At 69.6% G+C, this 57,671-nt stretch carries 44 protein-coding genes and 2 pseudogenes (1 of these 46 running past the window's edge); 12 read left to right on the top strand and 34 right to left on the bottom strand.

Annotated features, from left to right (window positions below; genetic code table 11):
• From AC5P1C_RS26360 to AC5P1C_RS26330, 7 genes are all read right to left on the bottom strand, one after another.
• Nucleotides 1-282: the start of a sensor histidine kinase gene (locus AC5P1C_RS26360; protein WP_493868476.1), read on the bottom strand. The gene continues 975 nt to the left of window position 1, outside the view; 282 of the gene's 1,257 nt are visible here — the first part of the coding sequence; the start codon lies at nucleotides 280-282; the stop codon falls past the left edge of the window.
• Complete coding sequence (locus AC5P1C_RS26355; protein WP_493868407.1) at nucleotides 270-1,004, bottom strand: ABC transporter permease; 735 nt, start codon at nucleotides 1,002-1,004, stop codon at nucleotides 270-272. Before AC5P1C_RS26355 ends, AC5P1C_RS26360 begins: the two co-directional genes overlap by 13 nt.
• Nucleotides 998-2,047, bottom strand: a complete 1,050-nt coding sequence (locus tag AC5P1C_RS26350) for an ABC transporter ATP-binding protein (protein WP_493868406.1) — start codon at nucleotides 2,045-2,047, stop codon at nucleotides 998-1,000. The genes AC5P1C_RS26355 and AC5P1C_RS26350 overlap by 7 nt, the downstream gene beginning before the upstream one ends.
• Before the next feature lie 143 nt (nucleotides 2,048-2,190).
• Nucleotides 2,191-4,404, bottom strand: a complete 2,214-nt coding sequence (locus AC5P1C_RS26345; RefSeq protein ID WP_493868405.1) for a hypothetical protein — start codon at nucleotides 4,402-4,404, stop codon at nucleotides 2,191-2,193.
• A 169-nt stretch (nucleotides 4,405-4,573) separates the two neighbouring features.
• Complete coding sequence (locus AC5P1C_RS26340; protein ID WP_493868475.1) at nucleotides 4,574-4,954, bottom strand: DUF6113 family protein; 381 nt, start codon at nucleotides 4,952-4,954, stop codon at nucleotides 4,574-4,576.
• Nucleotides 4,955-5,043: 89 nt separating this feature from the next.
• Nucleotides 5,044-5,973 (bottom strand): N-acetyl-1-D-myo-inositol-2-amino-2-deoxy-alpha-D-glucopyranoside deacetylase, encoded by a 930-nt coding sequence (gene mshB, locus AC5P1C_RS26335; RefSeq protein ID WP_493868404.1) that lies wholly within the window; start codon nucleotides 5,971-5,973, stop codon nucleotides 5,044-5,046.
• A 66-nt stretch (nucleotides 5,974-6,039) separates the two neighbouring features.
• A complete protein-coding gene (locus tag AC5P1C_RS26330; protein WP_360767809.1) occupies nucleotides 6,040-6,234 on the bottom strand; it encodes a hypothetical protein in 195 nt (64 codons plus the stop codon).
• Nucleotides 6,235-6,383: 149 nt separating this feature from the next.
• Here AC5P1C_RS26330 and AC5P1C_RS26325 point away from each other — a divergent pair, with 149 nt between their 5' ends.
• A complete protein-coding gene (locus AC5P1C_RS26325; RefSeq protein WP_493868403.1) occupies nucleotides 6,384-8,561 on the top strand; it encodes a S9 family peptidase in 2,178 nt (725 codons plus the stop codon).
• 266 nt (nucleotides 8,562-8,827) lie between these two features.
• On the opposite strand, the gene AC5P1C_RS26320 is transcribed toward AC5P1C_RS26325, so the two are convergent.
• The 12 genes from AC5P1C_RS26320 to AC5P1C_RS26265 form a co-directional block, all read right to left on the bottom strand.
• The gene (locus AC5P1C_RS26320; protein ID WP_493868402.1) at nucleotides 8,828-9,967 is read right to left on the bottom strand and encodes an ABC transporter ATP-binding protein; all 1,140 of its coding nucleotides are present in this window, start codon (nucleotides 9,965-9,967) and stop codon (nucleotides 8,828-8,830) included.
• Nucleotides 9,954-10,997 (bottom strand): ABC transporter ATP-binding protein, encoded by a 1,044-nt coding sequence (locus tag AC5P1C_RS26315; RefSeq protein WP_493868401.1) that lies wholly within the window; start codon nucleotides 10,995-10,997, stop codon nucleotides 9,954-9,956. Before AC5P1C_RS26315 ends, AC5P1C_RS26320 begins: the two co-directional genes overlap by 14 nt.
• A gap of 6 nt (nucleotides 10,998-11,003) precedes the next feature.
• Nucleotides 11,004-11,972: an ABC transporter permease gene (locus tag AC5P1C_RS26310; RefSeq protein WP_493868400.1), complete on the bottom strand. Its 969-nt coding sequence runs from the start codon at nucleotides 11,970-11,972 to the stop codon at nucleotides 11,004-11,006.
• Complete coding sequence (locus AC5P1C_RS26305; protein ID WP_493868399.1) at nucleotides 11,965-12,888, bottom strand: ABC transporter permease; 924 nt, start codon at nucleotides 12,886-12,888, stop codon at nucleotides 11,965-11,967. Before AC5P1C_RS26305 ends, AC5P1C_RS26310 begins: the two co-directional genes overlap by 8 nt.
• Nucleotides 12,889-12,960: 72 nt before the next feature.
• A complete protein-coding gene (locus tag AC5P1C_RS26300) occupies nucleotides 12,961-14,592 on the bottom strand; it encodes a peptide ABC transporter substrate-binding protein (protein WP_493868398.1) in 1,632 nt (543 codons plus the stop codon).
• Between the two features lie 242 nt (nucleotides 14,593-14,834).
• On the bottom strand, nucleotides 14,835-15,983 hold the full coding sequence (locus AC5P1C_RS26295; RefSeq protein WP_493868397.1) for an ABC transporter ATP-binding protein: 1,149 nt from the start codon (nucleotides 15,981-15,983) through the stop codon (nucleotides 14,835-14,837).
• The gene (locus AC5P1C_RS26290; protein WP_493868396.1) at nucleotides 15,976-17,037 is read right to left on the bottom strand and encodes an ABC transporter ATP-binding protein; all 1,062 of its coding nucleotides are present in this window, start codon (nucleotides 17,035-17,037) and stop codon (nucleotides 15,976-15,978) included. The genes AC5P1C_RS26295 and AC5P1C_RS26290 overlap by 8 nt, the downstream gene beginning before the upstream one ends.
• Nucleotides 17,038-17,048: 11 nt before the next feature.
• Nucleotides 17,049-18,008, bottom strand: coding sequence for an ABC transporter permease (locus AC5P1C_RS26285; RefSeq protein WP_493868395.1), 960 nt, complete (start codon nucleotides 18,006-18,008; stop codon nucleotides 17,049-17,051).
• Nucleotides 18,001-18,930 (bottom strand): ABC transporter permease, encoded by a 930-nt coding sequence (locus AC5P1C_RS26280; RefSeq protein WP_493868394.1) that lies wholly within the window; start codon nucleotides 18,928-18,930, stop codon nucleotides 18,001-18,003. The genes AC5P1C_RS26285 and AC5P1C_RS26280 overlap by 8 nt, the downstream gene beginning before the upstream one ends.
• 87 nt (nucleotides 18,931-19,017) lie before the next feature.
• On the bottom strand, nucleotides 19,018-20,643 hold the full coding sequence (locus tag AC5P1C_RS26275; protein ID WP_493868393.1) for a peptide ABC transporter substrate-binding protein: 1,626 nt from the start codon (nucleotides 20,641-20,643) through the stop codon (nucleotides 19,018-19,020).
• A gap of 615 nt (nucleotides 20,644-21,258) precedes the next feature.
• Nucleotides 21,259-23,133 carry a translational GTPase TypA gene (gene typA, locus AC5P1C_RS26270; protein WP_493868392.1) on the bottom strand — a complete coding sequence of 625 codons (1,875 nt, stop codon included), beginning with the start codon at nucleotides 23,131-23,133 and terminating at the stop codon, nucleotides 21,259-21,261.
• A gap of 275 nt (nucleotides 23,134-23,408) precedes the next feature.
• Entirely contained in the window at nucleotides 23,409-25,730 is a 2,322-nt protein-coding gene (locus AC5P1C_RS26265) for an ABC transporter family substrate-binding protein (RefSeq protein WP_493868391.1), read from the bottom strand.
• A gap of 373 nt (nucleotides 25,731-26,103) precedes the next feature.
• Between AC5P1C_RS26265 and AC5P1C_RS26260 the strand changes: the two genes are divergently transcribed.
• From AC5P1C_RS26260 to AC5P1C_RS26230, 7 genes are all read left to right on the top strand, one after another.
• On the top strand, nucleotides 26,104-26,418 hold the full coding sequence (locus AC5P1C_RS26260) for an Rv0250c family protein (RefSeq protein WP_493868390.1): 315 nt from the start codon (nucleotides 26,104-26,106) through the stop codon (nucleotides 26,416-26,418).
• Nucleotides 26,419-26,481: 63 nt separating this feature from the next.
• Complete coding sequence (sdhC, locus tag AC5P1C_RS26255) at nucleotides 26,482-27,315, top strand: succinate dehydrogenase subunit SdhC (protein WP_493868389.1); 834 nt, start codon at nucleotides 26,482-26,484, stop codon at nucleotides 27,313-27,315.
• Nucleotides 27,315-29,252 (top strand): fumarate reductase/succinate dehydrogenase flavoprotein subunit, encoded by a 1,938-nt coding sequence (locus tag AC5P1C_RS26250; protein ID WP_493868388.1) that lies wholly within the window; start codon nucleotides 27,315-27,317, stop codon nucleotides 29,250-29,252. Before sdhC ends, AC5P1C_RS26250 begins: the two co-directional genes overlap by 1 nt.
• Before the next feature lie 8 nt (nucleotides 29,253-29,260).
• Nucleotides 29,261-30,052, top strand: coding sequence for a succinate dehydrogenase/fumarate reductase iron-sulfur subunit (locus AC5P1C_RS26245; protein ID WP_493868387.1), 792 nt, complete (start codon nucleotides 29,261-29,263; stop codon nucleotides 30,050-30,052).
• A 64-nt stretch (nucleotides 30,053-30,116) separates the two neighbouring features.
• Entirely contained in the window at nucleotides 30,117-31,370 is a 1,254-nt protein-coding gene (locus tag AC5P1C_RS26240; protein ID WP_493868386.1) for an alpha/beta hydrolase family protein, read from the top strand.
• Nucleotides 31,371-31,442: 72 nt separating this feature from the next.
• Nucleotides 31,443-33,542, top strand: a complete 2,100-nt coding sequence (locus AC5P1C_RS26235; protein WP_493868385.1) for a TPM domain-containing protein — start codon at nucleotides 31,443-31,445, stop codon at nucleotides 33,540-33,542.
• A gap of 48 nt (nucleotides 33,543-33,590) precedes the next feature.
• Nucleotides 33,591-34,304: a PspA/IM30 family protein gene (locus AC5P1C_RS26230; protein WP_493868384.1), complete on the top strand. Its 714-nt coding sequence runs from the start codon at nucleotides 33,591-33,593 to the stop codon at nucleotides 34,302-34,304.
• Between the two features lie 49 nt (nucleotides 34,305-34,353).
• Here AC5P1C_RS26230 and AC5P1C_RS26225 read toward each other — a convergent pair whose 3' ends face one another.
• The 8 genes and pseudogenes from AC5P1C_RS26225 to AC5P1C_RS26190 all read right to left on the bottom strand — a co-directional run bounded on the left by AC5P1C_RS26225 (nucleotide 34,354) and on the right by AC5P1C_RS26190 (nucleotide 44,400).
• Nucleotides 34,354-37,041: a SpoIIE family protein phosphatase gene (locus AC5P1C_RS26225; RefSeq protein ID WP_493868383.1), complete on the bottom strand. Its 2,688-nt coding sequence runs from the start codon at nucleotides 37,039-37,041 to the stop codon at nucleotides 34,354-34,356.
• Between the two features lie 166 nt (nucleotides 37,042-37,207).
• Nucleotides 37,208-37,624, bottom strand: coding sequence for an ATP-binding protein (locus tag AC5P1C_RS26220; protein WP_493868382.1), 417 nt, complete (start codon nucleotides 37,622-37,624; stop codon nucleotides 37,208-37,210).
• A gap of 121 nt (nucleotides 37,625-37,745) precedes the next feature.
• Complete coding sequence (locus AC5P1C_RS26215) at nucleotides 37,746-38,168, bottom strand: (deoxy)nucleoside triphosphate pyrophosphohydrolase (RefSeq protein WP_493868381.1); 423 nt, start codon at nucleotides 38,166-38,168, stop codon at nucleotides 37,746-37,748.
• Nucleotides 38,169-38,186: 18 nt separating this feature from the next.
• Nucleotides 38,187-38,372: an SPOR domain-containing protein gene (locus AC5P1C_RS26210; protein WP_493868380.1), complete on the bottom strand. Its 186-nt coding sequence runs from the start codon at nucleotides 38,370-38,372 to the stop codon at nucleotides 38,187-38,189.
• Between the two features lie 205 nt (nucleotides 38,373-38,577).
• Nucleotides 38,578-40,273, bottom strand: a pseudogene (locus AC5P1C_RS26205) (purine-cytosine permease family protein).
• A 202-nt stretch (nucleotides 40,274-40,475) separates the two neighbouring features.
• Nucleotides 40,476-41,228 (bottom strand): GntR family transcriptional regulator, encoded by a 753-nt coding sequence (locus AC5P1C_RS26200; protein ID WP_493868379.1) that lies wholly within the window; start codon nucleotides 41,226-41,228, stop codon nucleotides 40,476-40,478.
• Between the two features lie 187 nt (nucleotides 41,229-41,415).
• Nucleotides 41,416-42,681 (bottom strand): alpha/beta hydrolase fold domain-containing protein, encoded by a 1,266-nt coding sequence (locus AC5P1C_RS26195; protein ID WP_493868378.1) that lies wholly within the window; start codon nucleotides 42,679-42,681, stop codon nucleotides 41,416-41,418.
• A 144-nt stretch (nucleotides 42,682-42,825) separates the two neighbouring features.
• A complete protein-coding gene (locus AC5P1C_RS26190; RefSeq protein ID WP_493868377.1) occupies nucleotides 42,826-44,400 on the bottom strand; it encodes a S8 family peptidase in 1,575 nt (524 codons plus the stop codon).
• A gap of 268 nt (nucleotides 44,401-44,668) precedes the next feature.
• On the opposite strand from AC5P1C_RS26190, the gene AC5P1C_RS26185 reads away from it, so the two are divergent.
• The 3 genes from AC5P1C_RS26185 (at nucleotide 44,669) to fxsT (ending at nucleotide 51,754) form a co-directional block, all read left to right on the top strand.
• Complete coding sequence (locus tag AC5P1C_RS26185; RefSeq protein WP_493868376.1) at nucleotides 44,669-45,775, top strand: threonine synthase; 1,107 nt, start codon at nucleotides 44,669-44,671, stop codon at nucleotides 45,773-45,775.
• Nucleotides 45,776-45,959: 184 nt separating this feature from the next.
• A complete protein-coding gene (locus AC5P1C_RS26180; RefSeq protein ID WP_493868375.1) occupies nucleotides 45,960-47,420 on the top strand; it encodes a VMAP-C domain-containing protein in 1,461 nt (486 codons plus the stop codon).
• A gap of 431 nt (nucleotides 47,421-47,851) precedes the next feature.
• Complete coding sequence (gene fxsT / locus AC5P1C_RS26175) at nucleotides 47,852-51,754, top strand: FxSxx-COOH system tetratricopeptide repeat protein (protein WP_493868374.1); 3,903 nt, start codon at nucleotides 47,852-47,854, stop codon at nucleotides 51,752-51,754.
• Nucleotides 51,755-51,806: 52 nt separating this feature from the next.
• Here fxsT and AC5P1C_RS26170 read toward each other — a convergent pair whose 3' ends face one another.
• The 6 genes from AC5P1C_RS26170 to AC5P1C_RS26145 form a co-directional block, all read right to left on the bottom strand.
• Nucleotides 51,807-53,666 carry an HEXXH motif domain-containing protein gene (locus AC5P1C_RS26170; protein ID WP_493868373.1) on the bottom strand — a complete coding sequence of 620 codons (1,860 nt, stop codon included), beginning with the start codon at nucleotides 53,664-53,666 and terminating at the stop codon, nucleotides 51,807-51,809.
• A 53-nt stretch (nucleotides 53,667-53,719) separates the two neighbouring features.
• A complete protein-coding gene (locus tag AC5P1C_RS26165; RefSeq protein WP_344521467.1) occupies nucleotides 53,720-53,884 on the bottom strand; it encodes a hypothetical protein in 165 nt (54 codons plus the stop codon).
• A 124-nt stretch (nucleotides 53,885-54,008) separates the two neighbouring features.
• Nucleotides 54,009-55,067: an effector-associated domain 2-containing protein gene (locus AC5P1C_RS26160; protein WP_493868372.1), complete on the bottom strand. Its 1,059-nt coding sequence runs from the start codon at nucleotides 55,065-55,067 to the stop codon at nucleotides 54,009-54,011.
• Nucleotides 55,068-55,078: 11 nt separating this feature from the next.
• Nucleotides 55,079-55,378 carry a trypco2 family protein gene (locus AC5P1C_RS26155; protein WP_493868371.1) on the bottom strand — a complete coding sequence of 100 codons (300 nt, stop codon included), beginning with the start codon at nucleotides 55,376-55,378 and terminating at the stop codon, nucleotides 55,079-55,081.
• 103 nt (nucleotides 55,379-55,481) lie between these two features.
• Complete coding sequence (locus tag AC5P1C_RS26150; protein ID WP_493868474.1) at nucleotides 55,482-55,889, bottom strand: rodlin; 408 nt, start codon at nucleotides 55,887-55,889, stop codon at nucleotides 55,482-55,484.
• 111 nt (nucleotides 55,890-56,000) lie between these two features.
• Nucleotides 56,001-56,993 carry an LCP family protein gene (locus AC5P1C_RS26145; RefSeq protein WP_493868370.1) on the bottom strand — a complete coding sequence of 331 codons (993 nt, stop codon included), beginning with the start codon at nucleotides 56,991-56,993 and terminating at the stop codon, nucleotides 56,001-56,003.
• A 285-nt stretch (nucleotides 56,994-57,278) separates the two neighbouring features.
• On the opposite strand from AC5P1C_RS26145, the gene AC5P1C_RS26140 reads away from it, so the two are divergent.
• Complete coding sequence (locus AC5P1C_RS26140; protein WP_493868369.1) at nucleotides 57,279-57,473, top strand: hypothetical protein; 195 nt, start codon at nucleotides 57,279-57,281, stop codon at nucleotides 57,471-57,473.
• A 72-nt stretch (nucleotides 57,474-57,545) separates the two neighbouring features.
• On the opposite strand, the pseudogene AC5P1C_RS26135 reads toward AC5P1C_RS26140, so the two are convergent.
• Nucleotides 57,546-57,671, bottom strand: a pseudogene (locus tag AC5P1C_RS26135) (rodlin); the annotation flags it as partial.

Here is a 57,671-nt window from a genome sequence, read left to right as displayed (position 1 = left end):
CACCTGCACCGGGCGCCAGTCGAGCACCCGGGCGGTGTACCGGAAGACCAGGGACAGATAGCACACCACGAACGCGGCAAGACCGAGGCCGCCGAGCACGGTGGCGGTGCCGCCGTGCTCGCCGCCCACCAGGTCCTGCACCGGACTGGCCAGGAAGACCAGCCAGATGCCGATCCACAGCGCCTTCGTCAGCCACTGGCGGCGGTCGCGCCCCGGCCGCGCGAAGCTGTCCAGGGGGTGGTCACGCTCGGTGCAACCGTCGGTGTCACTCACGCCTTCGATGTGTCCTTCCGGTACAGCCATGCCGCACCGCCCGCGAAGAGGACGAAGTACCCGACGAGGAGCGCGATGTCCTTCGCGTGTGGAGCGTCGCCCAGTTCGATGGCCTGTCCGAGGGCAGCGTACGCATGGGTCGGCAGCCAGGTCGCGATGTCGCTCAGCCACCGCGGGAAGGTGGCCGTGGGCATCCACAGACCGCCGAGTACCGAGAGCCCGAAGTACACGATCATCGTGATCGGTCGGACGGCGTCACCTGTCGCGAGATAGCCGATGGCCACGCCGAGCGCGGCGAAGCAGAGGCTGCCCGCCCAGATCGCGGCGGTGAGCGCCAGCCACTGCCAGGCGTCGAGGCGCACGTCCTTGACGGCCGCGGCGACCACGAACACCACGACGATCGACGGCAGGCTGACGACAGCGGCACTCGCCGTCTTCGCGATCACATAGCCGCGCCCCGGCAGGCTCGTCAGGCGAAGTTGGCGCACCCAGCCGCTCTCGCGCTCCTTGGCTATGCGCTCGCTGTTGCCCATGAGGACGGCGGTGAGGGCACCGAAGGACGCCATCGACACCATGAAGAAGGCGGGGAGCGCGAGCCCCGTGTCGCCGACCATGTCCGTGCTGTCCTGGCCGCCCGCGATGATCACGAAGAGCATCGACGGGTAGATGACGGAGAAGAAGAGGAACTTCTTGTTGCGCAGGGCGCGGACGATCTCCAGCTTGATCAGCATGACCTGGCCTCCTCTTTGGCCTCCTCTTTGGTCTCCTTCTTGGTCTCCTTTTTGGTCTCCTCGGCCGCGGTGATCGCCACGAAGGCCTGCTCCAGGCCGAGGCCGGCGACTTCGAGATTGCGGGGGTAAAGACCGAGCCCGTACAGCGCGTGCACGGTGGCGTCTGCGTCCGTCGACTGGAGCCGCACGGTGTGGCCGGACACGTCGACGGCGGTGAGGAACGGCAGGGCGCCGAGCTTCTCCGCGAGCGCGGCGTCAAGCTCGGGGAGGTCGGGCCGGTCGGGCAGGTCGGGCCGGTCGGGCAGGTCGAAGGAGACCTTCCGCGCCCCCGCCTTCGCCTTGATCTCGGCGGCCGTGCCGTCGGCGACGAGACGGCCGCGGTGCAGGACGAGGACCCGGTCCGCGATGGCGTCGGCCTCTTCCAGATAGTGCGTGGCGAAAAGGACCGTGCGGCCCTGGCCCGCCTGCTCGCGCATGGTGGCCCAGAAGGCCTGGCGCACGGTGACGTCCATGCCGGTGGTCGGCTCGTCCAGGACGATCAGGTCGTTCGCCCCGGCGGTCGCGAGTGCGAAGCGGACGCGCTGTTCCTGGCCGCCGGAGAGCTTGTCGACCTTGCGGTCGGCGAGTTGGGTGAGGCCCGCGGCGGCGAGCACGTCGTCCGGCCGGTACGGCCTGGGATGTAGATCACAGGCGAGCCGTACCAGCTCGCGGACGGTGACCTCCGCCATCAGACCGCCGCTCTGCAGCATCGCGCCGACCCGGCCCGCCGTGATCGCCTCGCGCGGACTCGTGCCGAAGACCCGCACGGTGCCGCTGTCCGCGTGCCGCAGGCCGAGCAGCAGGTCGAGCGTGGAGGACTTGCCCGCGCCGTTGGGCCCGAGGAGGGCGACCGTCTCGCCGGGGTGGAGATCGAGCGTGAGGTCGTCGACGGCGCGTACGTCCCCGTAGGCCTTGGTCACCTGCTGGAAGCTCACTGCCGTGGAGCTCCCTGCTGTGGGGCTCCCTGCTGTGGGGCTCGCTGCTCTGGGGCTCGCTGCGTTCATGTGATCCATCGTCGCCAAGAGGCGGCCGACGGCGGCAGTGTCGTGTGTGCCGACTCCGGGATGACAGATGTCATGCCGCCGCACAGGAAGAGGCCGGACGGTTCACTCGCGTGAGCCGTCCGGCCTCCCGGTGCGTACGGGGATCAGGTGCCGTTCGTCTCGATCACACCGACCCGCTCGGCGGGCGTCTTGCCGATCAGCGCCTTGTTCATCGCGGCGGCCACGTCCGTCGGCTGGACCGGAGTCTTGTCGCCGTTGCCGCGCTGGATCAGGATGCCGTCGAAGACGTTGCCGTAGAGCTTCTTGAGCTCGGCGAGGTTGTAGTGCGGCTGCAGCGTGCCGTTCTTGAGCACCTGCGTCTCGAGCACCTTCGGCAGCGACTTCGCCGGGCCGAACGGGATCGACGCGCTGCCCGCCTTGATCGTGACGTTGGCGGACATGGCGGGCTTCGCGAAGCGCGTCATGAACTTGTCGACCTCGGCGTTCGCGACGGTCGGCTTGCGGGTCGTGACGGGCAGTTCGACGTTGCCCGCGCTGCCGGTCTCGACCTGCTTCCTGTACGCCTCGGTGACGGCCTTCGTCGAGGCGTCGACGTCGAGGCCGTTGCCCGCCTTGCCGTACACGGGGACGGCCTTGCCGGGCACGAACTTGACCGAGCCCTCCTTGGCCGAGCCCGAGCCGCCGGCGGCGCGCTCCAGGGCGGCCGCGAGCTTCTCCTCGTCCACGGGCATGACCGGCTCGGCGACGCGCTCGCCGCCGAAGAGCGAGCCGATCACCGATACGGGGTTGTAGTCGCTGCCCGCCGCCTCCCGGACAGTGGCCTGGCTGTCCAGGGTCAGGCCCGCCTGGTCCGGCTTGAGCGTGACCGTTTCGCCGTCGACCGACAGCTTCAAGGGCTTGGCGACGCGCTCACCGATCGCCGCGTCGAGCTTCTTGACGGCCTCGTCGCGCGTGCCGCCGCCGATGTCGACGCCGAGCGCGGTGGTGCCCTTCGGCACGTCGGCGTGGTTCATCAAGAGACCGGCGCCATAGGCCCCGCAGGCCACGACGACCACGGCGACGGCCACGAGAACGAGCTTGTTGCGCCCCTTCTTCTTCGGCGCGGCCGCGGCGGCGGGCACGTTCGGCTGCACCGGCTCGGGCAGCTTGGGCGGGGTGTGCGGCAGGGGTCCGTCGGACTGCGGGCCCGTGGCGAACGGCGAGTTCTGCGCGGGCGGCACGACGGGGATGCCGCTGGTCAGGGTGTCGCCGGAGACGTTCGTCCCGGGCGAGGGCGCGCTCGGGCCGCCCGGGATCGAGCCGGGGCCGCCGTGCACGGGGCCGCCGGAGGCGGGGGGCCGGGGGCCGCCGGGAGGGCCTTGGACGGGGCCCCCCTTCTGCGGCGTGAGGATGGCGGTGTCGTCGCCCATGGCGGCCGGGCCCGCGCCTGAACGGGCGGCGGGGTTGGCCGGGTTGGGGCGGCTGCCGGGGCCGCCCGCGTGGGGACGCCCGCCCGGATTGCCCGGGTTGCCGGGGCCGCCCTGGTTCGGCGGGGCCAGTGGGTTCGCGCGGCCCGCCGGGTTGGCCTGGTTCGCCGGGTGGGACGGGTCGGCGGGGTTCGGCGCCATCGGGCCGTCACCGGTCACCGGTCCGCCGGTCGGGCCCGAAGGACCGCGGCCGCCGTCACCGGCGCCGCCTCCGGAGAAGTACGGCAGGTCCCCGCGCTGGGGGTCGCCGCCCTGCGGCCCACCCGTGCCGAGCGGACCCGACGCCACGGCACCGGACACGTCGAAGGAGCCCGTACCGGAGCCGCCCGGCCCCGGACGGGAGCCGCCCGACCCCGGACCGGAGGGTCCGGCCGAACCGTTCCCGCTACTGCTCGCGCTGCTCTTGCGCGGCGCGAACCAGTCGCTCGTCTTCTCCTCCGCCGGAGCGGGAGGCGACGAGGGCGCGGCCGCTGAAGGCCCGGAGGGCGCAGAGCCCGGAGCGGACATCCCGGCGGAACCGGGGCCGCCCGCGCCGGTCGCGGACCCCGGACGCCCGGCGCCGTCCTCGGCATCGGCTCCGTCCGCCGCACGGTTCGGGCCTGCGCTCAGCGGACGTGAAGCACCCGCGTCGCTGTCGCCGACGGGCGTGCGCATGACCACCGGTGGGATGGGGCGCGACCCGGGGATGTTGATCCGGATGCGCGTGGTCAGCGTGGTCTCGGTCTTGGGCTCGTCGGGCCGCTCATCGGCGGCCTGCCGCTGCGCGCCGTCCACGGCGCCGTCCGACGCGGCACCCTGCGCGGGGGAGCCGTACGGCGGCGTCCCCGAGGGGTAAGCGGCTCCACCGCGCCCCTGGGGCCCGGAGGACGAACTGTCAGTTTCACGACTCAAGGCAGGTTCTCCCGGTTGGCTCCGCCGCCCGTGCTCCCCGCGCGGAGGGGCGTTCCCCCCGGCCGGAAGCTGGGGAGGCTCGACGGCGCGCACCACCATACTGGCCGCCGTCGGCACTCATCCTGTGACCGCCGTCAATCCCGTACGGCACAAGGGCTGAAGTGGTACGTCACTTGCCAAGTCGGGCGGCGGGCCCGCCTGGTTGCGGCCGCTGCCCGAGCGTGGCACACATCACAGCGACTGCCATGCCGCCCAGCAGGAAGGCGTACGAGCCGAGCCCCGCACCGAAGAGGAAGTCCCCCTCGGGCCGGCTGGTCGTGAGCAGCATGACGGCGACGAGCCAGCCCGCCGCCGGCGCCACCGCCCCCGCTCTGCTGCCGATCGCACGCGCCCCTCCGTAGAAGAGCCCCGCCGCCCCGAGGAGCGCGAGCAGCAACCCGCCCGGGGCCCAGCCCCCTTGGACGAGCGCACCGGCGGTCCCGATGATCGCGCCGAGGACGAACAGGCCGCCGTACGAGGCGATCCGGCCGAAGTTCAGCGGCTGGGCCAGCGCGCTGCCGCCCGGCGGAGCGGCGGCGGAACCGGAGGCGGAACCACGCGGGCCGGAGGCCGGAGCAGATGTCGCACGCGAACGAGTACTCACGGCGCCGTCACCCCTTCGGGCCCCGGGCCCGCGAGCCCCGCGAGCCCCGCGAACAGATCCGTCTCACGTTCGCCGTCCACCGCACCGGCTTCTCCTCGCACCAACTCGTAGTACTCCACATCAAAGATCGGCTGCGCGAGCCCGTTCGACAGGACGAAGAGCGGACCCTGCACCTCGATCTGCGTGGCGTGCGCGCGCATCGCCGCCGCCTTCGACCGGGCGAAAGCCGTCCCGTCGATCTCCGCCGTGATCCGTTCGTCCTCCGTCACACCGGGGACGTCCGCGACCACGCCGGGGGTCGTGAACGGCGAGTGCCGCAGGGCGCCCGCCATCCACCGGAACCGCTCTTCGACGACCGAACGCGGCGCACGGTTCCAGTAGATCTTGGCGATGGTGTGCGGTTCGCCCAGATCCGCGCGGAAGGCGCCCTCGGCCGCGAGGTCCGCGGCACGCATCGCGACCCGGTGGGCCTGGATGTGATCGGGGTGGCCGTACCCGCCGTCGGGGTCGTACGTCACGAGCACCTGGGGCCGCACCTCGCGGATCACCTCGACGAGGTGCGCGGCGGCTTCGTCGAGATCGGCGGACCAGAAGGCGCCCGCCCGGTGGTTCTGCTCGATGCCCATCATCCCGGAGTCGCGGTAGCGTCCCGTACCGCCGAGGAACCGGTGGTCGGTGACGCCGAGCTCCTTCATCGCGGCGGCGAGCTCGCCGATGCGCTGCGGCCCGAGCGCGTCCTCGCGGTCGGGCGCAAGATGGGCGAGCTCGGGCGGGATGACCTCGCCCTCCTCGCCCAGCGTGCAGGTCACCAACGTGACATGGGCACCCTCGGCCGCGTACTTGGCCATCGTCGCGCCATTGTTGATCGACTCGTCGTCGGGGTGCGCGTGCACGAGCAGCAGACGCCGGGCGGGCAGTTCCGTCATGGGACCACCCTACGAGCACCCCGCGCAATGATCAGAACGCGATGCGAACGAGTCAGTGCGAACGGATCAGAACTTGATGTCGCCGATCATCCCCGCCACGTTCGTCGTCAGCTCGTTGATCGTCGGTGCGACGGAGGAGCTCGCCAGGTAGAAGCCGAGAAGCACGCAGACGATCATGTGGCCCGTCTTCAACCCTGACTTCTTGACCAGCAAGAAGACGATGATCGCCAGTAGCACCACCGCCGAAATCGAGAGTGCCACGGCGGCTCACCTCCAAGTCCAAGACCCTGCACCAGTGCGAACGCCAGCAGGTACCTACCCACTAAGCGCTACGGATCATAACTATCCGTGGGTCCGCATGACTCGGAGCACTGCAGCACGAGGGGGCGCATGCCCCATAGGCTCGGAGGATGACCACCGAGATGCCCGGGACCGCCGGGCCCACCGAGAGTCAGACGCAGCGGCTCTCCTTCCCCCGCCTGCACGCCCGCACGCAACGCTTCACTCTCGGTGCGCCCCGCGCGTTCACGGTGGCGCCGGACGGGTCCCGCGTCGCCTTCCTCCGCTCGTCGTCCGGCACCGACCGGGCGAACCAACTCTGGGTCATGGACCTGACGGACGGCACGGCCGAGCGCGTCGCGGCCGATCCCCGGGCCCTGTTGGAGGGCGCGGCCGAGCGGCTCTCCGCCCAGGAGCGGGCCCGCCGCGAGCGCAGCCGCGAGGGCGGCGCGGGCATCGTGGGGTACGCGACGGACGCGGCGGTGGAACTCGCCGCCTTCACCCTCTCCGGGCGGCTGTTCGTGGCGGAGCTGCGCGTGGGCACGGCCCGCGAACTGCCCGCCCCCGCCCCGGTGATCGACCCGCGCCCCTCGCCCGACGGCCGCCACATCGCGTACGTCGCCGGGGGCGCCCTGCGGGTGACGGGCGCCGACGGCGAGGGCGACCGGGCCCTTGCGGCGCCGGAGCCGGACTCCGCCGAGAAGGCGACCGTGACGTACGGCCTCGCGGAGTTCATCGCGGCCGAGGAGATGGGGCGTTCGCGAGGCTACTGGTGGTCGCCCGACTCGGACCGCCTCCTGGTCGCGCGCGCCGACGACGCCCCGGTCCGGCGCTGGTGGATCGCCGACCCCGCGCACCCGGAGACGGAGCCCACGCGGGTCGCGTACCCGGCGGCGGGCACGGCCAACGCGGACGTACGCCTCTTCGTGGTGAACCTCGACGGCGAGCGCACCGAGGTGGTGTGGGACCGCGCCCGCTACCCGTACCTGGCGCGGGTGCACTGGTCGTCCGCCGGGGCGCCGCTGCTCCTCGTCCAGTCCCGTGACCAGCTCAGCCAGCTCTACCTGGCGGTGGACCCGGACGACGGCTCGACCCGGATGGTGCACGCGGAAGAGGATCCGCAGTGGCTCGAGCTCTTCCCCGGAGCCCCGTCCTGGTCCCCCAGCGGGAGGCTGGTGCGGATCGTGGACGAGGGCGGCGCGCGGGTCCTGGCGGTGGGCGAACGCCCGTTGACCGGGCCGCAGTTGCACGTCCGCGCGGTCCTTGACGTGGCGGACGACGACGTACTGATCTCGGCGTCGGCGGGCGAGGCCGCGGCCGTACCGGAGACGGGCGAGGTGCACGTCTACCGCGTCAACGAACTGGGCGTCGAGCGCGTCTCCACCGACGCCGGGGTGCACTCGGCGGTGCGCTCCGGCGGCCTCACGGTCCTCGTGTCGGCCACCCTCGACCAGCCGGGCTCCCGTGTCCAGGTACTGCGCGACGGCAAGCAGGTGGCGACCGTCGCCTCGTACGCGCAGCATCCGGGGCTCACGCCGCGCGTGACCCTCACCGAAGGGGGCGCACGCAAGATCCCGTGCGCCGTCCTGCTCCCCACGGATTACAAGGAGGGCTCGGGCCCTCTCCCCGTGCTCCTCGACCCGTACGGCGGCCCGCACGGACAGCGGGTCCTCGCCGCCCACAATCCGTACCTCACGTCCCAGTGGTTCGCCGACCAGGGCTTCGCGGTGATCGTCGCGGACGGCCGCGGCACGCCGGGCCGCTCCCCGGCCTGGGAGAAGGAGATCCGCCGCGACTTCACCCTGACCCTGGACGACCAGGTGGACGCCTTGCAGGGCCTGGCCCCCTCGTTCCCCCTGGACCTGGACCGGGTCGCCATCCGCGGCTGGTCGTACGGCGGTTACCTGGCGGGGCTCGCGGTCCTTCGCCGCCCCGATGTCTTCCACGCGGGGGTGGCGGGGGCGCCGGTGACGGACTGGCGACTGTACGACACGCACTACACGGAGCGGTACTTGGGGAACCCGGGTGAGGACCCGGCGCCGTACGCCCTGAGTTCGCTGGTCACCGAGGAGGGTCTGGTCGCGCCGGAGGTGCCGAACCGCCCGCTGATGATCGTGCACGGTCTTGCGGACGACAACGTAGTGGTGGCGCATGCCCTGCGGTTGTCATCGGCGCTGCTTGCCGCGGGGCGGCCCCATGAGGTCCTTCCGCTCTCCGGGGTCACGCACATGACTCCGCAGGAGCAGGTGGCGGAGAACTTGCTGCTGCTCCAGGTGGACTTCCTGAAGCGTTCGTTGGGCCTGCCCTAAGCGCAGGCGACCGGCCGGGGCGACATGGCGAACCCCGGCCGGTCTACGGCACCCGCACGGCCGTACGTCCGTAAGCCTGCCGTGTGCTTGTGGCAATGCCGGGTCGGCCGGGTTGCCCGCACGTTTCTTTCCCCGACCCCGCCCCCTCCCGAAAACCCGCTCGGCGCGGGGGCCTTGGTCGCCCGCCATCACCGGCTCCGCCGAGTTCATCCTCAAACGCCGGACGGGCTGGATACTTCCAGCCCGTCCGGCCGCAGGGACCGCCCCTACGGAACCACCTGCTTCTCCTCCGCGAAGTGGCACGCCGAATCGTGGGCCGCGGGGCCCGAAACCCCGCGAAACTCCGCCGGAACGGCAAGCGCAGGCACCTCCAAGGCACACCGCTCCCGCGCCTTCCAGCACCGCGTGCGGAAACGGCACCCCGATGGCGGGTTGGCCGGCGACGGCACGTCGCCCGCCAGAATGATCCGCTCCCGATGTTCCCGCGCCTCGGGATCAGGCACCGGCACAGCCGACAGCAGCGCCTGCGTGTACGGATGCGTCGGGTGCTCGTAGATCTCGTCCTCGGAGCCGATCTCCACGATCCGCCCCAGGTACATCACACCCACTCGATCGGAGATGTGCCGCACGATCGACAGGTCGTGGGCGATGAACACGTACGACAGATCGAAGTCGTTCTGCAGCTGGTCCAGGAGGTTCACCACCTGCGCCTGCACGGAAACATCCAGCGCCGACACCGGCTCGTCCGCCACGATGATCTCGGGCCGCAGCGCCAACCCCCGCGCGATGCCGATCCGTTGGCGCTGGCCGCCGGAGAACTGGTGCGGATAGCGGTTGATGTACTCGGGGTTCAGGCCGACCACGTCAAGGAGCTCCTGCACCCTCTGCCGCCTCGAGCCCTTCGGCGCGACCTCGGGATGGATCTCGTACGGCTCACCGATGATGTCGCCCACCGTCATACGGGGATTCAGCGACGTGTACGGGTCCTGGAACACCATCTGGATGTTGCGGCGCACCGCCTTCAGCGCACGCCCCGAGAGCTTGCTGATGTCCTCGCCCTTGTAGTGGATCTCGCCCGCCGTCGGCCGCTCCAGATTCACCAGCATCTTCGCGACCGTCGACTTGCCGCAGCCGGACTCCCCCACGATGCCGAGTGTCTCGCCCCTGCCGAGGTCGAAGTCGACGCCGTCGACGGCCTTGACCGCGCCGATCTGCTTGCGGATGACGATGCCCTGGGTGAGCGGGTAGTGCTTGACCAGGCCCCGCACCTGGAGGATCGGCTCGCGTCCCGACGCCGAGCCGTTCGCGGCGTACTCGTGCTCCGCCTGCGCCTTGTGCAGCAACTGCCGCGCGGTCTCGCCCTCGTCCTCCAGTTGCTTCTTGCTGATGTGCTCACCACGAGGCATGGAGCGTCTCCTTCCAGAAGTGGCAGGCGCTCCGGCGGTCGGCGGTCAGGCCTTCGTACGCCACGTCGTAGAGGGGCGGCACATCGGTCCTGCAGACGTCCTGCGCCATCGGGCAGCGGGGGTTGAAGGCGCAGCCGGGCGGGATGTTCATGAGGTTGGGCGGCAGGCCCTTGATCGCGTAGAGCTCCTGGCCCTTCTGGTCGAGCCGGGGGATCGACTCAAGGAGGCCGCGTGTGTACGGGTGCGCGGGGGCCTTGTAGATCTCGTGGACGGGGGCCTTCTCGACGATGCGCCCCGCGTACATCACGGCGATGTTGTCGGCGACGTCCGCCACGACGCCCAGGTCGTGGGTGATGAGGATCAGGCCCATGTGCAGCTCGCGCTGGAGCTCGGCGAGCAGGTCCATCACCTGGGCCTGGACCGTCACGTCGAGGGCGGTGGTCGGTTCGTCGGCGATGATCAGCGAGGGTTCGAGCGCCATCGCCATGGCGATCATGATGCGCTGGCGCATGCCGCCGCTGAACTGGTGCGGGTACTGCCCGACCCGTTCCTTCGCGGCCGGGATGCGCACCCGGTCCATCAGCTCGACGGCCTTGGTCCTGGCGTCCTTTCGGGACATCCCCTGGTGGACGACGTACATCTCACCGAGCTGCTGGCCGACGCTGACCACCGGGTTCAGGGACGACAGGGCGTCCTGGAAGATCATCGCCATTCCGGCGCCGCGCGTCTTGCGCCGCTCCTCCTCCTTGAGCTTCAGGAGGTCCTGGCCCTTGAAGAGGATCTCTCCCCCGGTGATCTTGCCGGGCGGCATGTCGAGGATGCCCATGATGGCCTGCGCGGTCACGGACTTGCCGGAGCCCGACTCGCCGAGCACGGCGAGCGTCTCGCCCTCGCTGACGGTGTAATCGACGCCGTTGACGGCCTTGGCCACACCGTCCCTGGTCCTGAATTCCACGTGCAGATCGCGCACTTCGAGGAGCTTGGACTTTTGCGTCCCCGTGGTGGACGCCTCGGATGCCACGGTTGCCATGGGCGCCTACCTCAGCTTCGGGTCGAGGGCGTCGCGCACGGCGTCGCCGAGCATGATGAACGCGAGCACGGTGATCGCGAGCGCTCCGGCGGGCCAGAGCAGCATGTGCGGGGCGTTGCGGATGTACTGGGACGCGGCCGAGATGTCGATGCCCCAGCTCACGGTGGGCGGCTTCAGGCCGACGCCGAGGTACGAGAGCGTCGCCTCCAGGGCGATGTACGTGCCGAGCGCGATGGTGGCGACCACGATCACCGGGGCGATCGCGTTCGGCGCGATGTGCCGAAGGAGCATCCGCGAGTTGGAGGCGCCGAGCGCCCGAGCCGCCTGGACGTAGTCGTTCTGCTTGGCCGTGATCACGGAGCCGCGGGCGATGCGCGAGAGCTGCGGCCAGCCGAGCAGGACCATGAAGCCGATCACCGGCCAGACGGTGTTGCTGGTGACGACCGACAGGAGCACCAGGCCGCCGAGTACGACGGGGATGGCGAAGAAGACGTCGGTGATCCGGGAGAGGATCGCGTCCCAGAACCCGCCGAAGAACCCCGCGAGCCCGCCGAGCACGCTGCCCAGGATCGCGACGCCGAGCGTGGCGCAGACGCCGACGGTGACCGAGGCGCGGGCCCCGTACACGGTCCGCGTGTAGACGTCGCAGCCCTGGCCGTCGAAGCCGAAGGGGTGGCCGGCCGTGGAGCTCTTCTGGGCGTTGGCGAGGTCGCAGTCGAGCGGGTTGCCGGAGGCGATCGCGGACGGCCAGAGGGAGATGAAGACGAGGAAGAGAATGATGAGGCCCGAGATGATGAAGATCGGGTTCCGCCGCAGCTCGCGCCAGGCGTCGGACCACAGGCTGCGGGCCGGACCGGTGCCGCTGGGCCCGCCCGGTGTCGTCTCCAGTGTGGTCCCCTCGGTCGCCGCGAGGTCCATCGCGCCCCCGGCACCGGTCGGGGCGATGGCTCCGTCTGGCTCTCGGGGTTCAGGCATAGCGGATCCTCGGGTCGAGTACGGCGTAAAGGAGGTCGACGATCAGGTTGGCCACCAGGAAGACCAGGACGAGGACGGTCACGAAGCCGACGACGGTCTGGGTGCTCTGCCGGATGATTCCTTGGTAGAGCTGGAAGCCGACGCCGTGGATGTTGAAGATCCGCTCGGTGACGATCGCACCGCCCATCAGGGCGCCGATGTCCGTGCCGATGAAGGTGACCACCGGGATGAGTGAATTGCGCAGCAGATGCCGGGTGATGACGCGGTGCCTGGGCAGCCCCTTCGCGATGGCCGTGCGGACGTAGTCGGCGCGGCGGTTCTCGGCGATGGAGGTCCGGGTGAGCCGGGTGACGTAGGCCAGGGAGACCGAGGCGAGGACGAGTCCCGGCACGATGAGTTCGTTGATGGGCGCCTCCGACGAGACGGAGGGTTTCATCACGCCCCATTCGACGCCGAGCAGCAGCTGGAGCAGCAGGCCGGTGACGAAGGTGGGGATGGCGATGACGACGAGCGTCAGGAGCAGGACGACGGTGTCGATGGGACGCCCGCGCCGCAGCCCCGTGACGACGCCCAGCGAGATCCCGATGACGATCTCGAAGACGATCGCGACGAGCGTCAGGCGGATCGTGAGCGGGAAGGCCGTCGACATCAGCTCGGTGACCTTCTGCCCGTTGAAGGCGGTACCGAAGTCACCGGTGAAGACATTGCCCATGTAGGTCGCGTACTGCTGCCACACGGGCTTATCGAGGCCGAATTCCTTCTTCAGCTGATCGGCCGTCGCGGGGTCGCACTTTCGGTCCCCGCACAGGCCCGCGATGGGGTCGCCCATCACGTTCACCATCAGGAAGATGAGCAGCGTGGCGCCGAAGAAGACCGGGATCATCTGCAGCAGACGCCGGATCACATAACGTCCCATGAGGGGCTCCGGAAGTAACGGGAGCGGTCGTCCGGCGCGACTGCGAACCGCCGGACGACCGCTCCCTGGGCCTCAGTTGACCGTGATCTCGTTGTAGACCGGGACGCTGAACTGGTTCAGCGACACGTCGGAGACCTTGTCCGAGTAGCCGGCGCTGCCGTTCTGGTACCAGAGCGGAATGACCGCCATCTGTTCGGCGAGCACCTTCTCGGCGTCCTGGAAGGTGGAGACGGCCTTTGCGGTGTCGGTCTCGGAGTTGGCCTTGTCGACGAGCTTGTCGAATTCCTCGTCGGACCACTTTCCGTCGTTGGACGGGGCATCCGTGTAATACAGCGGCTGCAGGAAGTTCTGGATCAGCGGGTAGTCCATCTGCCAGCCCGCGCGCCAGGCGCCGTCCAGCTTCTGCTGGGAGGCCTGGCTGCGGAAGTCGGCGAAGGTCCCGACCGGACTGCCGACACAGGACTTGTCGTTTCCGAGGGCCTTGTTGATGGAGTTGCAGACCGCGTCGACCCATTCCTTGTGCGAGCCGGTGTCCGCGTTGTACGTGATCTTCAGCGTCCCGCCGGGGATTCCGCCACCGTCCTCGACCAGCTTCTTCGCCTTGTCCGCGTCGTACTTGCAGGGGTCGCCGCAGAGGCCTTCCTTGTACCCGCCGTCCTTGCCGAGCACCGGGGAGGTCCAGTCCGTGGCGGGGGTTCGGGTCTGCTGGAAGATGGTCTCGGTGATCTGCTCACGGTTGATGGCCATGGAGAGCCCCTGCCGGACCTTCTCCATCCCAGGCTTCGACCATTTGCTGTCGTAGAACGGGAAAGCGAGGGTCTGGATGATGCCCGCGGGGGTGTTGATGTAGCGGTCACCCAGATCGCTCTTGGCGTTCTTGAGCTGCGAGGCGGGAACGTCGTCGACGAGGTCGAGGTTCCCCGCCATCAGGTCCGTGTAGGCGGTGTTGTTGTCGGTGTAGACCTTGAGATCCACACCGCCGTTCTTCGCCTTGTCGTCGCCCGTGTAGCCATCCCACTTGCGCAGGGCCATCTTGGAGCCCTTGGCGTACGAGTCCACGGTGTACGGGCCGTTACCGACAGGCTTGGCGAGCCACGCGTCGTGGTCGTCGTAGAACGCCTTGGGCAGCGGCGCGAAGGCCGGATAGCCGAGGGTCTTGGGCCAGGTGGAGAACTTCTGCGTGAGCTTGACGGTGAAGGTGGTGTCGTCGACGACCTTCAGTCCGGAGAGGGTGTCGGCACTGGCGTCGCCCTTCTCCGGGTGGACCTTGTCGTAGCCCTCGATGTAGCCGAAGAAGTAGGCGTTCTTCTGGTTGTTCTTGAGGTGGGCGCCGTAATTCCAGGCATCGACGAAGGACTTCGCGGTGACGGCTTCGCCGTTGCTGAACTTCCATCCGTTCTTGATCTTCACGGTGAAATTCTGCGAGTCCTTGGTGTCGATCTTTTCGGCGACCATGTTCTTGGCCTCGCCGGTCTTCGGGTCGTACCGCATGAGACCCCGGAAGATCATGTCGAGAACCTTGCCGCCCTGCACCTCATTGGTGTTCGCAGGCTCCAGAGGATTCTGCGGATCACCCCAGGAGGAGCCCACGATCCCGGAGCCGTCACCGCCACCGCCGCTGTCCCCGCCTCCACCACAGGCGGTCGCCGCGAGCGCGACGGTCACCGCACATGCGGCCCATTTGGCGTGCGTGGCTCCACGCATGGAGAGCCTCCCTTTCAGGCCTAAGTCAGACTTAGGCCCAAATACACCCTAATGCGGGGTGTCGCGCATCTTTGTGGGGTCTTTCCGGGGCCAGTAGGACCGGGAAAACCCCCGGATGTCCCACCCGTGCGCGGCCGCTGCGGGAACAAGGAGCCGTACAAGCAGGGAAACGTCGAGAACTGACAAGGCGCCCGGAACCTCTCGGTTCCGGGCGCCCCATCACGTACAGGCCATACACACGCTCACGCCGCGTGCACGACGTCCTTCTCCTCCGCGAAGTGGCACGCCGACTCGTGTGCCGCCGGAGTGTCCTGGCCCGCGAACCGCTGCGGGATCGCGAGCAGCGGGGTCTCCTCCGCGCACTTCGCCTCCGCCTTCCAGCAGCGGGTGCGGAAGCGGCAGCCCGAGGGCGGGTTCGCCGGGGACGGGACGTCGCCGGTGAGGATGATCCGCTCGCGGCCCTCGCGCGCCTCCGGGTCCGGCACCGGCACCGCGGAGAGCAGCGCCTGCGTGTACGGGTGCGTCGGGTGCTCGTAGATCTGCTCGTCCGAGCCGATCTCCGCCATCTTGCCGAGGTACATCACGCCCACGCGGTCCGAGATGTGCCGGACGATCGACAGGTCGTGCGCGATGAAGAGGTAGGAGAGGTTGAACTCGTCCTGGAGCTTCTCCATCAGGTTGATGACCTGGGCCTGGACGGAGACGTCCAGGGCCGAGACCGGCTCGTCGCAGATGATGATCTCGGGGTTCAGTGCCAGGCCTCGGGCGATGCCGATGCGCTGGCGCTGGCCGCCCGAGAACTGGTGCGGGTAGCGGTTGATGTACTCCGGGTTCAGGCCCACCACGTCCAGGAGGTCCTGGACCTTCTGGCGGCGCGAGCCCTTGGGAGCCACCTCGGGGTGGATCTCGAAGGGCTCCCCGATGATGTCGCCCACCGTCATACGGGGGTTGAGCGAGGTGTACGGGTCCTGGAACACCATCTGGATGTTGCGACGGACCGCCTTCAGCGCGCGCCCGGACAGCTTGGTGATGTCCTGGCCCTTGTAGAAGACCTCACCCGCCGTGGCGCTCTCCAGGGTCATCAGAAGCTTGGCGACCGTGGACTTGCCACAGCCGGACTCGCCCACGATGCCAAGGGTCTCGCCCTGGAAGAGGTCGAACGAGATGCCGTCGACCGCCTTGACCGCTCCGATCTGCTTCTTGATCAGGATTCCCTGGGTGAGAGGGAAGTGCTTGACCAGGTTGCGGACCTGGAGGATCGGCTCGCCGCGCTCGGCCGGCGCCTCGATCACGGCCACGGCCTCCTCGGGGGTGGCCGCGTCGACCTTCTCCACCTCGGAGACGCTCGGGGTCGCGTCCTGAGACTCGTCAGTCTTTTTGAGCTCAGCCATGGATCGTCTCCTTCCAGAAGTGGCACGCGCTGCCGCGGCCGGGCAGCTCAGTGCCGTCCTGCTCGCTCACCGGCACCAGGGCCGGGACGTCCGTCCGGCAGATGTCCTGCGCCTTGGGGCAGCGCGGGTTGAAGGCGCAACCGGTCGGGATGTGGAGCAGGTTGGGCGGGAGGCCCTTGATCGCGTAGAGCTCCTGGCCCTTCTGGTCGAGACGGGGAATCGAATCGAGCAGACCGCGCGTGTACGGGTGCGCGGGGCGTTTGTAGAGCTCGTGGACCGGGGCCGTCTCGACGATCCGGCCCGCGTACATCACCGCGATCTTGTCGGCGACGTCCGCGACCACACCCAGGTCGTGGGTGATGAGGATCAGGCCCATGTTGTACTCGCGCTGCAACTCGGCGAGCAGGTCCATGACCTGGGCCTGGACCGTGACGTCGAGCGCCGTCGTCGGCTCGTCCGCGATGATCAGGTCCGGCTCCAGGGCGAGCGCCATCGCGATCATGATGCGCTGGCGCATACCGCCGGAGAACTGGTGCGGGTAGTCGTTCACCCGCTCCTTGGCGGCCGGGATCTTGACCTTGTCCATCAGCTCGACGGCCTTGGCCTTGGCCTGCTTGCGCGACATTCCCTCGTGCACCCGGAACATCTCGCCGAGCTGATAGCCCACCGAGAGCACGGGGTTGAGGGAGGAGAGCGCGTCCTGGAAGATCATGGCGATCTTGCGGCCGCGGATCTTCCTGCGCTCCTCGTTGGACATCTTCAGCATGTCCTGGCCGCGGAAGAGGATCTCGCCCTGCGGGATCTTGCCGGGCGGCATGTCGAGGATGCCCATGATGGCCTGGGCCGTCACGGACTTGCCGGAGCCGGACTCGCCGAGGACGGCGAGCGTTTCACCGGCGTCCACGCTGTAGTCGACTCCGTTGACCGCCTTGACCACACCATCACGGGTGTGGAACTCGACGTGCAGGTCCTTGACGTCAAGCAGCCTGCCGCTCTTTTCCTCGCCCGAGCGGGGGGCGGGAACCGAATTTTCCTTGATGTCGATGCTGGTCATTTACGCCTCCCTCAGCGCAGCTTCGGGTCGAGGGCTTCGCGTACGGCGTCACCCATCATGATGAACGCCAGCACCGTGATACTCAGCAGTCCCGCCGGGAAGATCAGCGTGTGCGGGTTGTTGCGGATGTCGTCCAGTGAGTCGGAGATGTCACTGCCCCAGGAGAACTCGTCGCCGCCGAAGCCAAGGCCGAGGAAGGACAGGGTCGACTCCGCGACGATGTACGTACCGAGGGCGATGGTCGCGATGACGATCACCGGAGCGAGGGCGTTCGGCAGGATGTGCCGGAACAGGATCCGCTTGGTGTCCGCTCCGAGCGCGCGTGCCGCCACCACGTAGTCCGCGTGCTTGGTCGTGATGACCGCGCCGCGCATCACGCGGGCGATCTGTGTCCAGCCGAGGAAGGCCAGAGCGCCGGTGATCACCCAGACGTTCGGGTTGTTGAAGGCGTTCAGGACAACCATCGCGCCGAGCAGGAACGGAATGCCGAAGAAGACGTCGATGATCCGCGAGAGCAGGCTGTCCCAGAAGCCGCCGAAGTAACCGGCGAGCATGCCGACCAGGCCACCGAAGAGCGTGATCAGAATCGTCACGCCGAGGCCGACCATGATCGAGTTCCGCGTGCCGTAGACCACCCGGGCGTAGATGCTGCGCCCCTGGCGGTCGTAGCCGAACCAGTCGGCCTGGAAGAAGTGGGTGAGGTTCGGCTTCTCCAGGAAGTGCTTGGTCAGATCGCCGTACCGGGGATCGGCGCTGGTGAACAGGCTGGGGAAGGCCGCCAGCATGAGCACCAGAATGATCAGTGCCGTCGCCGCGAGGAACATGGGCCTGCGGCGGAGGTCGCGCCAGGCGTCCCCCCACAGGCTGCGCGGCTTGCTGGGCGCGTCGGCGTCCACCACTTTGGCGTCGGCATCGGCGATGGCCACGGCCTGTGCCTCGTCCGTGGCCGGGGTCTTGGTGAGGTCAGGCATAACGGATCCTCGGGTCCAGGACCGCGTAAAGCAGGTCGACGAGCAGGCTGGCGAGGAGGTACACGAGCACCAGGCAGGTCACGATGCCGACGATGACGGCGCCCTCGCGCTGGCTCAGCGCCTTGAAGAGAAGGTTGCCGACGCCGGTCACGTTGAAGATGCCCTCGGTGATCACCGCACCACCCATGAGGGTGCCGATGTCCGTGCCCAGGTAAGTGACCACGGGAATCAGGGAGTTGCGCAGCAGGTGCCGGGAGATGATGCGCTGCCTCGGCAGCCCCTTGGCGACCGCCGTGCGGATGTAGTCCGCCTGCCGGTTCTCCGCGATGGACGTACGGGTCAGGCGCGCCACGTAGGCGAGGCCGACCAGACCGAGTACCAGGGCGGGCAGCAGGAGTTGGGTGAACTCCTCGGAGTCCTGGACCGTGGGCGTCACCCAGCCGAGTTCGTTGCCGAAGATCAGCTGGAGGAACAGTCCGAACACGAAGATCGGGACGGAGATCACGAGCAGGGTGAACAGGGTCACCGTGTTGTCGATGAACCGACCGCGCTTCACACCCGCCAGTACGCCGAGGCCGATACCGACGATGAGCTCGAAGGTCCACGCCATGGCGGCGAGGCGCATCGAGACCGGGAAAGCCTGCGTGATCTCGTCGAGAATGGGTCTGTTTCCGGCGATGGTGTTGCCGAAGTCTCCCTGCAGCAATCCCCACATGTAGTGCAGATACTGCTGCCACAGCGGTAGATCAAGCCCTCGGTCATGCTTGATCTGCGCGACCTGTGCCGGGTCCGGCGGCTTGTCGCCCCACAGCGCGGCGACCGGGTCGCCTGGGAGCACATTGACCATCAGGAAGATCAGCAGGGTTGTCCCGATGAAGACCGGGATCATCTGGAGCAGTCGCCTCGCGACGTAGCGCCCCATGGTGGTGCCTCCGTCCATTGCGGAGCCACCCGTGAGCGACGCCCGGGATCGCCGGGCGTCGCTCACGGGAAAGGGCTCCGACGACTACTACTTCTTCTCGAAGACCTGAACGTCAGTGAGGATCGGGTCGCCGGCCTGGTCGAACTCCATGCCCTTCACGTTGTTCGAGTACGCGGAGAGCGTCTTGTTGTACCAGAGCGGGATGCCCGGGAAGCTGTTCTGCAGTTCCTTCTCGGCCTGCCCGTACAGCTTGGCGGACTCCTCGATCGTCTTCGCCGCGTCGGCCTTCTTGGTCAGCGCGTCGAACTTCTTGTCCGAGAAGCCGCCCTTGTTGCCGTCGACGCCGGTGCCGTAGAGGTCGGCGAGGAAGTTGCCGTTGAACGGGTAGTCGAGCACCCATCCGGAGCGGTAGATCGACTTGACCTTCTTCTGGTCGCGGATCTCCGTGTCGGCCGCGAAGTCCGTCACCGCGTCGCCGACGCACTTGACGCCGGTCGAGTTGGTGATGCTGTTGCAGACCGCGACGACCCAGTCCTTGTGCGGCTGGTCGGCGTTGTACTGGATGGAGATCTTGTTGCCGGGAACACCGCCGCCCTCCTTGATGAGGGACTTGGCCTTCTTGGCGTCGAACTTGCAGTACTCGCCGCAGGCGTCCTTCTGGTAGCCCTTGACGCCCTTGGCGACCCAGCCGGTGGCGGACTCACGCGTGCCGTGGAACACGGTCTTGGCGATGGTGTCGCGGTCGATCGCCATCGAGAGGCCCTGGAGGACCTTGACGTCGATGTCCTTCCACTGCTTCGTGTAGAAGGCCGGGTTGATCGTGTTGATCGCCGAGAAGTCCTGCTCGATGGCGCGGTCGCCGAAGTCCTGCTTGAAGTTGGCGATCTCGCTGTTCGGCACGATCGGCATCGAGTCGACGTTGTCCGACTTCAGGTCGGCGTAGGCCGCCGTGTCCTTGGTGTAGGCCTTGAAGTCGATGCCGCCGTTCTTCGGCTTCTCGCCCTTGAAGCCGTCCCAGGCGCGGACCTGGATGATCTTCTTGTGGTCCCACTTCGAGAACTTGTACGGGCCGTTGCCGACCGGCGCCTCGCCGTACTTCTTCGGGTCCTTCAGGGCCGCCGAAGGCAGCGGGTAGAAGGGCGCGTAGACCAGCTTGTACGCGTAGTACGGGATGCCGTTGTTCAGCGTGATGGTGAAGGTGTTGTCGTCGACGACCTTCAGACCCTCCATCGCCTTGGCGGTGGCCTTCCCCTTCTCGGGGTGGACCTTGTCGTAGCCGACGATGTCGCGGTACCAGGAGCTGTTCTGCTGGCCGTTGGCCGGGTTGGCGGCCCAGTTCCAGGCGTCCACGTACGACTTGGCCGTGACGGCCTCGCCGTTGTGGAACTTCCAGCCCGGCTTCAGCTTGACGGTCCACACCTTGGAGTCCTTGTCGGGGGTGACCGACTCGGCGTTCTCGTAGGTGATGTTGCCCTGCTTGTCGTAGTGGACCAGGCCCGTGAAGAGCGAGTCGATGACGACGCTTCCGTATGCCTCCATGGTGTTGGAAGGCTGCAGGGCGTTCTGCGGCTCGCCGTTGGCATAGCTGACGATCCCCTTGGGGTCGACCTTGCCACTGTTGCCGCTGTCGCTGTCGCCGCCGCCGCAGGCCGTTGCCGTCAGCGCCACGACACCCGCTATCGCGACCCACTTGGCGCTCTTGGCACCACGCATGGGGTTCCTCCTCATGAGTCCACTTGTTCACTACAAGAGGGGGTACGAGAAACCGCGCCGACACCCCTGACGGCGCGTAGATCGAGTACCCCAGAGTGCTCGTGAGTCGGCGCTCCCCACAGCGCGTGACCCATTGACCCGAGCTATACGCGGTCAACTATTAGCCATGAGGTACCGCCCGACCACACTCTTTTGGTCTCGGTTCAATCACACCTGGTGCGTACAACTTCCAAAATCCGGACAAACCGATCCGAGATAGATGGTTGCGAAACGGACGTGTTACACATCTAACGGTCAACGACGTCCGCATTCCGGACAGATGGTCCATGAAAACCGGTTGCGGCGGGCCGCGTCGAAGACGGCTCGCGACGCCTTCGGAGGCGAATCCGTGGACGCGCGTAGATGCGCGGAGAGTCGCGAAGGCGGCGGGATGGTGGGGAACCGTCGCCTCCCGGGGCCTGGGCCAGCGTAGTGCCGCCGGGGTCCGTGCAGAGGGGTATCCCCCGCAGACGCGTAGAGGCCGGTCCCGCCTCTCCCGGTCGGGAGGGGCGGAAACCGGCCTCAGATGCCGAATTCTCCGAGCGTCAGCGGCAGTTGTGCCCGGGGCTCAGGTGCTCAGCCGTGCTTGGCGCGCGAGGCGCTGCGGCCACGCTGCTTGGCGTCCAGGACGACCTTGCGGATACGCACGGTCTCCGGAGTCACCTCGATGCACTCGTCGTCGCGGCAGAACTCCAGGGACTGCTCGAGCGAGAGCTTGCGGGCGGGCACGACGTTCTCGGTCGTGTCCGCGGAAGCCGCACGCATGTTGGTGAGCTTCTTCTCCTTGGTGATGTTCACGTCCATGTCGTCGGCGCGCGAGTTCTCGCCGACGATCATGCCCTCGTACACCTCGGTGCCGGCCTCGGTGAAGATGACACCGCGCTCCTGGAGGTTGACCATCGCGAACGGCGTGACCGAACCCGAACGGTCCGCGACGAGCGAGCCGTTGTGACGGGTGCGCAGGTCGCCGAACCACGGCTCGTGGCCCTCGAAGATCGAGTGCGCGATGCCGGTGCCGCGGGTCTGCGTCAGGAACTCCGTACGGAAGCCGATGAGGCCACGCGACGGGACGATCCACTCCATGCGGATCCAGCCGGAGCCGTGGTTGGTCATCGTCTCCATGCGGCCCTTGCGGGTCGCCATCAGCTGCGTGATGGCGCCGAGGTGCTCCTCGGGCGAGTCGATCGTCATGCGCTCGATCGGCTCGTACGTCTTGCCGTCGATCTGCTTGGTGACGACCTCGGGCTTGCCCACGGTCAGCTCGAAGCCCTCGCGGCGCATCTGCTCGACCAGGATGGCGAGCGCGAGCTCACCACGGCCCTGGACCTCCCAGGCGTCGGGACGCTCGGTGTCCAGGACACGGAGCGAGACGTTGCCGATGAGCTCCTTGTCCAGACGGTCCTTCACCTGGCGGGCGGTGACCTTGTGGCCCTTGCCGCCCTTGCCGACGAGCGGCGAGGTGTTGGTGCCGATGGTCATGGAGATCGCGGGCTCGTCGACCGTGATCAGCGGGAGCGCGATCGGGTTCTCGGGGTCGGCGAGGGTCTCGCCGATCATGATCTCCGGAATACCGGCGATGGCGCAGATGTCACCCGGGCCCGCCTTCTCGGCGGGCTTGCGCGTGAGCGCCTCGGTCATCATCAGCTCGGTGATGCGGACGTTGGACTGCGAGCCGTCACGCTTGATCCAGGTGACGGTCTGGCCCTTGCGCAGCTCGCCCTGCTCGACACGGCAGAGCGCGATACGGCCGAGGAAGTTGTCGGCGTCGAGGTTCGTGACGTGGGCCTGGAGCGGGGCGTCCTCGTCGTACTCCGGAGCCGGGACGGTGTCCAGGATCGTGGAGAAGAACGGCTCCAGGTTCTCGCTGTCGGCCGGGACGGTGCCGTCCTCCGGCTTGGTCAGCGAGGCGACGCCGTCACGGGCGCAGGCGTAGACGATCGGGAACTCGATCTGGTCCTCGTCCGCGTCCAGGTCCAGGAACAGGTCGTACGTCTCGTCGACGACCTCGGCGATCCGGGAGTCAGGGCGGTCCGTCTTGTTGATGCACAGGATGACCGGCATCTTGGCCGCGAGCGCCTTGCGGAGCACGAAGCGGGTCTGCGGCAGCGGGCCCTCGGAGGCGTCCACGAGGAGGACGACCGCGTCCACCATCGACAGGCCGCGCTCGACCTCACCACCGAAGTCGGCGTGACCGGGGGTGTCGATGATGTTGATGGTGATGACGTCGCCGCCATCCTTGGGGTGGTACTTGACGGCCGTGTTCTTGGCCAGGATCGTGATGCCCTTCTCACGCTCCAGGTCGTTCGAGTCCATCATGCGGTCGTCGAGGGACTCTGCGGCGTGCGCGGCGAAGGAGCCGGCCTGCTTGAGCATGGCGTCGACCAGGGTGGTCTTGCCGTGGTCGACGTGGGCGACGATGGCAACATTACGAATGTCATGGCGCGTGGGCATACGAGCTGCGCTTCTCCCGGGAAGAGTGGATGGCCGCGCGTACGGTCCGGCACGCGTGCCCTGCCGGGCAGAACACGCCACGGCCTCACCCCAGTCTACGTGCCTTGCGCGGAGGTGACCTCCGCGGGGCCCTGGTGGGGGTCTGACCAGGGGTTACTGGGGTTATGGGTGCTGCTGGGGAAGCGTACGGGTCAAGGACTGGGAACGACCTTGCCCGCCGGGGTGGCCGGCGGGCAAGGGAGTTGAGCTGAATCTGAGCGTGACCTGCGACGGAGCTACTTCTTCGGCTGCTTGCCCGCGGGCTTGGCGCCCGGCTTCAGGAAGCCCATGTCCTCGAAGTTCGGGGACTGGAAGCCGAAGGCACCCGCGTTCGCGAGGTTCGTGCGGGCCGCCATCAGCTGGGGGCGCTGATAGAGGGGGATGGATCCCGCCTCGGCCCAGATGCGGGCGTCGGCCTTCTTGACCAGAGCCCTGTTCTCGTCCTCGTCGAGCTCCCCCATCGCCTGATCGAACAACTGATCGATGTGGTCCGTGCCGACCCGCGTGTAGTTCTGCTCGACGTTCAGCGAGCCGTCCGCTGCCGGCACCGGCTTGGCGAAGATCGGGCGCGCGTCCGTGGCCGGGAAGGCCGACGCGGGCCAGGAGTAGAGGGCGAGGTCGTACTGACCGGACGCGATGTGGTCCTTGAAGTAGCTCTCGTCGGCGACCTTCGCCGTCTCCGTGCGGATCCCGATCTTCTCCAGCATCCGCGAGATCCGGTCCGCCACGGTCCGCAGCGACTCCGAACCCTCACCGGACGGCAGGACGAAGCGGAGGGTGAGGGGCTTGCCGTCCTTGGCCATCGGGCCCGCCGCCGCGGAGGTGGCGGCGGGTGCCGCGGTGCCCTTGGGGGCGTACGCGCCGGGCGCACCGCCCTTCGCGGCCTGCTTGTCCGTGTGCTTCTCGGCCTGCTGCTTGGTGTGCCCGCCGGGGTCCTTCTTCTTCTCCTTGTCCGCCTCGCGCGGCGTGAGGGACGCGGCCTGGCGGGTCAGCGCCGCCTGCTGGTAGGCCGCCGCCGGAGCGGGCGCGAGCACCGAGGTGCCGCTGTCGCCCGGCTTCTGGTCCTCCTCGCCGACGACGTACGTGCCGTCGCCACCCGAGTCCTCCCGGGAGCCCGATTCCTCCTTGGAGTCGGATTCCCCCGAGTCGGATCCCGCCTTCGCCTTCTTCGCGTCCGCCTCGCCCCCGGCCGTCTTCCCCTTCGGCTCCTTCACCGGACCGCCGGGCGTCCACCCCGCGTCGGCGAGCAGCGCCCGCGCCTCCGCGGTGTCCTGGTCGCCCAGGGCCCCGCTGTTGTCGGCGTACGCCTGCTGGCCGGCGAGCGCCAGGTGGCTGCCGACCGGCTCGGCGGGCAGGCCGAGCGGCGACAGGACCGCCTCGGCGATCTCGTCGCGGTCGAGGGCGCGGGCCACCGCACGGCGCACCCGGTCGTCCGCGAGCGGGCCCTCGGTGCCGTTGAGGGCGAGCTGGGTGTAGGCCGGTTCGAGGGACTTGCGGACGGTGTAGCCCCGCAGGCCCGTCTGTTCGGTGGCGTACTTCTTGATCGCCTTGTGGGTCTTCGCGCGGACCTGCTGCTCGGCGTCGGCCGCCTCCTCGTCCGAGCCGTTGGCGACCGCCCAGGAACGCAGCGCCTTGGCCGGGGTCAGCTGCGCCTCGGGGCCGTGGCCGAGCGGACCCTGGGCACCCTGGTCGCGGGCCGCGTTCGTGATGCGGCGAGCCTCCGGGGCGTCGATCTCGGCGAGGTCGATCTTCCCTTGCGCGAGGGCGGCGGCACGCTCCTCGCGCGGAACCTCGCGCAGGACGAGCTTGGAGAGCTTGGCGGGCCTGCCCCACCAGCGCGGATTGCGGGTCAGCGTGACCTCGTCCGCCTTGCTGCCGAACGCCTGCACCGAGAACGGTCCCGCGCTCACCTTGAGCCCCCGCCGCGCACCGTCGTTGAAGGCGTCAGGAGTGCCCATGACCTCCTTGGGGTACAGCGGCGAGAAGAGCGAACGCCAGTCCGCGTACGGCTTGTTGAAGGTGACGCGCACCTCCAGGTTGTCCGCGCCGCGCTCGATCTTCTCGATGCGGTCGTAGCCCGCGTTGCGCGCCGTCCAGTACGCGCTGTCCTTCCCGGACAGGGCGCGCTGCTGCGCGGCGAAGTCATCGGCCCCGATCTCCCGGCCGTCGCTCCACACCGCCTGCTGGTTGAGCTTGTAGAGCACGACCTGCTTGGGCTCGCGCTCGACGACCTCCGCCGACTCCAGGAAGTCGGTGTTCTGCTGCGCCCTGCCCTTGGCGTCGAGCCGGAACATCGACGGCAGGACCGCGCCCGCGATCCGCGAGGTGCCCGCGTCGGCGTCCGACTGGAAGGAGTTGAGGGTCTCCGGCATCTCGTCGAGGGCCCAGTTCATGGTCCCGCCGTCGGCGACGAGATCCCGGGCCGCGGGCGCGACGTCCTGGCCCGCGGTCGGTGCGCCCGCCTCGTCCTGAGCGCTGCAGGCGGACAGGGCGGGCAGAACTAGCACGCCCGTGGCGAGGAACACGGCAGATCTCAGTCTGGCGCGGTCTGGGGACATGACGGGTACCTCCGGGGCTCGCCCGGCCGCCCGCTACCAGGACCGGGCCGGGTTTGATCACGTATGGCGGTATATGGAGCTGATCACATCTATCGATCCACTGAAGGGGACGGGACCCGGCACACCGGAGCGACACGGCGTGGGGGCGCCATATCCCACTCGTGCGGCCCAACCGGGCGTGACCGAGCGTGACGACGGCCGCGGCGTACCCGAGACACGGCCGGGGCTGCGGCGCGCACCCCGGCGCGTTTCGGCGCACTTCAGCACGCACGAGCCGGGAATCCCGGCAGATCCCTTCACAAGCCGGGATGTGACGCGCGACACTCGCAGGCGCATGAACGTTGCCGCCGCACCCCTGAAGTGAGGGCAAGTCATGGCTCTGCAGGATGATCTGACGGCTGTTCAGCGCTGCGTCGACGAACTGGTCCGCACCGTCGGCAAGCTGGAGCAGCAGGTCGGCGAGGGCGCCCAGGGTGGTCTTGCCGCGATCGACGTACGCCGCGTCCGCTCGGACGCCGACCATCTGCGCGAGAGCGTCGCGCTCCTTCGCGCCACGGCTCCGGGCACCGGCGGCGCCCCACAGAAGCGCCCCGACCTGGTCACCATCCCCGATACGCCGTACGACAGCTCTCTGTGGACGGACTCGGACGACGAGGGCCTCGGCGCGAGCGACCGGCATGCCCCCTGATCCGCCCGGCTCGCCCCGCGCGACCGAGTCCCGCCCCCCTGAGGACAAAGGAGTGGAGCCTCGTTGGCCACTGGCACGGAACCTCATCTGAAAAGCGGTCAGGATCCCGGCGGCGTGCGAGCGGCGACGCGCGCCGCGATCAGCGCTGCCCATCTGCGGACCGACCGCTGGTGGCTGGCGCCCGCCGCGACCGCCGCCGGACTCTTCGCCTTCATCGTCTACTCGACGTGGCGGGCCTTCGCGAACGCTGACTACTACGCGGCGCCCTACGTCTCACCGTTCTACTCGCCGTGCCTCGCCGAGAACTGCGAACCGATGCGGTCAGGGCCCAACTGGGAGATCTTCGGCAGCTGGTGGGGGCTCTCCCCCGCCCTGCTCATCCTGATCTTCCCGCTCGGCTTCCGCCTGACCTGCTACTACTACCGCAAGGCCTACTACCGCGGCTTCTGGGCCTCACCGCCCGCCTGCGCGGTGGCCGAGCCGCACAAGAAGTACTCCGGAGAGACCCGCTTCCCGCTCATCCTGCAGAACATCCACCGCTACTTCTTCTACGCGGCGGTACCGGTGGCGGGCATCCTCACGTACGACACCGTGCTCTCGTTCCGCGACGAGCACTACGAGTGGGGCCATGTGGGTCTCGGCACGCTCGTCATGGTGGTCAACATCGTGCTGATCTGGGCGTACACGCTCTCCTGTCATTCCTGCCGACACATCGTCGGCGGCAAGCTCAAGCACTTCTCCAAGCATCCCGTGCGGTACCGCATGTGGCAGTGGGTCGGAAAGCTCAACGCACGGCACATGCTGCTCGCCTGGGCCTCCCTGGTGAGTGTGGCGCTCGCCGACTTCTACGTGTATCTGATCGCGTCCGGCGCCTTCGACGATCCGAGGTTGTTCTGATGTCTCAAGTGGAGCGGCAGCAGTGGGATGTTGTCGTGGTGGGAGCCGGAGGAGCGGGCCTGCGGGCCGCGATCGAGGCACGTGAGCAGGGCGCGCGTACCGCTGTGATCTGCAAGTCCCTGTTCGGCAAGGCCCATACGGTGATGGCCGAGGGCGGCATCGCGGCCTCCATGGGCAATGTGAACTCCGGCGACAACTGGCAGGTCCACTTCCGCGACACCCTGCGCGGCGGCAAGTTCCTCAACCAGTGGCGGATGGCCGAGCTGCACGCGCGCGAAGCACCCGACCGGGTATGGGAGTTGGAGACCTGGGGAGCCCTGTTCGACCGTACGGCGGACGGGCGGATCTCCCAGCGCAACTTCGGGGGGCACGAGTACCCGCGCCTCGCGCACGTCGGCGACCGGACCGGCCTCGAACTGATCCGTACGCTCCAGCAGAAGATCGTCTCTCTCCAGCAGGAGGACGAACGCGAATTCGGTGATTACGAAGCGCGCCTGAAGGTCTTTCAGGAATGCACGGTCACGCGCGTACTGAAGGAGGGCGAGCGGGTCAGCGGCACGTTCTGCTACGACCGCGAGTCGGGCCGCTTCTTCGTGCTCGAAGCCCCGAGCGTGGTCCTGGCGACCGGCGGCATCGGCAAGTCCTTCAAGGTGACGTCGAATTCCTGGGAGTACACGGGCGACGGCCACGCGCTGGCGCTGCTCGCCGGCGCGCCGCTCCTGAACATGGAGTTCGTGCAGTTCCACCCGACGGGGATGGTCTGGCCGCCCTCGGTGAAGGGCATCCTGGTCACCGAGTCGGTGCGCGGCGACGGCGGGGTACTGCGCAACTCCGAAGGCAAGCGGTTCATGTTCGACTACGTACCGGACGTCTTCAAGGAGAAGTACGCGCAGTCCGAGGACGAGGGCGACCGCTGGTACGAGGACCCGGACAACAACCGGCGGCCACCGGAACTGCTGCCGCGCGACGAGGTGGCGCGCGCCATCAACTCCGAGGTGAAGGCGGGGCGCGGTTCGCCGCACGGCGGGGTCTTCCTCGACGTGTCGACGCGCATGCCCGCAGAGGTCATCAGGCGCCGGCTCCCTTCCATGTACCACCAGTTCAAGGAACTCGCGGACGTGGACATCACGGCGGAGGCGATGGAGGTCGGACCGACCTGCCACTACGTGATGGGCGGCATCGCGGTCGAGTCGGACACGGCGGCGGCACAGCGCGTCCCTGGCCTGTACGCGGCCGGAGAGGTCGCCGGTGGCATGCACGGCTCCAACCGGCTCGGCGGCAACTCCCTGTCCGACCTGCTCGTCTTCGGGCGGCGCGCGGGACTGCACGCGGCACGGTACGCGGCCGGGTTCCCCGGTGCCGACGCGCGGCCCCAGGTCGACGAGGTCCAGGTGGACACGGCGGCGGCCGAGGCGCTGCGGCCGTTCAGCGCGGAGGGCCCCGAGGACGGGGCCACGCATGAGAATCCGTACACCCTCCACCAGGAACTCCAGCAGACGATGAACGACCTGGTCGGCATCATCCGCCGCGAGGGCGAGATGGAACAGGCCCTGGAGAAGCTGGCGGAGCTGCGGGTGCGGGCACGGCGGGCGGGCGTCGAGGGCCACCGCCAGTTCAACCCCGGCTGGCACCTGGCACTCGACCTGCGCAACATGCTGCTCGTCAGCGAGTGCGTGGCGCGGGCCGCCCTGGAGCGCACGGAGAGCCGTGGCGGGCACACCCGTGAGGACCATCCGGGGATGAACCGCGAATGGCGCCGCGCGAACCTGCTCTGCCAACTCACGGACCCTTCGGGCGGGTTGGCGGCGACGGATCCCGTGCGCGGCCAGATCGACCTGGTGCGGGTCACCACCGAGCCCATCCGTCCCGACCTGCTTGCTCTCTTCGAGAAGGAAGAGCTGGTCAAGTACCTGGCCGAAGAGGAGCTTTACGAGTGAGTACGTCTATGTCTGCGTCCACGCCGAGTTCCACCTCGTACGACGCACGGTTCCGGGTCTGGCGCGGGGACGTCGGGGGCGGCGATCTGGAGGACTTCAAGGTCGAGGTCAACGAAGGCGAGGTCGTCCTCGACATCATCCACCGCCTGCAGGCGACCCAGGCCCCCGACCTGGCGGTGCGCTGGAACTGCAAGGCGGGCAAGTGCGGTTCGTGCTCTGCGGAGATCAACGGCCGGCCACGGCTGATGTGCATGACGCGGATGTCGGTGTTCAGCCGCGAGGACGTCATCACGGTGACACCGCTGCGGGCCTTCCCCGTGGTGCGGGACCTGGTGACGGACGTCGGCTTCAACTACACGAAGGCACGGGAGGTGCCGGCCTTCGTACCGCCGGAGGGCGTGGGCCCCGGCGAGTACCGCATGCAGCAGGCTGACGTGGACCGCTCCCAGGAGTTCCGCAAGTGCATCGAGTGCTTCCTGTGCCAGGACACGTGCCATGTGGTGCGCGACCACGAGGAGAACAAGGCGGCGTTCGCGGGACCGCGCTTCCTGATGCGGGTCGCGGAGCTGGACATGCACCCGCTGGACGCGGCGGCGGAGAGCGGCATCGACCGCAAGAAGACCGCCCAGGACGAGCACGGGCTCGGCTACTGCAACATCACGAAGTGCTGTACGGAGGTGTGCCCGGAGGGCATCAAGATCACGGACAATGCCTTGATTCCCTTGAAGGAGCGGGCAGTCGACCGGAAGTACGATCCGCTGGTGTGGCTCGGGAACAAGATCCGGCGGCGGGGGGAGTAGGGGCCTGGCGGGCCGGGGGCTATCCCCATGGTCACGGGGGGCGGGGCGAGATCAGCATGGGGGCATGAACTCTTCTTCGGCTGTGACGCGTTCGGCTCCCGCCAGGCGCACGGTGCTCGGTCTCGCGGCCGCCGGTCTGGCGGCGACGGTGTCGGCTGCCCCCGCACCCGCCTCCGCGCAGGCGCGGACCACGGGCATCGCGGCGAAGCTCCCGGCCCCCACAGGGCCGCACCGCATAGGCACGGTGTCGACACGCCTCGTCGACACCTCACGGCACGACCCGTGGGTGAGGTCCGTGCCGTACCGAGAGCTGATGATCAGCGTCTGGTACCCGGCGGCGGGCTATCCGGGCCGCCCGGGGCACCGCCTCGCTCCGTACATGGCGCCGGGCGCGGCAGAGCTCTGGAACGCGAAGGCGCCCCACGGCATACCGAAGGACGCGATCGACTTCGCGGCCACGCGCACGCACGCGCGGGAGGGGGCACCGGCCGACACGAGCGACGGCCGACGCCCGGTCCTGCTGTACGCGTCGGGGGCCAACGACCCGCGGACCTGGGGCACTTCAGCGGTCGAGGAGCTGGCGAGCCACGGCTATGTGGTGGTGACGATCGACCACACGTATGAAGCGCCCGGGGTGCAGTTCCCGGACGGCTCGGTCAAGGACGACGCCCCGCTCCTCGATGCCTTCGCGGAGGCGCAGCGGAACGAAGCCGTGCCTGCGCTGCTCAAGAAGGTCCTGGACGTCCGGGTGGCCGACTCGAAGTTCGTCCTGGACAGCCTCGGCTCGCTGCCGCACGGTCTGTCCGGGGTCGTGGACCGGAAGCGGGTGGGCATGTTCGGCCAGTCGGCGGGCGGGATGGCGGCGGCCGAGACGATGTACGAGGACAAGCGGGTCACGGCAGGGCTGAACATGGACGGCACCCTGGAACACAACCCGGAACCGAACGGCACGAACCTCACGCCGGTGGCCCGGCACGGCCTGACCCGCCCGTTCCTCCTCATGGGGAGTCAGGGCAACGACCGCACGACGGAGCCGTCATGGCGGGAGTTCTGGTCCCACACGACCGGCTGGAAGCGGAATCTGACCCTGCGCGGCTCGACGCACCAGACGTACACGGACCTGGCGGCGCTGCTCCCGCAGGCGGGGGTGGACCGGAAGGTCATCGAGGAGAACGTGGGCACGGTCGATCCGAACCGCGCGGTGGCAGCGGAACGGGCCTATACGACGTCGTTCTTCGACCGCTGGCTCCGGGGACGGGACGACCACCTGCTGGACGGTCCTTCGGGGAGGTATCCGGAGGTGGAGTTCGCGGGGTGAGGCAGGCCTGGAGGCCCCGCCCCGGCGTCCCCCCGGTCGCGCACCCCCCAAGACGGTCATACGCTCCCAAATGTGACGCCGCCCTCGCAGATAGCCGTGCGGGCGCCAGCGGCAGCCATCGCACTGCTCGCGTGGTGCCTGCTGCTCCTGTCCGCCCCCGCGGCACTCGCCGCCCCGGCCGACGACCCGGTCACGCTCTCGCGCGACGGCCAGATCACCGACAAGGTGGGCGCGCTCGGCGCCCATAAGGACACCACCGAACGGGCGCTCGACCAGCTCTACGACGACCGTGGCCTGCAGCTCTTCGTCGTCTACGTACGTGACTTCTCCGGACGCGGCGCACAGGACTGGGCGGACGCCACCGCCGAGCGCAACGGGCTCGGCCTGGACGACGCGCTGCTCGCCGTCGCCACGCACGACCGCCAGTACGCCTACTCCGTAGACGTCGATTCGCGGCTCACGGAGGCCCAGCTCCAGGACGTCGCGACCACCGCCATCAAGCCCGCGCTGCGGCAGAACGACTGGGCGGGCGCGGCCATCGGCGCCGCGAACGGCTACCGCGCGGTCCTCTCCGGCCAGCCGGTCCCCACCCCGGCGATCACCCCTGGGCAGGCCGATCCGGGCGGCGGCGACAGCGGCGACGACCAGGTCGCCGGCGACCTCGTCCTGCCCATCGTGGCGGTCGGCGGCGCGGGTGCCCTCGCCGCGGTCGCGTACAGCCGCCGCAAGCGGCGCGCCCACACGCGTACGACGCCCGGAGGCGGGGGCTGGGGCAAGGGGGCACCGGGCGAGCAGCGGACTCCGCTCCCGGAGCTCGACAAGCAGAGCAAGCAGCTCCTGGTGGAGACCGACGACGCGATCCGCACCAGCGCCGAGGAACTCGGCTTCGCCACCGCCCAGTTCGGCGAGGAGGCGGTGCGGCCCTTCACGGACGCGCTCGCGTACGCACGCTCCGAGCTGACCAAGGCCTTCAAGGTGCGCCAGCAGCTGGACGACGCCTATCCGGAGGACGACGCGACCAAGCGCACCATGCTGGACGAGATCGTCGCGCGCTGCACCGAGGCGGGCCGGCGCCTCGACGCGGAGGCCGCGGGCTTCGACCAGCTGCGTGCCCTCGAACGCGACGCGGCCCAGGCCCTGGAGCACGCCGAAACGGTGTTCCGGCAGGTCACCGCGCGGGCCACCGGAGCGGAGAGCGCTCTGGGCACGCTCCGGGAGCGGTACGCGCCGTCCGCTTCCGCGCCCGTCGTGGGCCATGTGGAGCAGGCCAAGGACCGCCTCGTCTTCGCCACGACACACCTCAACGAAGCCCGGCAGTCCATCGACGCGGGCGACAACGGCAAGGCGGCTGTCCATCTGCGTGCCGCAGAAGGCGCCGTCGACCAGGCGGGCACCTTCGTGGACGCCGTCGACCGGCTCGCCGAGGAGCTCGCGCTCGCCGCGGAGAAGCTCCCCGCCGCACTCACCGAGACGGAGACCGACCTCGCCGAGGCGCGCGGCCTCCTCGAAGGCACCATGGCGGGCGCCTCCACGGCCGACCTGCACGGCCGTATCGCCCGTGCGGAGTCGGTGGCCGCCGAGGTCCGCAAGAAGATCGCGGCGGGCCCGTACGACCCGATCGACGCCCTGCGCCGGGTCGAGGAGGCCGACACGGTCCTCGACGAATCCCTCGCGGGCGCCCGGGAACGCGAGGTCACGAGCCGGCGCGCGGCCTCCCTCCTCGGCCAGGCCCTGCTCACCGCGCGCAGCGCCGTGGGAACGGCGGCCGACTTCATCGACACGCACCGGGGCGGCGTGGGCAGCGAGGCGAGGACCCGCCTGGCCGAGGCGCAGCGGCACCTCTCCGGCGCGGAGGCCACGCGGGACACCGACGCCGCCGCGGCCCTCGCGGAGGCCCAGCAGGCCGACGCCCGGGCCCGGCAGGCACAGCAGCTCGCCGAGCGGGACGTACGCGGCTACGGCAACCCCTACGGAGGCGGCGGCGGGCACGGCGGCGGCATGGGCGGCGCGGTCCTCGGCGGCATCATCCTCGGCGAGCTCTTCGGAGGCATGGGCCGCGGGACGGGCGGCGGAATCGGCGGCTTCGGAGGGGGCGGTTTCGGCGGAGGGCGGCCCGGGAGCTTCGGTGGCGGGGGGACCCGGGGGCGGATGGGCGGGGGCGGGAGGTTCTGAGCCCGGCGCAGGAGCAACTCCTACCAACCCTCATAGAAGGAGCTCGTCATGACCAAGCAGACGATCCTCGGACGCGTGGCCCAGCTCGCCAAGGCCAACATCAACTCCCTCCTCGATCAGGCCGAGGACCCGCAGAAGATGCTCGACCAGCTGATCCGCGACTACACGAACAACATCCAGGAGGCCGAGGAGGCGGTCGCGACCACCATCGGCAATCTGCGGATGCTGGAACTGGACCACAAGGAGGACCGGGACGCGGCCGACGGGTGGGGCGCCAAGGCGATCGCCGCCAGCAAGAAGGCGGACGAGCTGCGGACCGGCGGGAGCGCCGTGGAAGCCGACAGGTTCGACGGCCTGGCCAAGGTCGCGCTGCAGCGGCAGTTGCAGTCCGAGCGGGAGGCGAAGGACGCGGAGCCGATGATCGCCTCGCAGACCGAGGTCGTCGACAAGCTGAAGTCCGGCCTCGACCAGATGAAGATCAAGCTGACCCAGCTCCGGTCGAAGCGCGACCAACTGGTGGCCCGCGCCAAGACGGCCCAGGCGCAGAACCAGATGATGGACGCCGCCCAGAGCATCGATGTCCTCGACCCGGGCAGCGAGTTGAGCCGCTTCGAGGACAAGGTCCGCCGCGAGGAGGCCAGGGCGATGGGCAAGCAGGAGCTCGCCGCGTCCTCCCTGGACGCACAGTTCGAGCAGCTCGACGGCATGGGCGACGAGGCGGAGGTCGAGGCCCGGCTCGCTGCCCTGAAGGCCACTACGTAGCGGGGCCTCAGGAACGTACAGGCCTCAGACCCCCACAGACGTACAGCCCTCAGAACAGACTCAGCAGCGCCTCCGCCGCGTCCATCGGCTGCACCCCGCTGTCCGGCAGCGGCATCTCGAACCACACCGTCTTGCCGCGCGGCGTCCTGCGCGAGCCCCACGCGGCGCTCAGCAGGCCGACCAGCTGCAGCCCGCGGCCGCCCTCGTCCGTGTCGCGCGCCCGACGGCGGCGCGGCTGGACGAGGCCCGCGTCCCACACCTCGCACACCAGGGTGCGGTCGAGCAGGAGCCGCAGGCGGATGTCGCCCTCGCCGTACCGCAGGGCGTTGGTGACCAGCTCACTGACCAGCAGTTCGGTCGTGTCGCAGAGGGGGCCGAGGTCCCAGGCGCGCAGCTGCGCGCAGGCCAGTTCGCGTGCCCGGCCCACGGATTTGGGGTCGCGCGGCAGCGTCCAGTCGCCGACGGCCTCGGCGGGCAGGCCCTGGATGCGCGCCATGAGCAGCGCGATGTCGTCCTCTCCGTGGTGGGTGTCGAGGGTGTTCAGGACGTGGTCGCAGACGTCCTCGAGGGCGGGCGCGGGGTCGTCGAGGGCGCGTACGAAGGCGTTCAGGCCCTCGTCGAGGGGGTGGTGGCGGGATTCGACGAGCCCGTCCGTGTAGAGCGCGAGCAGGGCGCCCTCGGGCAGCTCGACCTCGACCTCCTCGAAGGGCTCGCCGCCGACTCCCAGGGGCATGCCGGGCGGCACGTCGAGCATGAGCGGCGATTCGTCGGGCTCGACGAGCACGGGCGGCAGATGGCCCGCGTTGGCGAACGTGCAGCGGCGCGTGACGGCGTCATAGACCGCGTAGACGCAGGTGGCGAGGTAGACCTCCGAGAGGTCCGTCCCGTTCGCGGAACGCGTCTGACGGGCCGCTCGCGTGGCCTGCTGGGTGCCTGAGGGGTCGCCGAGGCCGCGGGCGATCTCATCGAGCGCGGAGAGCACCTCGGCGGGCTCCAGGTCCAGGAGCGCCAAGGTGCGTACGGCGGTGCGCAGTTCGCCCATGGCGACGGCGGCGCGCAGGCCGCGGCCCATGACGTCACCGACGACCAGGGCGGTGCGATGGCCCGGCAGTTCGATGACGTCGAACCAGTCGCCGCCGACCTCGGTGGCCGCGTTGCCCGGGAGGTAGCGGCAGGCGATGTCCAGGCCGGAGGCCTCGGGGTCGCCCGGCGGCAGCAAGGAGCGCTGAAGTATCAGTGCGCGTTCGTGCTCGCGGCGGTAGAGGCGGGCGTTGTCGATACAGACCGCGGCGCGTGCGGCGAGCTCGACGGCTAGGGAGCGATCGCGCTCTCCGAACGGCTCGCTTCCCTTCGTGCGGGAGAACTGGGCGAGGCCGACGACCGTGTCGTGGGCGACCATCGGCACGGCGAGCGTCGACTGGACGAGCCCTCCGGTGAGCCTGCTCGCGGAGCCGTCGTCGGCAGCGGAGACGAGCCGTGGCCGTGCGGTGCGCAGGACGTCGGCGCAGGGCGAGGTGAAGGCGAAGCGGTGCACGGCGCCCACGTCGACGGGGTGGCCGCCGTCCGGGAAGGGCGCGTCGGCGACGGCGCTCGCGAAGGCGACGCGCCGCAGCTCGGCGCTGCCGTCGGCGAGGCCCGGAGGGGTCTCGTCGCCGTCGAGCAGCCCTTGGTAGAGGTCCACCGACGCGAGGTCGCAGAAGCCGGGGACGGTGACGTCGAGGAGCTCGCGGGCGGTCGTCTCCAGGTCGAGGGAGTTGCCTATGCGGGCGCCTGCCTCATTGAGCAGGGCGAGGTTGCGGCGGGCGTGGGCGGCCTCGCGGGCGGCGGCGTGCCGCCGGGTGACGTCGGTGCCGAGGCCGGCGACGCCTATGGGGCGGCCCGAACCGCTGTGCACGCGGTAGAGGTTGATCGACCAGTGGCGGCGGTCGTTGCTGCCGGGGGCGGGGCCGACGATCTGCATGTCCGTGACGGAGTCGCCGGTCTCCAGGACGCGCCTGAGGGCGGCGGCCATGCGGTCGGCCTCGTGCCGGGGCAGGTAGTCGTGGACCGTACGGCCGCGTTGCTCGTCGACTCCGCCCCCGAAGACGGACGCGAAGCGGCGGTTGGCGCGCTGCACCTTCAGGTCCGTGCCGAACAACAGGAAGCCGAACGGAGATTGGCCGAAAATGGCCTGCGACGCCGCGAGGTCCGTCTCGATCTGCCGGAGCGCCCGTACGTCGACGACGATGCAGACGGCGGCCCGCTCACCGTCCTCCGTCTCGGTCGGCATCACGTAGACCTCGGCTATGCCTTCGGAGCCCTTGAAGGACCCCCCTTCGGGCCCCTCGGACTCCTCGGGTCCACGCCCCGCGGACTCCTCGGGCCGGTCAGGGCCGCCGGGTCCAGCGGCCATCTCGGACCGTCCGGGTGCCCGGAAGGGTACGGACCCCGTCCACTCCCTGCCGTCCAGGATCTCCGCCATCTTGCGGTGCCCGCTGCTGCGCAGCTCAGGCGGTACGAAGGCCTCGATGGGGTCCTTGCCCACGGCATCGCCGGCAGGCACTCCGAACAGCCTCTCGGCCCGCAGGCTCCACTGGTCGATGAGACCGTCGGGGCCTATCGAGAACGAGGCCACCTTGATGTAGTCGTAGATCGAACCGGGTGGACTGCTCTGCCACATCACGTCATCCGCAGCTTCGCCCCTAGCGTCATCCGACGGCCCGTCCTGCTCCGTCGCCTTCGCTGGTATCTCGCTCACGCGAACCGTCCCCTCCAGCTCACCACGTCCGGCACCGGTCACCGGATGCGGCTGCCCGCAGTATCCAGCACTACGGAGCCACGCCACACGGCGTTCACGATCACAGCACGGACTCAACTCTTTTTGGCCCGTCACCGTCTTGTGTCTGTCCCACGCTGCCAGTCTTCTAACCCGGCAGCACCAGCTCGAACCACACCGTCTTCCCCGTCTTCCCCGTCCTGCCCTGTCGTGTGCCCCAGCGCCGCGACGCTCGGGCCACCAACTGGATACCTCTTCCCCCCTCGTCATCAAGGGCCGCGTCCCGCTCCTGGGGCGGGTCGGGAAGCGGATCGGAGACCTCTACGAGGAGGGCGCCCAGAGGTCCCGCAGGGCGTACGAGGCGTACGCCGATGGGGCCGGAGGCGTGCCGCAGGGAATTGGTCACCAACTCGCTCACAAGGAGGACGGTGACGTCACCGAGGGCGGCGAGATCCCAGGCGGCGAGCTGCTTGCGGACGACGGCACGGGCTGTGCGCACGGCGCCCGGGTCCGCGGGAAAATCCCACTCGGCGCAGTCGCCTTCGGTGTCGATCACGCCGATCACTTCCAGACCAGCAACAGCGGACCCTTGTCCGGTTTCATGGGGTTAATGGGCACATACCCGATATCCCGGCGGAATTACCGCTTACCTGGGCGCACTGTGGCACGAACGGCGTAGGTGGGGCTCAAGTGCGGGGAGACATGCCCTCGCGCTCCCCCGGCCAGCCACACTCCATCGCCGCCGCCACCGCCGGGACGTCCGCGTCCAGCCAGTCCACCGACCAGACCTCGTCCGGCGAGAGCCAGCGCAGGTCGTCGTGGTCCTCCAGGGGCTCGGGGGCTCCCACCAGGAGCTTCACCGTCCACACCCACAGGACGTAGCCGGGCTTGAGCGGCCACTCCCCCGGGACTCTCGCGAGCGGCTCGGCGTCGACGCCCAGCTCTTCGCGCAGCTCTCGCACCAGGGCTTCTTCGGGGCGCTCGCCCGGCTCGACCTTCCCGCCGGGCAGTTCCCAGCGGCCCGCGAGCTCGGGGGGTGCGCTGCGCCGCGCGGCCAGCAGGCGCCCGTCGTCGTACAGGGCGGCGCCCACCACGATCCGTTCCGTCATGCGCCGGAGCCTATGCGGTCAGTGCGCGCTGCCGTTCTGGCTCAGCTTCTCCACCCAGTACAGGCGCTGGTGGCCGTTCTCGTCGAGGCTGTCGGCGATCTTCTCGGCCTCGGCCTTCGTCGCGTACCTGCCCACCCTGTAGCGGTTGCCGTTGTCGTCCTGACGTATGACGAGCCAGGGAAGTACGGCCGTTCCGTCATTCATCGCGCCCCTCCGCTCGCCACCCTCGGCGCGCGCCACGCCTCGATCAGTAAGGAAACCGCAATCCGCATATGCCCGAGCCTACGCCCGACCTTTACTCAGCGGATACGACTTTGCACAAAGAGGTACGCAATCGGCCAACGGCGAGGGGGCGCATCCTGTCGGATGCGCCCCCTGATGACACCGGCTCAGCCGGTACGAGCCCGCGTCAGTCGGCGCGGACCGTCGGCATCGGCATGAGCACCGGCTCGCTCGACGGCGACGTACGGCAGACGTCCCCGCACTCAGCGTCCAGCGAGCAGCACAGGGAGCAGATAGGGCCCGACTGGACCGGGCAGTCCGCGATGTCCGGGAGTTCGTACGCCGTCTCGCAGACGCCGCACGCGTGCGTGGCCGTCACGTCGGGCACATCGACGTGCGGGCCGTTCACCGGATTCGGGCGCGCCAGGTAGTACTTGCCCTGCGTCGCCCAAGCGATCAACGGGCAGAGGGCGAGGGCGAGTCCGGCCGCGATGAACGTCGAAAAGGCTTCCGCGTACTGCCCGAAGAGGCCGAAGAAGGCCAGGATCGACACCACCGAGGCGACCACCATCGCGCCGAAGCCCGCCGGGTTCACCGCGTACAGGTAGGCCCTCTTGAACTCGATGTACGGCGGGCTCCAGCCCATCCTCTTGTTGATGACGAGGTCCGCGGCGACGGCCACGATCCACGCGATGCCGACGTTCGAGTAGAAGCCGAGCAGCTTGTTGAGGGCCGCGAACATGTTCATCTCCATCAGCGTCAGCGCGATGGCGAGGTTGAGGAAGATGTACCAGACCCGCCCGGGGTGCTTGTGCGTGACGCGGGAGAAGAAGTTCGACCAGGACAGCGAACCGCTGTAGGCGTTGGTCACGTTGATCTTGATCTGGGAGACGATCACGAAGAGGGCCGCCGCGGGAAGCGCGAAGGAGCCGAGCCAGGGCTTGAGGGCCTCGATCTGCGGGGCGATCGGGCTCCAGGGCGTGCGTCTTGCCGACGGCTTCGAGGGCCGCGAACGCCAGGAGCGCGCCGCCCAGCTGCTTCGCCGCGCCGATGACGACCCAGCCGGGGCCCGCCGCGAGGACGGCGAGATTCCAACGCCGCTTGTTCTGCTCGGTCTTCGCGGGCATGAAGCGCAGATAGTCCGCCTGCTCGCCGATCTGGGCGATGAGCGAGAGCGCGACGCCCGTGCCGAGCCCGAAGGCGACCCAGGAGAAGCCGCTGCCCGCCCCCTCGGTGCCTCCGAAGGAGCCGAAGGCTCCCCAGGCATCCGGCGCCTCGAAGGCGAGCACCACGAAGGGCAGCACCATGCCGATGAGCCAGATCGGCTGCGTCCAGGCCTGCACCTTGGCCAGGGCGCCCATGCCGCGGAAGACGATGGGGATCACGATGAGCGTCGTGATCAAGTAGCCGATCTCCACCGGGAGTCCGACGGCCTGATGCATGGCCTGAGCCATGATCGAGCCTTCGAGCGCGAAGAAGATGAACGTGAACGAGGCGTAGATCAGGGACGTCAGCGTCGAGCCGAAGTAGCCGAAGCCCGCGCCCCGCGTCACCAGGTCCATGTCCAGTCCGTACTTGGCGCAGGCCCGCGCGATCGGGATGCCGGTGACGAAGATGATCGTCGCGGCGCAGAGGATCGACGCGAGCCCGCTGGTGAAGCCGTACGTGAACACGATGGACGCGCCGATGGCGAAGTCGGCGAGATACGCGATGCCGCCGAGCGCGGTGGAGGCCACCATCGTCGGCGACCAGCGCCGGAACGAATGCGGCGCGTAGCGCAGGGAGTAGTCCTCACGGCTCTCGTCGGCCGCCATCTTCGCGTAGCTGCGCTGGGGCGGTGGTCCTGCGGCGGCACTGGTGTCGCGGGTGGCCGTATCCGTCATGTGGGTTCCTGTCGTCCGACCGGAGTGCGGGTACGGTCGACGAAGCTAGGAGCCGTACATGACAAGTCGTCACGGTGCCTGATTGCTCCGGCGTTACGGAAGTCGATCGCGAGTTAACTCGCGATCACGACGGGCGGACGGGGTTGTTCGGATTCCGGGCGGACGGCCCGCCTCGACTCCGGGCGTACGCCGGAGCGTGCGGTCATCTCACCGGCAGGTGGTATGCGATCCGATACCGGTCCGCCGGCACCACGACATCGGCCGTCTCGACCGGTTTACCCGACGCGAAGTACGTCCGCTGCACGACGATCACCACATGACCGGGGACACCTCCGAGCGCCATGAGCTCCTCCGCAAGCCCCGGGCGCGCGCCGACCTCCTCCGCCACGTTGTCCACAACCACGTCGATGGCCGCCATGCGTTCGACCACTCCGCAGCCGCCGAGCGGACCCTCTTCAGGGAGCATCACCGGGGTGCGTCCGGTGACGGCGAGGGGCTCCCAGGAAGTGGAGAGCATCATCACCTCGCCCGCGTCGCGGTACACGTACTTCGTGCACATGACGCGGTCGCCCGCGCGGATGCCGAGCCGCTCGGCCACGGCGCTCGTCGCCTCCACCTGTTCGCTGCGTGACTCCCAGGTGCCGCGCGCGCCGTCTTCCGCCTGCTCCTGGCGGAAGGGCGTCGAGCCGCCGGAGGCCCGATAGCCGGTACGCGCCACGCGGCGGGGCACCGGTCGCTCGCGCACATACGTGCCGGATCCGGAACGCCCTTCGACCAGGCCTTCGGCCATCAGGACCTTGCGGGCCTCCAGGGCGACCGTGTCCGACACTCCGTAGTCCTCGCGGATCCTGGCCTGCGAGGGGAGCCGGGTGTGCGGCGGCAGCGAACCATCGACGATCTTCTTGCGGAGATCACCCGCGACACGCAGATACGCCGGCTGTTCACCGAAAGTCACTGGCCACTCCCATCAGCTTGACAGACAGCAACAGCCTGGCAACCGACGGTTGTTGGCCGCAAGCCAAGGCCAAGGAATCACCCGAAGTGATGATTTCTGGCTGTGCAGGGCTTTACGCAGGGCCTTTCCGCAGCTATGGCGATCACATTCCCGCCCCCGTACCCGCGACGATCCCGGGTTGCGTCGCTCATGCGCTCTCGCCCCGGATGGCGAGGAAGCGGGAGATCGCCGACCTCGCGATCTGGCTCCCCCAGCCGCCCCAGTTCACGTCGAAGCAGTGATCCGCCCAGGGCAGTTCGACATACGTCGCCGGCGCCCCGGCCGCGTCGAGCCGCCGCGCCAGCTCCCGCGCCTGCGCCACCGGCACCGCCCGGTCCGCGCTGCCGTGCAGCAGGAGAGTGGGCGGCACATCGGTCCGTACGAGCTTCGCGGGCGAACCGAGGAGGTAGCGGGAGGGGACGGCCTTCGCCGAACCGCCCATCAGACGCGGGATCATGGGGTCGCCCCGCAGCGCGGTCCCGGCGATGAGACGCCCCATGTCGGTCGGCCCGTAGAGCGAGATCACCCCGGCGACCGAGCTGTCACGCACCGCACAGGACGCCGGGACCCGGTCATCACCCTCCGTATAGGCCGCCGCCAGCGCGAGATTGCCGCCCGCCGAACTCCCCGCGAGCACAAGGCGGTCGGGGTCGACGCCGTACACGCGCGCGTGCCGCCGCACCCACCCCACGGCACACTTCACGTCGCCGATCTGGTCGAGCTGGGTCACGCGGGGCGCGAGCCGGTAGTCGATGTCGAAGACCGACCAGCCGCGTTCGTTGAACCAGCGGTTCCATGCGGGGCTCTGACCGCGATGCCCCTTGTTCCACCCTCCCCCGTGCACCCACACCACGGCCGGGTGACGCACCCCGTCCCGCTTCGGCAGGGTCCACAGGTCCAGCTTTCCGCGGCTCTCGCCGATGCGGGCGTAGCGGCGCGTGCGGTCGCCGTCGGGAGCCTTGGCGTAATTGACGCCTTCGAAGTAGCCGGTAGGGAGCAGGGGTTGCCCGTGCTCCTCAGCAGTGCGGTACGAGGCGGCGTACGGCATGACTCCGTAGACGAGCGCGACGAACGCGGCCAGCGAGGCGAAGCCCGCACACCAGGGATACCGCCGCCCCGCGACCACTCCGGCCACCAGGCCGACGACCGCGGGCGCCACGAGCACGAGCCCCCAGGAGGTGACAGCCCCCGCGACGAGCACCAGGAGCGGGATGCGGGGCAGCGGGGAGGCGACGAGCACGACAAGAGCGACGTTCAGGAGGGCGACGCCGAGGAGAAGCCCCCGGGAGAGACCCGCGACCCACGAAGCCCTGGCCCCGTTCCTGCCGTTGCGGCTACCCCTTCGGGGAGAGTCCGGCCCCGCGGATCCCGGAGTGCGCTGGGCCGCGACGGTCGGAGTCATGACGGTCGTCACGCCGAAGAACTATCACAGAAGCGGACAAAAAGCCCTTAGGGTGAGTGGCCTCGCCCTCGCGGCGGGCCGGGTCAGCGACCCGGAGCCATACCGCGAGGACGAGGCGCAGAGCTAGAACGAGCTAGCCGGCCCGGGAGCAGCCGCTCAGAACTGCAGCCCCCAGGAGTCGATCTTCCCGACATCCCGCGCCGCGTTGTCACTCACCCGCAGCTTCCACGTCCCGTTGGCCGTCTCGGACGACGCGTTGACCGAGTACGTGGTGTTGATGTCGTCCGAACTACCGCCGGTGCCATAGCCCTTCAGCGTGTACGCCGTGCCGTCCGGTGCGATCAGCTGCACCTGCAGGTCGCCCACGTAGGTGTGCTTGATGGCGACCGGCACGCTCAGGGCCGCCGGGGCCGAGCCCGTGACGCCGCTCACGGTGACCGGCGACTCGACCGTGGCGTTGTCGTTGATCGCGAAGTCGGTCGTGTTCTCGAACTTGGGGCCCGGCGGGTTCGTCGAGCCGGGGCCCACGTTCAGGAGGCGGTTGGGCGAGCCTGAGCCGGGGCTGGTGACGACGCCCGTGGAAGCAGCCGCGACCAGGGCCGCCGACACCTGCGCCGGGGTCGCCGTGCGGTTGTCCGCGAGGTAGAGCGCCGCCGCGCCCGCGGTGTGCGGGGACGCCATCGACGTACCGGAGATGGTGTTCGTCGCCGTGTCGCTGGAGTTCCAGGTCGAGGTGATGGACGAGCCGGGCGCGAACAGGTCGAGGACGCTGCCGAAGTTGGAGTAACTCGCCTTGGCGTCGGTGCTCGTGGTGGCACCGACCGTGATCGCCTCGGTCACGCGTGCGGGCGAGCGCGTCGAGGCGTTGACCGACTCGTTGCCGGCCGCGACCGCGAAGGTGATGCCGGACGCGATGGCGTTGCGTACGGCCGTGTCCAGGGCGCTGTCGGCGCCGCCGCCGAGCGACATGTTCGCCACGGCGGGCTTGACCGCGTTCTGGGCGACCCAGTCGATACCGGCGACGACCTGCGCGGTGGTGCCCGAGCCCTGGTTGTTCAGGACGCGGACGCCGACGATCTTGGCCTTCTTGGCGACGCCGTGCAGGGTTCCGCCGACGGTGCCGGCGACGTGCGTGCCGTGGCCGTGACCGTCCTGCGCGGTGTTGTCGTTGTCGATCGCGTCATAGCCGTACGAGGCACGGCCGCCGAAGTCGCTGTGGCTGATGCGGACCCCGGTGTCGATGACGTACGCCGTGACGCCCTCGCCCGCGGAGTCCGGGTAGGTGTAGGAGTTGTTCAGCGGGAGCGTCTTCTGGTCGATGCGGTCCAGGCCCCAGGACGGCGGGTTCGGCTGGGTGGCGTCGACCGTGAACGTCCGGTTCTGCACGACGGAGTCGACCGCCGGGTCCGCGGCGAACTTCTTGGCCTCGGCCGCGGAAAGCTCCACCGCGTAGCCATTCAGGGCCTTCTTGTACGTACGGTCGATCTCGGCGCCGTACTTCTCGGCCAGCGCCTTGCCCGCCTTGGAGCCCGCCTTCGCGGCGCCCTCGTCGAGGCTGACTATGTAGCTGCCCGGTATCGCGCCGGGTGCCCCGGCGTTCTCTATCGTGCCTTCGGCCTGACCTGCCTCGGCGGTCGCTGGGAGGGCGGAGACGACGCCGAGGGCGAGGGCCGCGACCGCTGTCGCGCTGATCCCGGCCAGTCTTCGGCGGGTATGACGCATCACTGCCATCTGAGGGGTCCTCCTCAATAGGTGGTGCGCTGGTGGGGGATGGTGGCGCTGGTGGTGCCCACACACACGAGGCAAGAGACAACGGGCAACAGACAGGGGCATGTCAAAGACAAAAACCGTGTCCGGAGACTCGCCCACTCCTGACCTCGTCGGGACGAAAGATTGGCGGATCCATAGGAATCCCACAAGAGTCAGGACCGGACGTAACACGACCGCCACGCACCCGCCATGACCCATCCGCCCCAGCTGCCGAAACTAGCCTGCGCACATGACAGCCTTGCCGGATTGTTTCTGCCCCACCGACGGGACCCGTGTCCCCGCGGGCACCCTCGCCTGGTGCTGCCCCGTCTGCCGCGGCCCGCTCGACCTGGACTTCTCCCCCAATCCAGCACCACTGAAGTCCCTCAACGGAAGGGTCAATTCCCTGTGGCGTTACGCGGAGTCCCTGCCGCTGCCCGCCCCCGCGTTCTCGCTCGGTGAGGGCCGTACGCCGCTCGTACCGCTGGATGGCGCGATCTCGGCCAAGCTCGACTTCCTGATGCCGACGCTCTCCTTCAAGGACCGCGGCGCGGTCATGCTCGCCGCGCTCGCGGAGCAGCTCGCCCCGGAGCGGGTGATCGCCGACAGCAGCGGCAACGCGGGCACCGCGGTCGCCGCGTACTGCGCGCGGGCCGGACTGCCCTGCACGGTGTACGTCCCCGAGGACACGTCACCGAAGAAGCTGGAGCAGATCGGCGCGCACGGGGCACGGCTCGAAGTCGTCCCCGGAGACCGCGAGTGGACGGCACGGACGGCCCGCGCGGCGGCCGACGAACCCGGCACCTTCTACGCCTCGCATGTCCACAACCCCTACTTCCTGCAAGGCACCAAGACCTACGTCCACGAGCTCTGGGAGGAGCTCGGCGGCCGCCTGCCGGACGCGCTCGTCGTGCCCGTGGGCAACGGCACCCTGCTGCTGGGCGCGGCCCTCGCGGTACGGGAGCTGCACACGGCGGGCCTGATCGCGAAGGCACCCGCGCTGTACGCCGTGCAGGCCGCGGCGGTCTCCCCGCTGGCCGATGCGTGGCGCGCGGGCGCGGACGAGCCCCTGGGCACCACCCAGGTGGCACCCACCCTCGCGGAGGGCATCGCGATCCCGCGCCCGCCTCGCGCACGGCAGATCCTGCGGGCGGTACGCGGATCCGGTGGTGCCTTCCTGACGGTCACGGAGGACCAGATCCGGCACGCTCAACTCGATCTGGCGGGGCGCGGTCTGTACGTCGAGGCGACCGGGGTCGCGTGCTGGGCGGCCGTACGGGACGGCGCACTCGGCGAGCGCTCGGCGGTGGTCCCGCTGTGCGGGGCAGGTTTGAAATCAGGACTCGCCCGACAGTGAACTGGTCATGAGCACAAGCCAGTTGGCGACGGGAGGCCTGCCCTGAGCCGAACTGTGGCCGTACGCTTGTCGCCACCACCGATATACGAGTGCTGAGTGCTGAGATGGGTACGAACTGCTGGCTGGCGGCGATCGGGAGGTCACGGGGGTGGATGGGCGCAGCCCGGCGAGGGTTCGCAACGAATTGGTCGCCGACATCGTCGACGTACTGCAGGAATCGAGCACGGTACGACAGGAGAACAGCGCCGATCTGTGGGTGCGCATGCTCGGCGACGAGCTGGAATCCCCCGTGGAGCCCTTGCGCAACGCGGCGCTGCGGCCCTGGCTGCTGCAGTTGGTGGAGCGCTGCGCGCAGGTCCCCGACGGACTGCCGTGTCTGGTGCGCTGCCTGCAGTATCTGGAGCAGCAGTCTTCCGCGATTGTGTCGCTGCTGCGCCTGGTGGACGAGTGGGAGGCCGTGGAGTTCTTCGACGGCGCCGACCTGCGTCCCCTGCAGCCCGTCCTGCGGGACATGCGCTCGTCGGCCGGGCTCGCCACGCTGGCCCGGCGGGCCAGCCGGTCACGCACCCAGGAATTGCCCGCGTGGTGCGACACGGGATGGGCAGTCTTCCTACGACTGGCCGGCGACAACACCGCCGCGAAGGAACTCCCCGTGAGCATGGCGTTCCTGGCCCTGGCCGCCGAACGGCTCGTGGAGGACGGACAGATGGAGGCAGCCGAGGACCTGCGCCGCTGGAACCGCCGGCAGGCCAGGGTCTGGGCCCTCGAGGAGCAGATGGCCGACTGGCAGCGCAGCGGCATGGCCCTGCAGTCACAGCAGGCGCAGCCGTCCATGGTGCCCGCGTATCTGATGATCCAGTTCGAGCCGGACGGAGTGGATCCCGACCGCTATCTCCTCTCCCACTGGCGCCAGTCGGACGCCGACGGCTGGCATCCCGTACCGGGCGAGACCCTGCACCTGCACCGCGACGACCTGCCCGCCGAGGTCGAGGCCCTCATCGAGCAGACCGAGGAGCGGTGGGCGGACCTGAGACAGCCGGTCGTCCTGGAATTCATCCTCCCGTGGGAATTGCTGGGGGAACCGGTGGAGTGGTGGCACAAGGAGTCGTCCTCCTCGTCGCCGACGCCCCTGGTGATGGACTATGCCGTCCTGATCCGCAGCTTCGAGCGCCTGCGCAAGGCCGCCTGGCACCGCCCCTGGCACAAGAAGTGGCGTCAGCTCAAGGAGCAACCGGCCGACAGCCATTCGTACTTCAACCCTCCCGGCCAGTCGCACTTCCACCTGGAGCGCGAGCTGAAGGAGGACGATCAGGCGGTCTGTCTGGTGCTGAGCCGGCCACCGGGCACCAACTCCCCTGAAGGCCAACGGGAGTTCATGGCGGGGCTACGGGCCGGGGTGCCCGCGATGATCTGGCACCGGGGTGACTGCGGTGACCCCGCCTTCAAGGAGGCGGTCGCCGAGATGGTCCAGGACAGGGGCCTGTCCAGCCTGGTGGCGCGCGCGGGAAGTTGGCGCAAGGAGGCTCTGGCGCTGGGCCCCGAGGGCTGGGACAACCACGTGGGACGCCATCTGGCGATCCTGCTCGACGATCCGGAACGCAGACCCGGGCCGCCCGGCCCCGACCGTGCGCCGGTGACGCCTTGAACGGGCCCGCCGGCCACATGTCCGTGAACCTCCCGCCCGTGGCGAGAGAGGGTGCCGCGCCGTGAACCAGGCCGTGAACCATCCAGCCTCCGCTGCAGTGCGGCCGATTCCCGCCGGGCGCACGGTGCTTCCCGCCGGGCTCACAGCGCTTCCCGCCGGGCGCACGGTGTTTGCCGCCGGGCTCACAGCGCTTCCCGCCAGGGGCTTTCCGTCATCCGTGGGAGGCATGACACCGCCCGCCGGAGGCGCGGCCTCCGCGGCCAACGGCGTGACGTCCAGGACGATTTCCGTGTGCTCCGGCGCGTGCCGCCGTCCCCTCTTGCTTGCAGTGCGGGCGCACTGTCACGCTGCGCTTGTGGATGTCACGCACGCCCGCGCTCTGCGGGACTCCGCACAACTGTCCGTGCCGCTACGACGCCTTGAGGGCGCATATGCATGACGACGGAGGGCAGCGGCAGGGACCGGCTTCGCGGGCACGTCGTGAGGCCGCGTCCGTCCTCGGCAGGCTCGGGCGCGCGAGGCCGGGACGGTCGGGTGGGCAGGAGCGCGCCGAGGCGGTCCTCGTCATCGACAGCCACGTGACGATGAAGGTCTGGGACCAGGCGGTCGACGACCTGGTCGACGAGCTGAACCGCCAAGCGGACTTCGCCCGCGTACGCGTGGTGCGCCTGCACCGGACCGACGAGACCGACCCCACCCGCCTGCGGCCCCAGGACTCGCTCGTCCACGCCGGGGACACGCGCCGAGTGATCCTCGTCCTCACCGACGGCCTCGCGGCCGGCTGGCGGTCGGGCGCGGTCATGCCCCTGCTGCGCGGCTGGGGGCGCAGCTGCCCGGTCGCCGTGGTGCACGTGCTGCCGCAGCAACTGTGGTTCCGCACCGGTCTCGACGTCTGCCGCGTACGGCTGCGCGCCCCCGGCGCCTGGGCGGCCAACGGCGAGCTCGACTGGGAACTGCGCGAGGCCCCGGTCGATGCGCGCGACCCGGGCGAACCGGAGGTCGAGGGGGACACGGTCCTCGTACCGGTCCTTGCGCTGACCAACCGCTGGGCCGAGGCCTGGACCCAGCTCGTCATGGGCCCGGAGCCACAGTGGCTCGAGATGTCGGCCGTCCGGGCACGCGAGTGGAAGCGCAGGCCCGACGCGGCGCGCGCCCTGCCCTGGACGGACGACGTGCCGGACCCGCGCAGCACGGTCCCCGCGTCCGAGCGCGTGTCGGACTTCCGCGCCGGCGCGTCACCCACGGCGTTCACCCTGGCGACACGCTTATCCGCCGTCCCCCTGAGCCTCCCCCTCATCCGCAAGGTCCTTCGGACCACACCGGGAGCGGGCCCGGTGCACGCGTCGGAACTCCTCATGAGCGGCCTCGTCCGGCCCAGCGGGACACCGGGCGACGGCGTCACGGACGTGGCGTTCTCCTTCGCCCCCGACATCCGCGAGGAGCTGCTCGCGCTGGGCCGCCGCAGCGACACCGCCCGGATATTGCACGACGTACGCGCACTATTGGCGGGTGACGGCACGGGGGCCCCATCGCTGCTCCCCTCCCCCGCCGAACCGCTGGACACCCTGGCCATGCCCCGGGTGAACAGCCGCAACATCGGCTTCCTCCGCGTCGAGCTCGCCGCGCTGAGGGCCCTATCCGGACGCTTCATGCAGCGCGCCGCCCTGCTGGCCGGGGTACTTGGCTGGCACGATCGTCGATACGCAGTCAGCCTGGAGAAAAGCGGAGGAACCTCTGTCTCTCGGCCCGATCCTGAAGGAGCATCGGTGATGTCGACTACGCCCCAGCAAACGGTGGAGGGGGACCGCACATCACAGCCGCGCGTCTGGGGAAACCTACCGCCGAGGAACCCCAATTTCACCGGCCGTACAGAGCTCCTCGAACTGCTCGGTGAACGCCTGCGGGAGGGCACGACCACGGTCCTGCCCGAGGCGATCCACGGCATGGGCGGCGTGGGCAAGACCCAGCTGGCCATCGAGTACGCCTACCGGCACCAGGGCGAGTACGACATCGTCTGGTGGATCCCCTCCGAGCGGCCCGGCCAGATCGGTCAGGCCCTGGTGGAACTGGCCGGGCGCCTGGGCCTGGAGACCAGCACCGAGGCGAACATCGCCGGTCCCGCGGTCCGTGAGGCGCTGCGCGAGGGCCGCCCCTTCTCGCGCTGGCTGCTGATCTTCGACAACGCCGACAACCCCGAGCAGGTACGCCACTACTTCCCCACCGGGGGCAACGGCACGATCCTGGTCACCTCCCGCAACCGGCGGTGGGGTCTGGTCGGCGGCTCGCTCGAGGTGGACGTCTTCACCCGCGAGGAGAGCAAGGAACTCCTGCGCCACTCCGGGCCGCCCCTCCAGGAGGAGGAGGCCGACCGGCTCGCCGAGGCGCTCGGGGACCTGCCGCTCGCCCTGGAGCAGGCCGCCGCGTGGCGCGCGGAGACGGGCATGCCCGCATCCGAGTATCTGCGCCTCTTCGAGAGCAAGCGCACCGAACTCCTGGAGACGTCACCGCCCCCGGACTACCAACTGCCGGTCGCGGCGGCCTGGAACGTATCCCTGGACCACTTGGAGACCCGCAGCCCCTCGGCCCTGCGCCTGCTGCAGCTCTGCTCGTACTTCGCGCCCGACCCGATCTCGCGGTCCATCTTCTCCGGCCTCGGGAACAGCAGCATCTTCCCCGAGCTCGACGCGACGCTGAACGACCCGATGCGGCTCGCCCGCGCCATAAGGGAGGTGAACCGCTACTCCCTGGCCCGCATCGACCACCGTACGAACTCCATCGAGATGCACCGCCTGGTCCAGCTCGTCCTGAACAACCGCATGACGCCCGAGGAACAGGTCCGCATGCGTCACGGCGCCCACACCCTGCTGGCCGCGGCCGACCCCAAGTCTCCGGTGTCCCCGGCCAACTGGCCCCGGTACGCGGAGCTGTACAGCCACGTCATCGCCTCGGAAGCGGTCAAGTCGGACCAGCCCTGGGTGCGCCAGCTCGTCCTGAACGTCGCCCTGTACCTCTACCACTGGGGCGACCACGATGTGGCGATCGACTTCTCCGAGCGGGCCTGGGAGACCTGGCGGAACGTCTTCGGCGAAGAAGACCAGATGACGCTCATCATGGGGCAGAAGCTGGGCTTCTTCTACTGGAGCGTCGGGCGTCACCGCGAGGCCGCGGAGCTGGTGGCCCAACTCAGGGAGATCTACGAGCGCACGGCCCCGGCCGTCGGTGAGGACGCCCGAGAGGACGCCCTGGACGCGATCAACTTCGAAGCCGCCGTGCGCCGTGTCGAGGGGGACTTCGCCCTCGGCGCCCAGCTGGACGCCACGGTGTACGAGCGGGCCCGCCGGGCCTTCGGCGAGGAGGACCCGACCACGCTCAACACCGCCCACAACCTCGCGGTGAGCCTGCGCCTGATGGGGGACTACCGCCAGGCCTACGAACTCGACCAGCAGACCCTGGCGTTGAAGCTGCGGGTGCTCGGCCAGGACCATCAGCAGACGCTGCACACCGAGCTCAACGTCGCCATCGACATGCGCGAGACCGGGGACTACGTCGGCGCACGCGCCCGCCAGGAAGCCGTGATGGTGGCCTACCGCGAGGTCTTCGGCCGCGGCAACCCCGCCACCATCGGCACGGTGCGCCAGCTCAGCGAGGCCTGCCGCAAGGAGGGCGACCACGCCAAGTCCCTGGAGCTGGCCCTCGACGCCAGCTCCCGCTTCACCCGCCGGTACGGCGACACCCACCCCCAGTCGCTCTCCGCCGCCCTGACGCTGTCGATCGCCCTGCGCGAGAACGGCGACCTCGAGGCGGCGCGCGAGCGGGGCGTCAAGGCCTGCCGCGGGTACCGCGACATCTTCGACCCCAGCCACCCGCACGTGCTGGCCGCCGACATCGACCTCGCGGTGACCCTGCGACTGCTCGGCCGGCCCGACGAGGCGCGCCGGCTCGACGAAGCGGCCCTCTCCTCCCTCACCGAACGGCTCGGTCCGGCCCACCCCATCGCCCTGGCCTGTGCCATCAACCTGGCCAGCGACCAGGCGACGCTCGGCGACCACGCCGCGGCCCGCGTACTGGGCCAGGAGACCCTGGAGCGCTGCCGGACCACCCTCGGCGAGGACCACCCCACCACGCTGGCCTGCGCCATCAACCTGGCGGCCGACCTCACGGCGCTGGGCGAGGTGTCCGAGGGAGCGGCGGTGCGCGCCGACACGCTGGCGCGCATGGAGCGCGTGCTCGACGAACCCCGGCTCCGCTCGGAGCATGCCGCTCCCCACCCGGCCACCGTCCAGGCCAAGGCGGGCCTGCGCGCCAACTGCGACATCGACCCCGTGCCGCTGTAGCCCGTCGCGTGGAGGCATGGCGGCGGGGCTCTGGAGACAGACCCCCGCCGCGCTAGTTCTGGTCCGTCCCGTCCCGCCCCAGCCACTGGGCGAGCTCCACCGGATCGGCTCCCTCTCCCGTCACGCGTTCCAGCGCGCTCTGCACGGCACAGGCCCGTTCCGGGAAGTGGCGCAGAAGCCGGGACGCCGCCCGGTGCTCCGGCGTGCCGGCCAGGGCGCGCCCAAGGCCCGCCCATGCGGCGTACGGCGCTTCCTTGCGCGCGAGCCGGGCGACGAAGGCATCCCGCGCGCCTGCCAGGTCGCCCCGCGCCAGGAGCAGGTCGGCGGCGCCGGCCCCCTCGACCTCACTCGGGTCGGCCGCGGGGTCGCCGAGTCGGTAGCGGGCCAGGACGGCTGCGGTGTCGAGATAGCGGGTCTCGGCGTCCGGCACGAGCACCGGCCGCGCGGCGAGCCCGGCGGGCGGCCGGGCGGCGCCCCGCCGCCAGTCGGCCACTGCCTCCTCCACGGCCGCGGCGGACGGCCGCAGATGGTGGGCGCGCCAGCGGGCACGGTGGTCGGCGGCCACCTCCTCGGCCAGCGCGAGTTCGGCGGGCGGCACAGGCTCGGCCATCCACTGCACGCAGCGGCCGCGCAGCGCGCCGAGGAGCCGCCGGCCCAGGGGCGTCAGCTGTTCGTTCCGCAGGACCAGCTGCACGGTGGACGACACCTGGGCGCGCCACAGCGCGAACTCGAAGTGCGCCATGGGGGCGTACGCCGCATTGGCCGTATGCCGATGGGCACGCCAGAACCGGGCGACACCGGCGAACGCGTAGATCCCCTGGAGCAGTCCACCCAGCGGTCGCGGATCATCCCGCCAAGGTGCGTAGAAGAGCTGTTCCCGCGATCCCTGCGGGGCCGGTGGCGTGCTCAAGGGCCCCAAATGGATCAGGCCGCCCAGTTTGGTGTGCTGGAACTCGTGCACCAGCGTGGCGGCGAGCTGTGCGACGTCGTCCGGCCGCGACGCCATGACGCCGCCGAACGCGTCTCCGGCCGTGACGCTGTGTGGCCGATACCTTTCCCTGGCAGGTGTGGGGGCGAGCGACATCAGCCCGACGCGCATCGCCTCCGCGCTCTCCGGCTCGTCGCGCCGCAGGATCTCCCACGCGTCGCTGAGCAGGTCCTGCCAGGTCCGCGCCTCGGCTGCGGACAGGAGGCGGGGCGGGCTCGGGTGCGGGAAGGTGCGGTAGGGGTCCAACTCGTCGAGCACCAGGAGCTTTCCGGAGCCCGTGCCGTCCAGTTCGAGGCGGCGCACCGCGTGCCAGCCCGGCTCGGCCCTGGACCACTGGGGCCCGGCCGTCACCGTCTCCCCGCCGCCGGTGATCCGCAGCCGCCCGTCGCGCGCCTCGACCTGTGCGGTGCCCCACGGCTGTGCCGCGTCGGCGAGCACCGCGCAGCCCAGGGTGGGCAGCGGCACCCGCCCGTGGCGGACCGGGACGGTGAGGGAGAAGTCGAGGCCCGCACGGGCGGCAGCGGCGGCGGCCAGCGCCGACAGGTGTCCCACGACCACCCACAGGGGCGCGTCCTCGTAGGCCGTCGCGCCCCGCATCCTGCGCAGGGCGAGCGACAGCCACATGCCGGTGTGCGGGCACATCAGGATGTCCTCGAACGCCTGCGGCGCCTGCCGTTGGGTGCGTCCGAGCAGGGCCCAGGCCGCCCGGTGCGACACGGGCTCCGTCCCGGCCGGTTGCGGCGGATCGCCCCCGCTCAGGCCGTCGGCCAGGGCCCGCAGGAGCAGCAGGCGACGGCTGCGCTCGGCGGTGAGGAGTTCCTCGACGGCCGCCCTGCCGCCCTCACCCCGCGCGAGGGCCAGGACGCTGGGTGCCGAAAGCCGGTGGAACGTCAGGCCTTTGGCCGCCCCGCGACTATCCGCCATGGGTGCTCCACGGCGCTGCCACGGCTGCGGGCGTCCCGGTGGCTCCCGCCGTGTCAGTCGAAGCGTGACGGGCTGTACGACATGGTGACGGCGCGGGCGTCGTCGATGTGACGCAGCAGGGGCTCAAGTGACCCCGCGATGGCACTGCCGTCCATGGAGAGCAGCGCTTCAAGAGAAACCCCCGAGAGATCTACGAGATCGGACTCGACGGCAGGCATCGATTGCTCCACGGCTGCCAAGTCCCCTCCCGTGATTCCGTGCATGCGCAGTCCCTTTCCCCCTCATGATGACCCAGCACGGCACGCTGCGAAACCCCGCATCCGAGCCGTGCCCGACATCAAGTCAGCAGTACCGCTTGGCCAGTTGGGTCGCCTCGCGGTCGACTTCGGCCACTTCTGTCGACTGCCCCTCCAGGAGCCGGACCGTCTCCAGGAGCTGATCGAGTGTGCCCCGATAGCGCAGACAGGTGCGCACGATGCCGTAGATGTCCATCCTGAGCCGGGAGTCCCTCGGCCGGTTCGCGGCGATCTCCGCGTCGATGCTGGCGAGCACCAGACCCAGGCCGTTCGCGTCTCTCAGGACCGGTATCTCCACCAACGCGTCGACCAACCCCATGAGTTCACGCAAGGGCAGGTCAGCGGGGATATCGGCCAGGCTCGCGGGAGCCTGGGGCCCCTCCGGACCCACCGCGGAACGGAGCCCTCCGCGCAGGGGAAGACCCGCGTCCTGGTGGAGCCGGGCCAACTCGGCGGAGGTCAGCACGTCGTACCAGCGCTCCACCCTGCCGGCCGCGAGCCGCCCCAGGCCGTCCGAGCGGTGGTGGGCACTGATCACACCGATCACGGCACCCCCGGACCAGACCACCGCACCGGACATCCCCTCCCAAGGAGAACGCCCGGGTTCGGGGTCCTCACGCGGTGCGAGAACGGCCAGTTCGAGTGTGCCCTCGCGGCGGTTGGACAGCACGGAGACCGTCCCCGAGGCATGGCAGGAGTCCCGGTACTGACTGGGGGCACCGTCGTCGAGGAGGCGCATGCTGTCGTCCCGCAGCTTGAAACGCGGGAAGCCCATCGCGCTGACGGGCAGCGCCACATCGGTCTCGGGGACTGCCGCGTAGCGGGGCTGCTCCACACCGGCGGGCGGCGCTGTCGTGATCTCCAGGAGGGCGATGTCGGCGGCCTCGGCGAGCACGACGACGCGTACGTCCGCGCTCCACTCCCCCGGCAGATCGGCGTCGAAGCGCACCCGTACCGACGCCACCGGCCCCATGACCACGTGCGCGGCGGTCAGCACGGCCCTCTCCCCCACGCGGTAGCCGGACCCCCGCCGGCCGGGCTCACCCGGCCTTTCCACCAGCACTTCGGCGACCCGCGCCGCCTCAAGCCCCCCCGGCTCCGACATGGCGGCCGGGCTCAGCGCTCGTGTCCGGACCGGTCGCCGCTGACCCAGGGCCGCTGACCGGTGCCGCGGACGCGGGGTTCCAGGCTGAGGGTGACGCGGTGGGTGGCGCTGTTCGTCTGCTGGCCGGAGGCGCCTGCCTCGACGGCCCAGAAGCGGATCCTGCCGTCCGCCGAAGCGGATCGTTGCACGGTGAACTCGGCCTCGATCTGCACGGGACCCAGTTCGAAGCGCAGCTCTTCGTCCTCCGCCGCGGCCATGGCGGCGGCGAGTTCCCCACGTAACTGCGCGATCATCTCGGCGAGTTCAATCACGCCGAGCCCCTACCCCCGGCGTGTCGCCCCCACACGGTGGAGGCGACACGGGGAAGCGGAAGGGGCCGGCCGGCACGACGACGGCCGGCCCCCGAAGGCTTGGTCAGCCGTTGCCGACGCCGTTGCCGGCCAGGACCGGGATGTCGGACAGGATGTGCGACAGCGGCTCGTCGCCCTTGGCCTGCGTCGAGTTCTCGGTGCACTGCTGGTTCTGCGGGGCCGACAGGATCGGGATGTCCTGGACTCCGACGTTCACGAGCGCGACGATCGACTGGATGTTCGCCTTAGCCGGGAGACCGATGCAGGGCTTGTTCAGCGTGCCCTGGACGAGCGTGAGCTGGGGGCTCTGGTTGCCCTTGGTCGCCGAGTTGCCGAACGCCGTCTCGGAGCCGTTGCCGCTCAGGGACGTCGTGCCCGAGTCGTCACCGATCGCCATGGCGTGAGGGGCCATCCCCGCCGAGATCCCGGCGACGGACGCGGCAACGGCCGCGGATGCCCACAGCTTGTTCATTTTGATTCCCTTCAAGAGCGGGCTCCCTTGGCAGAGCCGCGTGATGATCAACTGTCTGACACGACGATGGTTGCGACGTTCGACCCGGTTGGCCGAGTAATCAGACGGCCGTCAACGACACTCCAGCGTGTCGCCACGGACGGTCGCCGGACTTCCGAACCGCGGCGGATCGCTCAGCCTGGCCTTCGAGTTCGGGGAGGTCAGGGGGCGGTCCTCGTTGAGGGCCGTGAAGACCTTGTCGGCCTTGGCCCGGTCCCACTGCAGGGTGCCGTTCAGCGTCCTGCTGAAGCCACTGACCGGCACCGTGGTGAACTCCATGGACGAGGCGGAGAGTCTGCCCATATCCGTCGCGAGCCTGAGGATCTGCTCGGTGCTGAACCCCCGGTCGACCGTCGCCGCGCCGAGCAGCGAACGGCTCAGCCGCGCCGACCTGACCGGGTCCGCGAGGATGTTCTGCGTACGTACCCTTTGCAGCGCGGCGACGAGGAAGCGCTGCTGGCGCTGGATCCGCCCGAAGTCGGCGCTCGTGTCCACGTGTCGGGAGCGGACGTACTGCAGCGACTGGCCACCGCCCAGCAAGTGGCTGCCCGGGGCGAGGTCGAGCTTCGTCGTCTTGTCCTTGAGGGCGCGGGGCGTGCAGACCCGCACACCGCCGACCGTCTCGACGCTGTCCATGAAGCGCCGGAAGTCGAGCTGCAGATACCGGTCGACGCGGACGCCGGTCATCCCCTCGACGGTCCGCACGGACAGCGCGGCGCCGCCTTCCGCGTAGGCGCCGTTGATCTTCCCCGGATGCGCCGGGCGTTGTCGTCCCGTGGTCTTGTCGCGGTGGGCCGGGATGTCGGCGTAGGAGTCCCTGGGGAGGCTGACGACGCTGACGCGGTCCCGTGCCTCGGAGACGTGGATCAGCATGAGCGTGTCCGTGCAGTCGCAGGCGACTCCGCCCGCGTGGAATTCCCGCTTCTCCTTGCGCGTGATGGTGTCGCGGCCGTCCGTTCCCATCAGGAGGATATTCGTACCGCTTCCCTCTTTCGGTCGATTCTTCATGTCGCCGAAGACATCGACGTGTTGAGCGGGATGCGGCATTGCCGCGGCACTTCCCATTCCAGCGGCTGCGGCGATCAGAAGAACCCCCGGAACGGCGAGACGCAACCTTCGCGCACGCCGGGATCCGGTCGGTGGGTAGAGGTGAGTGAGCAAGCTGAACTCCGCTGCGGAGGAACCGGGGCGAAGAAACGGTAAACCGATCGACGGCACTACTGCGCCGGGGAGTTAGCGGCGCGCAGGAACAACAACTCTTTCGCCCTAAGCCGTTCGGCTTCCCCGGTTTCGCCGGATTCCGCAGCTGGAACAGATGGCTCGACACACGCCCGTCGATGGCGAGGGAACATGGCTGACTTCAAGCGGGAATGGAAGCGGCAGGGCCTCATCCCGGTGAGCAGAAGGTCTCCGGAGCGCCGCGTCGATGACCCCATCTTCACGTCGTTGCAGGATTCCTGGGAGAGCCAGGGGAAAACCGCACCGGGCCGCCCCGACCAGGAATGGCAGGACCTCATGTCGCGCGACCACTGGCCGCGGGGTTGACGGAAAATCCGGACGTAAATCACGGCAGCGGGCCACCGGTGAACGGCGGCCCGCTGTGCAATGCGTGGGGGATCAGTGGTTGCCCGCCCCGTTGCCCGAGAGGACCGGGATGTCGGAGAGAATGTGCGACAGCGGCTCGTCGCCCTTGGCCTGCGTCGAGTTCTCGGTGCACTGCTGGTTCTGCGGCGCCGACAGGAT

The organism is Streptomyces sp. A18 (assembly GCF_059026065.1).
The sequence above is the reverse complement of the archived record's forward strand: the minus strand, read 5'-3'. Positions and strand labels throughout refer to the sequence as shown.

What these genes read in the sequence shown, in the direction of transcription:
- AC5P1C_RS26310 (WP_493868400.1), bottom strand. Translation starts at nt 11,972, where the DNA reads ATGCCTGAACCCCGAGAGCCAGACGGAGCCATCGCCCCGACCGGTGCC.
- AC5P1C_RS26170 (WP_493868373.1), bottom strand. Translation starts at nt 53,666, where the DNA reads ATGGCGGATAGTCGCGGGGCGGCCAAAGGCCTGACGTTCCACCGGCTT.
- AC5P1C_RS26280 (WP_493868394.1), bottom strand. Translation starts at nt 18,930, where the DNA reads ATGGGGCGCTACGTCGCGAGGCGACTGCTCCAGATGATCCCGGTCTTC.
- AC5P1C_RS26230 (WP_493868384.1), top strand. Translation starts at nt 33,591, where the DNA reads ATGACCAAGCAGACGATCCTCGGACGCGTGGCCCAGCTCGCCAAGGCC.
- AC5P1C_RS26150 (WP_493868474.1), bottom strand. Translation starts at nt 55,889, where the DNA reads ATGAACAAGCTGTGGGCATCCGCGGCCGTTGCCGCGTCCGTCGCCGGG.
- fxsT (WP_493868374.1), top strand. Translation starts at nt 47,852, where the DNA reads ATGCATGACGACGGAGGGCAGCGGCAGGGACCGGCTTCGCGGGCACGT.
- AC5P1C_RS26215 (WP_493868381.1), bottom strand. Translation starts at nt 38,168, where the DNA reads ATGACGGAACGGATCGTGGTGGGCGCCGCCCTGTACGACGACGGGCGC.
- AC5P1C_RS26160 (WP_493868372.1), bottom strand. Translation starts at nt 55,067, where the DNA reads ATGTCGGAGCCGGGGGGGCTTGAGGCGGCGCGGGTCGCCGAAGTGCTG.
- AC5P1C_RS26145 (WP_493868370.1), bottom strand. Translation starts at nt 56,993, where the DNA reads ATGGGAAGTGCCGCGGCAATGCCGCATCCCGCTCAACACGTCGATGTC.
- mshB (WP_493868404.1), bottom strand. Translation starts at nt 5,973, where the DNA reads ATGACGGAACTGCCCGCCCGGCGTCTGCTGCTCGTGCACGCGCACCCC.
- AC5P1C_RS26250 (WP_493868388.1), top strand. Translation starts at nt 27,315, where the DNA reads ATGTCTCAAGTGGAGCGGCAGCAGTGGGATGTTGTCGTGGTGGGAGCC.
- typA (WP_493868392.1), bottom strand. Translation starts at nt 23,133, where the DNA reads ATGCCCACGCGCCATGACATTCGTAATGTTGCCATCGTCGCCCACGTC.
- AC5P1C_RS26300 (WP_493868398.1), bottom strand. Translation starts at nt 14,592, where the DNA reads ATGCGTGGAGCCACGCACGCCAAATGGGCCGCATGTGCGGTGACCGTC.
- AC5P1C_RS26210 (WP_493868380.1), bottom strand. Translation starts at nt 38,372, where the DNA reads ATGAATGACGGAACGGCCGTACTTCCCTGGCTCGTCATACGTCAGGAC.
- AC5P1C_RS26165 (WP_344521467.1), bottom strand. Translation starts at nt 53,884, where the DNA reads ATGCCTGCCGTCGAGTCCGATCTCGTAGATCTCTCGGGGGTTTCTCTT.
- AC5P1C_RS26290 (WP_493868396.1), bottom strand. Translation starts at nt 17,037, where the DNA reads ATGACCAGCATCGACATCAAGGAAAATTCGGTTCCCGCCCCCCGCTCG.
- AC5P1C_RS26355 (WP_493868407.1), bottom strand. Translation starts at nt 1,004, where the DNA reads ATGCTGATCAAGCTGGAGATCGTCCGCGCCCTGCGCAACAAGAAGTTC.
- AC5P1C_RS26240 (WP_493868386.1), top strand. Translation starts at nt 30,117, where the DNA reads ATGAACTCTTCTTCGGCTGTGACGCGTTCGGCTCCCGCCAGGCGCACG.
- AC5P1C_RS26190 (WP_493868377.1), bottom strand. Translation starts at nt 44,400, where the DNA reads ATGGCAGTGATGCGTCATACCCGCCGAAGACTGGCCGGGATCAGCGCG.
- AC5P1C_RS26285 (WP_493868395.1), bottom strand. Translation starts at nt 18,008, where the DNA reads ATGCCTGACCTCACCAAGACCCCGGCCACGGACGAGGCACAGGCCGTG.
- AC5P1C_RS26140 (WP_493868369.1), top strand. Translation starts at nt 57,279, where the DNA reads ATGGCTGACTTCAAGCGGGAATGGAAGCGGCAGGGCCTCATCCCGGTG.
- AC5P1C_RS26315 (WP_493868401.1), bottom strand. Translation starts at nt 10,997, where the DNA reads ATGGCAACCGTGGCATCCGAGGCGTCCACCACGGGGACGCAAAAGTCC.
- AC5P1C_RS26325 (WP_493868403.1), top strand. Translation starts at nt 6,384, where the DNA reads ATGACCACCGAGATGCCCGGGACCGCCGGGCCCACCGAGAGTCAGACG.
- AC5P1C_RS26320 (WP_493868402.1), bottom strand. Translation starts at nt 9,967, where the DNA reads ATGCCTCGTGGTGAGCACATCAGCAAGAAGCAACTGGAGGACGAGGGC.
- AC5P1C_RS26185 (WP_493868376.1), top strand. Translation starts at nt 44,669, where the DNA reads ATGACAGCCTTGCCGGATTGTTTCTGCCCCACCGACGGGACCCGTGTC.
- AC5P1C_RS26265 (WP_493868391.1), bottom strand. Translation starts at nt 25,730, where the DNA reads ATGTCCCCAGACCGCGCCAGACTGAGATCTGCCGTGTTCCTCGCCACG.
- AC5P1C_RS26245 (WP_493868387.1), top strand. Translation starts at nt 29,261, where the DNA reads ATGTCTGCGTCCACGCCGAGTTCCACCTCGTACGACGCACGGTTCCGG.
- AC5P1C_RS26275 (WP_493868393.1), bottom strand. Translation starts at nt 20,643, where the DNA reads ATGCGTGGTGCCAAGAGCGCCAAGTGGGTCGCGATAGCGGGTGTCGTG.
- AC5P1C_RS26295 (WP_493868397.1), bottom strand. Translation starts at nt 15,983, where the DNA reads ATGGCTGAGCTCAAAAAGACTGACGAGTCTCAGGACGCGACCCCGAGC.
- AC5P1C_RS26260 (WP_493868390.1), top strand. Translation starts at nt 26,104, where the DNA reads ATGGCTCTGCAGGATGATCTGACGGCTGTTCAGCGCTGCGTCGACGAA.
- AC5P1C_RS26350 (WP_493868406.1), bottom strand. Translation starts at nt 2,047, where the DNA reads ATGAACGCAGCGAGCCCCAGAGCAGCGAGCCCCACAGCAGGGAGCCCC.
- AC5P1C_RS26305 (WP_493868399.1), bottom strand. Translation starts at nt 12,888, where the DNA reads ATGGGACGTTATGTGATCCGGCGTCTGCTGCAGATGATCCCGGTCTTC.